The organism is Mycolicibacterium sp. CBM1 (assembly GCF_054073305.1).
On the sequence record NZ_JBSXPP010000024.1, the window covers coordinates 1 to 57,023 of the forward strand.

Sequence of the window (57,023 nt, forward strand, 5' to 3'; positions counted from 1 at the left end):
AGCCGCTATGCGGCTTTCGGTTGGTGGGTCGTGGCCCACTGTAGGGCAAACTCGGCTGGGGTGAGTTCGCCGTGGGCGGTATGGGGCCGGTTGGCGTTGTAGTCGCGGCGCCAGTCCTCGATGATCACTTGAGCCTCCAGCAGGGAGTCGAAGCGCCATGAGTTGAGTAGTTCGTCACGGAGCCTGCCGTTGAACGACTCAATGAAGGCGTTCTGCCACGGTGAGCCGGGATCGATGAAAAGCGAACCGGCACTGTTGAATCGACACCAGTCAGCCTCAGCGTGGGCCACGAATTCCGGTCCATTGTCGAAGCGCACATAGTGCGGCACTCCGTGCGCCAGGGCGAGGCGGTCCAGAACGTCGACGACGCCGTCGGCGTCGATGGAGCGGTTGACCTCGATCGCCAGGGCTTCGCGGGTGAACTCATCGATGACGTTAAGCATCTTCAGTGTGCGACCGTCGGCGGTGGTGTCGAACTGGAAGTCCATCGCCCAGATCACGTTCGGGCGGATCGGTGACATCGCGCCTACGGCGACACCGATGCCGGTCAACCGCTTTTTGCGGCGCCGCTGGGGTACCCGCAGACCCTCCTCGCGCCACAGCCGGCGGATGCGCTTGTTGTTGACCTGCCAGCCCGCGCGGCGGGCCATCTTGGCAGCGCGGCGCCATCCCCACCGCGGCCGGTCGGTGGAGAACCGGCGCAGCCAGGAACGTAGTTCGGCTTCCTCGGTGGTCATCGGCGGCGGTGTCAGGCGCATCGTGGATCGGTGGATGTCCACCACGGTGCAGGCCCGGCGTTCAGACACCCCGAACCGCTCACGCAGCATGGTCGCTGCGCGGCGTTTGCGGTTCGGGGTCAGAAGTTTCCCGACCCAATCTCCTTGAGCATGTCGATGTCGAGGGCCTGGTTGGCGACCAGCTTCTTGAGACGGGCATTCTCGGCCTCGAGCTCCTTGAGCCGCTTGGCGTCGTTGGCTTTCATGCCGCCGTACTGGGCCACCCAGCGATGCCACGTCGATTCCGCGATCTCCAAATGCCGGCACACCTCGACCAGCTCCTGACCCGAGGCGAGCAGCTTGTTGCCCTCAGCGAGTTTGCGGATGATCTGATCCGGCGTGTGCCGCCGACGCCTGTTCGATGCCATGTCGTTGGTGATTCTTCCTGCCCAAACACTCCGGGCAACAGAGTCCCACAACGACTGGACCACTACGACGGGCTCACCTCGTGGTTGTCAGACACGGGCGGCACTTTGCCTGCGTCCAAATCAGTCTTTGACTCGATTATCGTCCCCAGCGCCACCATCACCGCCATCGACACCAGCGCCACGTCACGGCGGCAGCATCGCATCAGCCCCATGGATCCCCCTCGCAAACGATTTGCTGCGCACTACCAGTAGACCTCAACCACCCCACCCGGCGCACTCTTTCGGCAAACCCCCGCCGCCAGGCACGGCACGCCGCCGGACGCAGGCCGCGATACCGATCCCTGCCCATCGGCCATGCCTCGGTCGACTCACCGTCGCCCCAGGCACGCCAGTATTGGTTGATATTGCAGCGCCTCACGCGGCAACAGCCATTTGGCGATTAGCGTGCCGGCCATTACGGCACGCTGGTCCGGAACTCCGATTTATGCTGTACCGATACGCCAGCCGAAAAGCCGAGTCAGTACTGCGAAAAAGTGCGCAGGAAATGGCGCCGAGGAGGGCAGGCCCGGATGAGCACTCCGCCGCAATCGTCAGAGATCAACCAGCATTCGCTGCTCACCATCGCGGCCTCGATTGTCCTGGCGACCGCGCTCGGGTTCCTGTTCAACGCGATTCATGCACCGGATTCGGTGCAGGGCAGCGTCTTGGCGGTGGCCGTCGGGTTGCCCGCAGCAATCGCTTACCGCCGCCAGAGCATGCATCGCGATCGGGTTGAGGACGCCGCGCAAATCGCCGAAGGCCAACTTCGCCGGCCCATCGCGCTCGTGGCCCCATTGCTGATCAGCGCCCTGTTCCTGGCCTGGACTGCTGCCGCGTATGTCGGTGTACGAATTCTGCGTCCTGTTCTCCACTCGGGCCCCGGAGGATCGTTGTTCGGCTTCGCGATCGCGTGGGTACTTTGTTTCTTTATCGCCTCCTACGCATCGCATTACATCGCCCGACACGCCTACCGATGGACCGCGGCCGCTGCCGCCGTCGTGTCTGTGGTCTTGCTGCTCAGCTTTGTGGCCGACCCGCACGTACAGCGGGCGCACGGAGCCGAGCTTGGGTTGCGAATTCTGTTGGCTTCCGCGGCCATTCTTGGTTTCGTGGGTTCATGTATTAGTGGCACGTGGCACGGACGGCGCCACCACGCTGAATTCCTCAAAAAGAAGCTCGAACGAATCGAGCGCAGAACCGCGCCAGGAAACGGCCGAACCTCGCACCAACAGATCCACCGCCTGGTGACCGGGCCGCCGTCGGGCGACGCGACCGCCACCCAACCCGTAGGCGAGAAAGCAACCGCACCCGACGACGTGAGGCTGCTGAAGAGGTTGGCCGAACTCCGAGACGACGGGGTGCTCACCGAGACGGAGTTCCAGCAGAAGAAGGCTGAGATTCTGGGCCGGATGTGAGTGGCCGTCTCCCGCCGAGCAGTCCCAACGGCACCGCGCCCGCGGTCTGGTGCTGCCGGACCCGGGCTCGGCCAATCACGACCCGGACGTCTTCGCCGATCCCTACCGGGTCGACCTGGGCCGCACCGGCGCCACGCATGTCGGATTCGGTTATGGCCTGCACTACTGCATCGGTGCCGCGCTGGCCAGACTGGAGCTCAATACCGTTTTCTCACAGCTGATTTCGCGGCTCCCGACGCTCCGGCTGTGCACCGACCCCGCAACGGTGCAAACCGGCGGATTCCACTCGCTGTCCCACGGGCTCGTCGAGCTGCCGGTGACCTGGTAGCCCCCCGGGTCAGCCCACAGGCGCGACCGGCAACTCCGCCCCGACGCCCCGGCCCGGGGTTGACGGCTGCCCTGCGGCTACTGGCTGGACCTGAACCTGGGCGGCAGGTGCCGGCTCGCCCGGGATGGCGTTGCCGCCGTGGCCTGCGATCGTTGGTCCGGCCAACGCCGGTCCGGCGAGGGCCAGGGACCCAGCTACCAGCACACCACCGATCGCGGTGGCCAACTTCGCTGCGGTGAACTTCATGACATTCCCTTCAAGTCGTTGGTCGCGGCCCGCTCGGACCGACGCCTACGACCCTGCCCGCCCGTACCGCGATCGTCTGTCCGCCGAGCGGACCCTTGAGCAGTGGAAGTCGGTTCCGCCGATCGGGGGACACACGCGCAAACCTCGCTACGCTGAGAAGCCGAATGACAGCGGAGGTGACGGCGATGACGCAGGCCAGGGCCCAAGCCACCCGGCAGCGGATCATCGCCGCCGCGGTGCACCTCTTCGGCGAGCGCGGTTACGGCGACACCGACCTGGCCGACATCCTGGACCTCTCCGGGGTCACCAAAGGTGCCTTCTACTACCACTTCGACTCCAAGGAAGCGGTGGCCGCCGCAGTCATCGAGGATTTCCGCGGCCGGCTGCGGACCGCGTTTCGCACCCTCATCGATCCGCCGGCGCAACCCAGGCTCGCCCAAATTATCCGTGGCACCTTCGCGGTCGCCCGGTTGATGCAATCCGATGAGACTGTGCGCGTGGGCAATCAGCTCTCCCAGGCCCTCAACCAGGTGAGCGACGCCGGCTCCCGCATCCTGCGGGAGACCACGTTCGCATTCGGCGAGGTGGTGCGCAACGCCGCCGCGGCCGGCGATCTGCGCGCCGACGTCGAGCCCGACGACGTCGCCGAGACCATCTGGGTCAGCGTCATCGGCTGCCAGTTCCTCTCGGCAGCCATCGGCGATGACCTGTCCGCCCGCCTGGCACGGGCCTGGCTGATCGTGCTGCGCGGCGCCGTGACCGAGGACGCGCTACCCGCGTTCAACGAGGTCGTCGAGCGCTGCGCGCAACACCGCCCGACTCCACTGTCCTGATCGTTAGTTATTCGTCGGAACCGCGACGCACGCCAGCATCTGTGTCGTACATTCGGGAAGGCTGAAACAGCTAATCGGTCGGGTTCTAGCACCGGCCGCCTGAGCGGGTCTCCAGGGGTGGGTTGACGAGATCGTGGCCACCCCCTTGCGCTGCGGGCTTTTCCGCCCCTGGGGACCACTCCAAATGGTGCCGTCGTCGGCCCGACGGCGGCACCGCTGCGCCCTACCCGTACAGCTGGTCGATGTTGTCGTGGAAGTTCTCCACGACCGCCTTGCGCTTGAGTTTGAGACTCGGCGTCAAATCGCCTGCCTCGACGGTCAACTCGCGGTCGATGATGGCGAAGCGCTTGACCTGTTCCCAGCGGTTGAGGTGTTTGTTCAGGGTTTCGACGTACTCCCCGATCATCTCTTGGGTCTTCTGGTCGCGGGCGATCTCCTCGAAGGACTTGTCCGCCATGCCGTTTCGGTCGGCCCACTCCCGGATCGCCTCGCCGTCCAAACTCACCAGAGCGACGCAGTACGGCTTGCCCTCGCCGTAGATGATGATCTCGCTGGCGAACGGGCACAGCCCCTTGAACGCCGCGGAGATCGCCGAGGGCGCCACGTATTTGCCCTGGGAGGTCTTGAACATGTCCTTCTTGCGGTCGGTGATCCGCAGGAAGCCCTCGGCATCCAACTCGCCGATGTCGCCGGTGTGGAACCAGCCGTCGGAGTCGATCGCCTCGGCGGTAGCGTCGGGCAGGTCGTGATAGCCGCTCATCACGCCTGGGCCCTTGAGTAACACCTCCCCATCCTCGGCGATCTTGACCTCGGTATTGGGGAAGGTCCAGCCGACCGTGCCGAACCGATAGGCGTGCGGGCGATTCAGCGAGGACGCCGCCGAGGTCTCGGTGAGCCCGTAACCCTCCAGAACCACCACGCCGACCGCGTCGAACCACTGCGCCACGTCGCGGTCCAATGCCGCCGAACCGGAGATGAAGAACCGCAGCCGGCCGCCGAACCGCTCGCGGATGGTGCTGAACACCAGCCGGTCGGCCAGCTTGTGCTGCAGCGCCAGCAGCGGCCCGACCCGATGACCCGCCTGCTTGGCCCGCGAGACCTGTAGCCCGATCTCGACCGCCCAGTCGAAGAGCCGTTTCTTGACGCCGCCCTGTTCGACCATCATCTCGGTGATCCGACCGTGCACCTTCTCAAAGATGCGCGGAACGGCGCCCATGAAGGTCGGCCGGATGATCGCCAGGTTCTCCACAATCTTGTCGACGCGGCCGTCGATGACCGTCGGGAAGCCGATCACCAGCGGAAGCGCCAGCATCACCTTGCCGAACGAGTGCGCCAACGGCAGCCAGAGGTAGTTCAGGTCTTTGTCGCTGAGCACCCCCAGCGAGTCCAGCGCCGCCGCGGTGTAGGTCCACGCCTCGTGGGTGAGCCGCACGCCCTTGGGTTTGCCGGTCGTGCCGGAGGTGTAGATCAGCGTGGCCAGCTGCTCGGGCCGGATCGCATCGATGCGTTCGGTGACCGCGGTGGGTTTGTCGGCCAGCAACTGCTTGCCGAGCTGCTCGAGCTCTTCGAGGGTGATCACCCAGTCGCCGTCACCGCTTCCGTCGATGACGACAACTTTCTCCACGGCGGGCACCTCGTCACGGTGCGCGACGAGTTTGTCCACCTGGGTTTGGTTTTCGGCGACAACGATCCGGCTGCCGGAGTTGGCGACGATGAACGCGACATCCTCGGCGTTGGTGGTCGGATACACCGTCGTGGTAGCCGCACCGGCCGACAGGATGCCGAAGTCGACGACCACCCACTCGTAGCGGGTCGACGACGCCAACGCCACTCGATCCTCGGGGCTGATGCCCAACGAGATCAGGCCGGCGGCGATCAGCTCGACGCGATCACCGACCTGCTGCCAGGTAACGCTGCCCCAGCCGTCGTGGTCGGGATACCGAAACGCTTCGGCATTCGGCGTGGCCGCGACGCGATCGAGGAACATCCGCGGCACCGACGGCGCCCGGTTTTCGATCCTGCTCATGTCGGGCCGCTCTTGGTGTTTGTGCGGGCCTGCCATATCCGCGAGTTTATGGACGGCGCCGTCGCGCCGGTGGCGGAATGGGCAACCCGGCGACTTTGTCATTGTTTGCGGCCGGGCGGGTACGCGGCGGGGACGCGGGAGTCCGGCGATCAACGTCACCAGTCCGCTTGCGGCAAGCACCAAGTCCGGCCGACTGTCGTCATCATCGTGTATCGCTTGCCGGGCCCTAGGGCGCCGCATCCAACGCATCGCAGGGATCCTGCCGCGCTGCGCCATTCGTGGGGCAGCGGGCGCGTCGGTCAGCCGAAGACGAAGTACCGCAGCCAGACGTAGGGGGCGGCCACGCCCACGGTCAACGCCGTGACGACGACACCCTTGCGGGTGAACTCCCAGAAGCTGATCGGGTAGCCTTCGCGCGCCGCGATACCCAACATCACCACGTTCGCGCTGGCACCCACCGCGGTCAGATTGCCGCCGAAATCGGCACCGGCGGCCAGTGCCCACCACAGGGCTTGTCCGTGAACAGGATTCGCCACCGTCGCGGCGAGATCGGCGACCACTGGACTCATCGTCGCGACGTAGGGGATGTTGTCGATCACACCCGACAACACCGCCGAGACCAGCAGGATCGCCATTGCCGCCAACAGCGCGTTGCCACCGGTCGCCGCACCGGCGAACTCGGCGACCCGGGCGATCACACCCGTCTTGACCAGTGCGCCGACCAGGATGAACAGCCCGGCGAAGAAGAGCAACGTCTCCCACTCAACGCTACCGAGGTAATGGTTGCGCTCGACACCGGAGATGACGATCAATACACCGGCACCCAGCAAGGCCACTACCGAGGGCTCGACATGGAACAGCGAATGGCCGATGAAGGCCGCGAAGACTGCCGCGAGGACCACACCACACTTGACGAGCAGGCGGACGTCGCGAATCGCCTCCCGCTCGCTGAGCGCCATCACCTCGGCCACCCGTTCCGGCTCGACGGTGAAGGACCCGCGGAACAACACCGGCAGCGACAGCAGGAACACCCCGAGCGCGATAAGCACCAGCGGGGCCATGTGCACCAGGAAATCGTTGAACGACAGGCCCGCCCGGCTCGCGATGATGATGTTCGGCGGGTCACCGATCAGGGTGGCCGTGCCGCCGATGTTCGAGGCAAAGACCTCTGCCAGCAGGAAGGGCACCGGATTGATGGCCAGGCGTTCGCACACCAGAAGCGTCACCGGTGCGATCAGCAGAACGGTCGTCACATTGTCCAGCAGTGCCGATGCCGCCGCGGTGATCAGAGCCAGCAGGATCATCACCCGAAGGGGCGAGCCCTTAGCACGTTTGGCGGCCCAGATCGCGGTGTACTCGAAGACACCGGTCTGCCGCAGCACGCCGACGATCACCATCATGCCCAGCAGCAGGAAGATGACGTCCCAGTCGATGCCCGTCTCGCGGGAGTAGAAGATGTCGTCGGAACCGACGATGCCCACGACCACGACCACGGCGGCGCCGCCGAGGGCGGCCTTGACCTTGTTGATCCGCTCGGTGGCGATCAGCAGGTACGCGACGGCGAAAACGGCGAGCGCGACAACGGCCATGCTCACCAGGAGCTCCTCGAGTTCATCGAGCCTGCAGTGCCACTTCCAGCAACCGGGACGCGGTGATGACGCCGACGAGCCGGGGACCGATCACCACGGCGACCAGCGGCGAGCGATCCTGCGCCATGATCGCGGCCACCTCGACGATCGTGTCGTCGGCGTTGACCGTCGGCATGTGCGGCGGCGACTTGGGCAGCACCTGCGCCACCGATTTCCCACCCAGTTTGTCCGCGATGCGGTCGGCTGCCTGCTCGCCCAGCACGCCGGCGAGCGAGGGATCGTCCTGGATATAGGCGGGCACCAACAGACGCACGACCTCTGATGCCGGCAGGATCGCCAGGGGCCGGTCCTGCGGGTCGGTGACCACCAGGCCGGGAAGCCGCTGCTCGGCCAGCAACCGCACTGCGTCGAGGGCCGATGAATCCGACCTGACGACGGGGAACTGCTCGGCGATCTGCTCTGCGCGCACAACCAAACCGTACGTCGCCGCCCCGATGGCCGGTCATGTTTGCTCCGGTAAGACCCGCGCGGACTCCGTCGGCTCCGCGGGGTCACGGGATCCCGCAGGCAGATTGTCGGGCGGCTCCACCCGCAGCATCCGGGCCACCGGCACATCGGTGGATGAGTGCAGCACGATCGACAGCGCGATAGTCACCGCGACGAGGTCGAAGACTCGTTCGCTGTCCGGGATGCCGGATTGCAATGCCAACAGGCCGTATACCACCGAGGCGAACCCCTTCGGCCCGAACCAGGCCGCCGTCAGCCGTTCGCGGCGCGGCATCGGGGTTCGCAACAGCGAGACCAACAACGACACCGGCCGCACGACGACGATGGCGACGATGGCCAGGAGCCATTCCTGCCAGCCCAGGTGCGACAGCCGTTCCGGGGTGATGAGCGCGCCGAACACCAACAGCGCAGCGAACTTGGTGAGCTCGGCCAGCAGATCGCCGAACGGTTCGAATCGTTCGGCGACCACGGGGTCCAGGGTCGCCAACGTCGAGCCGGCCGCGAACGCCGCCAGATACGGGTTGGCGTGGGTCAGATGACAGCCGGCGTAGACGACGATCGCCAACGCCAACGGCCCCAGCGGCTGTAAGCGGGGTTCGGCGGTCAGGATCTTGCTGCGCCAGGCCAGTGCGACCAATGCCGCCAGTCCGAATCCGAGCACCAAACCCAGCAGCAGTTCCTCGACGATCGTCGTCCAGTGGGAACTCTCGTGCTGCGCGGTGGCGAGGAAGATCAGGACGAACGGCAACGCGAGGCCGTCGTTGAGACCGGATTCCACATTGAGCAGCCGACGCAGCCGCAACGGGATGTCCGATCGGCCCACCAACGCCGCGGCGAACACCGGATCGGTGGGCGAAAGGATGGCGCCCAGCAACAGTGCGGTAGGCCAATCCAGACCTGCCAGGAAATGCGCAGGGACGGCGATACCCACCATCGTCAGGGGCATGCCCACCCCGAGAGCACGTCCAGACAGTCGCCAGTTCTCCCGCAACGCAGGGAGATTGGCCCGCTGACCGTCGGTGAACAACACGGTGAACAGTGCGATGTCGGCCAGCTGGGCCACCATGCTATGGCCAACCCCGAGATCGACGAGGCCGAAACCACCGGGACCGAGCAACGCGCCGGCCACCAGGAACATCAACGCGGTGGACAGTACGGTGCGGGCCGCGAGTCCGGACAACGACACACTGAGCAACAGCACCAGGCCGAATGCCAGGACAAGAACCACGCCGGAGTCTCCCCATCCTCACTCGAGTCGCGAGCGAATCCGCGCGACTGCCGACCAGACTTCCCGGCACACCGTCGGCAAACATGCCCCAAATCGCGGTTCCAGGCAAGCGGGCGGGCGCCCCACGGCCCGGACCCGGCCGCACTGCTACCGTGACTCGGTGTCCGACGTGGCGATGAACCTCTCTCGCGACGCGCTGCTCGCCACCGGTTCCGGGCCGTGATGACGTTGGGATGCAACGACTTCGATGCTTCGCGTGTTGCCGTCACCGAGGCCGTCGACCGTGACCTCGACGAGCTTGCCGCGGTGGCCGCAACGACGTTCCCGCTGGCGTGCCCTCCGCAGGTGCCGACTGCGGATATTGCGGGTTTCATCGCCGCCAACCTGTCCCGCGAGCGGTTCGGTGAGTACCTGGCCGACGACGCACGCACACTTCTCGTCGTGAAGGATGCGGGCCGCATCGCCGGCTACGTCCTGCTAGTGCGCGGCCTGGGAACCGATCCAGCCGTCGCCGCGGCGGTGCAGGCGCGTCCCGCCGTGGAGCTGTCCAAGTTCTACGTGCTGCCCCACTGGCATGGCTCGCCGACATCGGCCGTGCTGATGCGGGCCGCGGTGGCCAGGACCGCGGCCGGCGACGCACGCAGCCTCTGGCTGGGCGTCAACCAGAAAAACGTGCGGGCACAACGGTTCTACGCCAAGCACGGATTTTCCACCGCCGGCACCAGGACATTCCAGCTCGGCGGGCACACCGAGGCAGACTTTGTGCTGGTGCGCCCGCTCTGACGACATGGCGGTGACATCTTGGGACATCTTCGCCGCGGACCTCCCCAGGTTTGCCGATGTCTCGTACTGTGAACGTGTTGGCTGATCGCAACAGGCCGAGCGGGAGTGCAACTCTCGGCCCGACCGCGAGGACGGGCGTTCGGCGAAAGGACGGTTGGTGGACGTTGGATCGGGCTCCGGCCCCGACGATCATGTCGGTCGCGATCTGACCCGAGTGGACTGGTCGGCGACGCCGCTGGGCTCGCCGGCCGGCTGGCCCCAGAGCTTGCGCACCGCGGTGAGCATCCTGTTGTCGTCACGGTTCTCGATGTGGATGGCCTGGGGGCCTGACCTGACGTTCTTCTGCAACGCGGCCTATCGCCGCGACACCCTTGGCCGCAAATACCCCTGGGCGCTGGGCCGGCCGGCCCGCGAAGTATGGGCCGAGATCTGGGACGACATCTCTCCCCGGATCGACCGGGTGCTGAAGACCGGCGAAGCGACCTGGGATGAGGGGCTGCTGCTTTTCGTGGAACGGTCCGGCTATACCGAGGAGAGCTACCACACCTTCTCCTACAGCCCGCTTCGCAACGACGACGGGAACGTCGTCGGCATGCTCTGCGTGGTCAGCGAGGACACCGACCGGGTGATCGGCGAGCGCCGGATGGCCACGCTACGCGACCTGGGCTCCGACCCGTCGGTGGTCCGCACCGAAGAAGAGATGTTGGCCTTCGCCGCCCGCCAGCTTGAGCGCAACCACCGCGACCTGCCATTCAGCCTGATGTACCTGTTCGACGACGACGGCACCGCGCGGCTGGCCGGCTTGAGCGGCATCGCCCCCGGCCACCCGGCCGCGCCGCCGCGGCTGGCGCCCGACGGCGTGGCGCTGTGGCCGCTAGCGGAACCGGCCAGGGGCGAGTCGGTGCTGGTCGACCTCGACGACCCGGCGTTCGGCGACCTGCCGACCGGCGAATGGCAGGACCCGCCGAGCCACGCCTTGGTGACGCCGCTGCTGGCCCAGGGCGGCACACCGTCGGGCTTCCTGGTGGCCGCGCTCAACCGCTACCGCCCCGTCGACGACGAATACCGCAGCTTCGTCAACCTGGTCGCCGGCCACCTCGCCACCGGCATCTCCAGCGCCCGGAGCTACCACGCCCAGCAGCGCCGTGCCGAAGAACTCGCCGAGCTCGACCGCGCCAAAACGACGTTCTTCTCCAATATCAGCCACGAGTTCCGCACCCCGATCACCCTGATCCTCGGCCCGGTGGCCGAACTGCGCGCCCGCTCCTCCGGTCTCGACGAGCACACCCGCCAGGAGCTCGACGTCATCCACCGCAACGGGTTACGGCTGGCGAAGCTGGTGAACACGCTGCTGGACTTCTCCCGCATCGAGGCGGGCCGCGTGCAGGCCCGCTACGAGCCCGTCGACCTGGCCGAGGTCACCGCCGAGCTGGCCAGCGTCTTCCGCTCCGCCGTCGACCGCGCCGGCCTCGAGCTGGTGGTCGATTGCCAGTCCTGCGACGAGGCGGTCTACCTCGACCGCGACATGTGGGAAAAGGTCGTTCTCAACCTGCTGTCCAACGCGCTGAAATACACGTTCTCCGGGTCGATTACGGTGCGGGTGACCCGCGAGGGCGCCGAGGCGGTGGTCAGCGTGGCCGACACCGGCATCGGCATCCCCGCCTCGGAGATGCCGCGGCTGTTCGAACGCTTCCACCGCATCGACAGTGCCCGCGCCCGCTCAGCCGAAGGCAGCGGCATCGGCCTGGCATTGGTCAGAGAACTCGTCATCCTGCACGGCGGCACCATCAGCGCCGACAGCGTCGAAGACATCGGCACCATTTTCACCGTCCGGCTGCCGATCGGCTCCGCGCACCTGCCAGCCGACGCGCTCACCGCCCCGGCATCCGGCCGCACCACCTCCGGCATCGCCGAGCCTTTTGTCCAGGAGGCGCTGCGCTGGCTGCCGGGCGACGGCATCGCCGCGGCCGACACCAACGTCCAGATGCCCCCCACCGACACGGTGCTGGGCACACCCGCAGCCAGCGCAACGCGGGCCCGGGTGCTCGTCGCCGACGATAACGCCGACATGCGCGAATACCTGGCCAGATTGCTGCGCGGCGCCGGATACAAAGTGGATGCGGTGACCGACGGGCGCCACGCACTGGACCGGATCCGCACCGACCTGCCCGACCTGGTGGTCAGCGACGTGATGATGCCGCGCCTGGACGGCCTGGCGCTGGTGGCGGCGCTGCGCAACGACCCGCGCACCGTCGGCGTCCCGGTCGTACTGTTGTCGGCCCGCGCAGGCCAGGAAGCCTCCATCGAAGGCCTGAACGCCGGCGCCGACGACTATCTGGTCAAGCCGTTCGCCGCGGCCGAGCTGCTGGCGAGGGTCCGGGCGAACATCGAGTTGGCCCGGCTGCGCAACCACCACACCCGGTGGCGCGCCGCGCTGGTCGATTCACTGCAGGAGGCCTTCTTCGTCTGTGACGAAGTCGGCGCCGTCATCGAGATGAACAGCGCATTCACCGACATCCTCGGCTACGGCCCCGAAGGCCTGCCCTACGATCCCGAGCACCCTTGGTGGCCCGATTCCGAGACCGAGCCCGAAGCGCATCGGCAGGTGGTCGCCGCGTTCGCCCCCCTGCCCGACAACCCGCACGGCAGCTACACGGTGCCGGTTACCCACTGCGACGGGCACCGGGTCTGGATCACCACCAACATCGCTCACGCGAAGGACCCGGAAACCGGGCGCAATGTCATGGTGGGAACGTTCCGCGACGTCACCGCCGAGCACTTCACCGTACAGCGCCAGAGCGCGCTCGCCGTGCTCAATCAGCAACTGGCGCAGGCCGATACCGTCGAAGACGCGCTGCGCGACGCGATGGACCAGCTGCGGCGGCAGTGGTCGGCGCGGTGCGTGCTCGCCGCGACCTTCCCCACCGCGCGCTCGTCCGGCTCGGGCACATCAACGCCCGAGCTGATCGGTGCCCCCACCCCGGTGCAGTGGGCGGACGTGCCGCCCCAAACCCGTGACCACATCACCGCGCTGGGGGCCAGCGGTGAGCTGCTGACCGCCGACACCGACATCCCGGGGTCGGCCGGCATCGCGTTGCAGCATCCGCGCGGCATCCTGGTGCTCTGGCTGGACCTGCCCGAACAACGCCCCTTCACCGGTGAGGACCAAACCCTTCTGACCGTGCTGGCCGGCCGCCTCGGACAAGGCCTGCAACGCGTCCACCAACTCGACCAGCAGCGCGAAACAGCGCTGGCACTGCAACATTCGATCCTGGGCCCGGCCGATCTGCCCACCGGATTCGCAGTCCGCTACCAGCCCGCGTCGCACCCACTTCAGGTCGGCGGTGACTGGTATGACGTCGTCTCACTCGACGATGGTCGCATCGCCCTGGTGGTCGGTGACTGCGTCGGCCACGACCTGGCTGCCGCGACCGTCATGGGCCAGTTGCGCAGCGCATGCCGCGCACTGCTGCTCGAAAGGTCCAGCCCGGCCGCGACCCTGACCGGCCTGGACCGCTTCGCCACCCGGCTGCCCGGCGCCCAGTCCACGACTGCCTTCTGCGCGGTGCTCGAACCCGAGACCGGCGAACTCACGTACTCCAGCGCCGGACATCCACCTCCGATCCTGGTCCTCGCGGACGGCACCACGCGCCTGCTCGAGGACGGGCACTCCATCGCCCTGGGCATCCACGTGGACTGGGAACGACCGCAGGCTCAGGCGACCATTCCGGCGCAGGCCACGCTGCTGCTCTACACCGACGGGCTGGTGGAGCGGCGAAGATTGTCACTCGACGACGGAATCGAGCGGGCCGCCAAGCTCATTCGCGACGACGGGGTCCGTGACTTGGATCCGCTGGCCGACCAGATCATGTCGGTGCTTGCGCCGCCAGGCGGATACCAGGACGATGTCGCCCTTCTTCTCTATCGCCATCCCGCGCCGCTGGAAGTGACGATCCCGGCCGACGCTCTGCACCTCGCCCCGGCACGCGCCGCACTACGAGAATGGTTGAACGCCGCGGGAATCGACCACGAACAGGCTCAGGACGTGCTGGTCGCCGCGGGCGAAGCCGTCACCAACTCCATCGAGCACGGGTACCGCCAGATCGACGGCGGGAGCATCACCTTGCGTGCGAGTTCTGAAGTGGACCTGCTGCACCTGACCATCACCGATGCCGGTTCATGGAAGCCGAAAGAGACCGGCTATACCCATCGCGGCCGCGGGATCCAGATCATGCAGGCGTTGATGGAGGATGTGTCGATCGTCCCCGACTCCACGGGCACCACCGTCCGGCTGTCGACGAGGATCCGCCGATGAGTACACCGCTGTCCGTACAGACCGGGCCGGGCGCCGACGGTCAGCTGGTGGTCTCCGCGGCCGGCGAAATCGACGCCAGCAACGCCGCCGCATTCGCCGAGGCGATCGGCGCGGCGGTGACCGACACCACCGCGACCGTGATCGTCGACCTCAGTGCCGTCGACTACCTCGACAGCGCTGCGATCAATGCCCTTGTCCCCCATGCAGATTCACTAGAGATCATCGCCAATCCGCTACTGATGCGGGTACTCCGGGTCAGCGGTCTGAGCGAATTGGCGAAGGTCCGCGAGGCCACCGGCGAACACTGACGGCCGTCACAACCCGCCGGGGTTGGTCAGCGCCAGCAGCCGTGAGGTGGCCCGCAGGTACTTCTTGCGGTATCCACCGGCGAGCATCTCCTCGGAGAAGACGGTGTCGAGCTTGGCGCCGGAAGCCACCACGGGGATGCCGGCGTCGTAGAGCCGGTCGGTCAGCGCGACGAGCCGCAGGGCGACGTTCTGGTCATCGAGGGGGTGCACACCGGTGAGGTAAACCGCCCGCACCCCTTCGATGAGCGTCAGGTAGCGCGACGGATGCATGGTCGCCAGGTGCGCGCACAGCGCATCGAAGTCGTCGAGGGTGGCACCGGCCACGGCGGCCGCCTCCGCGGTGACCTGCTCGTCGGACCGCGGCTGTGGCGCCGGCGGCAGACCGCGATGCCGATAGTCCGGGCCCTCGATGCGCACCGTCGTGAAAATACTTGCCAGTGTGTTGATTTCGCGCAGAAAATCCTGGGCCGCGAAGCGGCCTTCACCGAGCTGCTCGGGCAGCGTGTTCGATGTCGCGGCGATCGACACCCCCCGCTCGACCAGTTGGGAAAGCAGCCGCGAGATGAGCGTGGTGTTGCCCGGGTCGTCGAGTTCGAATTCGTCGATGCACACCACCGTGTAATCGGCCAGCAGGTCGATGCACTCGACGAAACCGAAAACGCCGGCCAGCTGGGTCAGCTCACCGAACGCCGCGAAGGCCCTCGGGTGGTCTGCAGAGTCCGGCATCTGCCGGTACGCCGACGCCAGCAGGTGGGTCTTGCCGACGCCGAATCCGCCGTCGAGATAGATACCCACCCCTGGCAGGGTCTCCCGCTTGCCGAACAACTTCTTCTTGCCGGCGCGCCGGCGCAGCGCCTCGTCGCAGAATGCCCGGCAGGCGTCGACGGCAGCAGCCTGTGTGGGCTCGGCTGGGTCTGGCCGGTAGGTGTCGAAGCTGACCCCGGCGAAGGTGGGGGGCGGAACCAGCTGGGCGACCAGCCGTTCCGGGGAGACCGTCGGATGCCGGTCGACGAGGTGGCCTACGGCGCCGACGGGGGCTGCGACGGGGCGGTCCATGCACGAACTGTATCGACGTGCTCCAATCGTTGACATGCCCGACCCGAGCGGCGACGACCCGGATGCGACGCACTTCACACTGCTGGCGACGCACGACGCGGTGGGCCCGCAAGGCCCCCTCGACGATGATCGCCTCTACGACCTCTACGCCTACCCGGGCGACATCAGCCGGTGCTGGGTGCGCGGCAACGCCATCGCCAGCCTCGACGGCGGGGCTGCCACCGACGGCACGTCGGGCGGGCTCGGCGGCCCCGGCGACCGGCGGCTGTTCCGGGTACTGCGCGAGCTGACCGACGTCGTCGTCGTCGGCGCGGGCACCGCACGTGCGGAGAACTACTCCGGCGCGCAGATGACGCTCGCGCAACGCAGCCGCCGCCAACAACGCGGCCAAGCCGAGGTGCCGCCGATCGCGCTGCTCACCCGCTCCGGTCACCTCGACGGCGATATGCCAGTGTTGACCCGCACCGAGGTGGCTCCGCTGGTACTGACCAGCACGGCCGCCGCGCCCGCCGCGCAGGCGCTTGTCGGCAACACCGCCGAGGTGATCGCCTGCTCGGGTGCCGACCCGGCCGACGTCGACCCCGACGCCGCCCTGGCCGCACTCGCCGAACGCGGACTCACCCGGGTGCTCTGCGAAGGTGGCCCCTCGTTGACTGGCACGTTCGTCGAGCACGAATTGCTCGACGAACTGTGCCTGACCACCGCGCCGATGCTCGTCGGCGGCGCCGCGCCACGCATCGCCACCGGCGACGGCCACGTGCTCGCCCGGATGCGGCGCCGGCACGTGATCTCCGACGACCAGGGCTATCTGTACACGCGCTACACGCGCGCCGACTGAGCGGAACCGGCCACCGGGGTCGCTACTGTGGTGGGCATGCGCGATCGTCGGGTCTGGGCCTCCCAGGCTGTAGTCAGCCTCGGCACCGTGGCGTTGACGACCCTGCTCACCGGATGTGCCCCATGGCTGGCCGCCAACCCCCAGTTCGCCAGCAATTCGGCGCACAATCCCGGTGGTGGTCCGACCACGACCAAGGCTGCCGGCGGGCCGCCCGCAATCGCCGCTCCCAAGAACGACCTGCCGTGGCGGGACTGCACCTCGCGGGTGTTCGGCGACGCCGGCGCCCCACCCGCACCCGGGGTGATCCTGGAGTGCGCCGACTACGACGCCGACCTGGACCCGATCGCCGGTGCCACCGGGACGGTGAGTATCGGTGTGGTGCGCGCCCGCTCGGTGCAGACCCCGCCCGACGCGGGCCCAGTGGTGTTCACCACCGGTACCGACATTCCGTCGTCGATGCAGCTACCGATCTGGCTGTCCCGGTCGGGTGCCGACGTGCTCAAGAGCCATCCCATCGTTTCGGTGGACCGCCGCGGCATGGGCATGTCGAGCCCGGTGGACTGCCGGGATGCCTTCGACCGCCAGGAGATGCGCGACCAGGCTCAGTTCGAGTCCGGCGACGACCCGGTGGCCAACCTCGGTGCGATCACCATGACCGCGACCACCAGTTGCACCGACACCATCGCGCCGGGTGACTCGGCCTACGACAACGCGCGGGCCGCCGAGGACCTCGAGCGGCTGCGCAGCACCTGGGATGTACCGGCGCTGGCGCTGATCGGCGTCGGCAACGGCGCCCAGATCGCCATGGCCTACGCCGGTTCACACCCCGACAAAGTGGCCCGCCTGGTGCTCGACTCGCCGATCCCGCCCGGGGTGAGCGCCGAGGCGGCGGCCGAGGAGCGGGTCAAGGGTCAGCAGGCCGCCCTCGATGCGTTCGCGACCCAGTGCATCGCCGCGAACTGTGCGCTCGGCCCCGACCCGAAGGGTGCCGTCGACGCGCTGCTCAGCGCCGCGCGCGCGGGCCGCGGCCCCGGCGGGGTCTCGGTAGCGGTGCTGACCAATGCCATCGTCACCGCGCTCGGCTTCCCCAGCGGGGACCGCATCGGCAGCACCGTGAGTCTGGCCAACACGCTGGCCGCCGCGCGCAACGGCGACACCAACCAGCTCAACAGCCTGATTAATCAGGCCGAGGCCAGCCGCGACAGCGACGGCCAGTTCATCAACTCCTGCAGCGACGCGCTGAACCGGCCGACCCCCGACCGGGTCCGAGAACTCGTCGTCGCCTGGGGCAAGCTGTACCCGCAGTTCGGTGCCGTCGGCGCGCTGGATCTGGTGAAGTGTCTCAACTGGCCCAGCGGCGCGGCCCCCAAGGACCCCAAGGACTTGCACGTCAATGTGCTTCTGCTGGGGGTGCAGAACGACCCGATCGTCGGCAACCAGGGGGTGCCGACCTCAGCGGCCACCATCATCAACGCCGGTTCGGCCAGCAAGCGGGTGATGTGGCAGGGCGTTGGCCACGGAGCCAGCATCTATTCGGCGTGCACACTGCCGCCGATGATGGGTTACCTCGACAGCGGCAACATGCCGCCTACCGACACCTACTGCCCCGCCTGACCGTTCGACGCAGCGAGCCGGTGTACGGTGCGGACGTGGCGCTAGCTGAATCACTCCAGGCCGGCCTGCGCAGCGCGTTCGGCCCACGGACAAGTCCCCCCGGCGCGGCTGCCGTTCTGCGCTCGGCATTGTGGCCGTTGGCCATCATGTCGATCATCCACCGCAGCTATGTGCTGTCGTCCAACGGCTACATCACCGACGACTTCGGCCCGGTATACCGGGCGGTGTCGAACTTCCGACGCGGCCTGGACATCTACAACGAGCACTTCGACTACGTCGACCCGCACTACCTGTACCCACCGGGCGGCACCCTGCTGATGGCACCGTTCGGCTACCTGCCGGTGTTCGCCTCGCACAACTGGTTCGTGTTCTTCAACACGCTGGCGATGATCATCGCGGCCTGCCTGTTGGTACGGCTGTTCAAGTTCCCGCTGACCTCGGTGGCGCTGCCCGCGCTGCTGCTGGCGATGTTCTGCACCGAATCGGTGACCAACACGCTGGTGTTCACCAACGTCAACGGCTGCATCCTGCTGTGCGAGGTGTTGTTCTTCCGCTGGCTGCTCGACGGCAAGGTCAGCCATCAGTGGCTGGCGGGTGTGGTGATCGGCTTGTCGCTGGTGGTCAAGCCGGTGCTCGCCGTGCTGCTCCTGCTGCCGCTGCTCAACCGGCAGTGGCGGGTGCTCGTGGCCGCCTTCGTGGTGCCGCTGGTGTTCAATGTCGCGGCGTGGCCGCTGGTGGCCGACCCGATGAATTTCGTGCGGCGCACCCTGCCCTACATCTTCTCGACGCGCGACTACTTCAACAGCTCGGTGCTGGGCAACGGCGTGTACTACGGCCTGCCGATGTGGCTGATCGTGGTGCTGCGGGTGCTGTTCCTGGCACTGGCGGTGGCCAGTCTGTGGCTGCTCCACCGCTACTACCGCGAACGCGATCCACTGTTCTGGATGCTGACGTCGTCGGGCGTGCTGCTCATCGCCTCCTGGCTGGTGCTGTCACTGGCCCAGGGCTACTACTCGATGATGCTGTTCCCGTTCCTGATGACGGTGGTGCTGCCGAATTCGGTGGTGCGCAACTGGCCGGCCTGGCTGGCCACCTACGGGTTCTTGACCATGGACCGCTGGCTGATGTGGCGCTGGCCGACGACCGGCCGCTTCCTGGAGTACATGAAGATCACCTACGGCTGGTCGCTGATGCTGATCGTGGTGTTCTGCGTGCTGTACTTCCGGTACTCCGACGCCAAGGCGGCAGGCACGCTGGACGAAGGCATCGACCCGGCCTGGCTGCGGGCCGAACCCGGACCCGCTGCCGTTCCCAGTGGCTGACGCGCGCACGGTAACGTGAACGCATGAGTTCGATTCCCGCTCCGAAGCTGGAACTGACCGACGACGAGTGGCGCCAGCGGCTGACCCCGCAGGAATTCGCCGTGCTGCGGCAGGCGGGCACCGAGCGGCCCTTCACCGGCGAATACACCGACACCAAGGCCGAAGGTGTCTACGTCTGCCGAGCGTGCGGCACCGAATTATTCCGCAGCACAGAGAAATTCGAGTCGCACTGCGGCTGGCCGTCGTTCTTCGACCCGTCGCACTCCGACGCGGTGATCCTCAAGCCGGACGAGTCGCTGGGTATGCACCGGGTGGAGGTGTTGTGCGCGCACTGCCACAGTCACCTCGGCCACGTGTTCAGCGGCGAGGGCTACCCGACGCCGACCGACCAGCGCTACTGCATCAACTCGATCTCGCTGAAGCTGGTCCCCACGGAGGATTAGCGAGCATCGCCAGGAGCCGGTCGAGTTCGACGGGGACGCTGAAGTAGTAGCCCTGCCCCACGTCACACCCGTACTCGCGCAGGCGCTCGAGCGTGTCGACGCGCTCGATGCCCTCCGCCACCGTGCTCAGCCCCAGCTCGTGTGCCATGTTGACCACGGCGCGCACCACCACAGCCGCCCGAGTATCCCCGGTGACGGGTGCCACGAACCGGCGGTCCAGCTTGACCTGGTCGATGGGTAGGTCACGTAGGTAGGACAGCGCCGAGTAGCCGGAGCCGAAATCGTCGATGGCGATCCGGATTCCGGCCGCGCGCAGCTCGTGTAGCACCCGGGTGGTCTGCTCGAGCCCTTCCAGGAACACGTCCTCGGTGATCTCGACGGACATCGCCGCCGCGGTGAGTCCGCGAGCCATCAGCGCCGAAGAGACCGTCGTCGCCAACCGTGCGGTAGCCAGCGACGGCGCGGAGACGTTGACCGCCACCGGCACGGTGAATCCGGCGTCGTGCCAGACCTTCGCGTCGTCGAGAGCCTGGTTCACCACCTGGTCGGTGACGGCCCCCATCAATCCGTGGCGACGCACCAACGGCATGAACTCCATCGGGCCCAGCACTCCGCGGGTGGGGTGCGGCCAGCGCACCAATGCCTCCGCCGCGACGATCTCGAGCGTCCGCAGATCGACCGTCGGCTGATACAGCAGCGTCAGGTTCCGCTGGTCGACCGCTTGACGGAGCTCTCCCAGGAGACGAAGCGACGAGCCGCGCCCGCCCGCCGTGGTCAGCGGCGGCGGATTCAACACGCCGTCGGCGAAGAAGTCCGCCTCCATCTCCGCGGTGAACGTGTGCACTCCGGCCACCCGGGACTTCTTCGCCGCGTCAAGGGCGATGTCGGCGCGCTTGAGCAACTCGGCGGTGCTGACCTCGAGATCTTCGGCATCGGCCACCGCAAGTCCCGCGCTGGGCCGGATCATCAGCTCGTGGCCGCCGACCTGGAACGGCTCGGCAAAGGATTCGGCCACCCGTTGGGCGACTACCTGGGAATGATCATCGCGGCCCTCGATGAGCACGGCATACTCGTCGCCACCGACGCGGGCGACCGTATCGCCGGTGCGGACGGTTTTCAGCATCCGCTCACCGACGTGCTGGAGCAGCTTGTCGCCCACGTCGTGGCCAAAGGTGTCGTTGACCAGCTTGAAGCCATCGAGATCGAGTGCCATGACCCCCACCGAGACGCCGTCTCGCTGGCGCATCTGCATGGCATGGCTAACCCTGTCGTGGAAGACCGCGCGGTTGTCCAGACCGGTCAGCGGGTCGCGCAGCGCCTGCTCGGCGACAGCCGCGAACAGCCTACGGTTCTCGCCGACGATGATCAGCTGCCGAGCGAGGAAGGCGACGACCACCAGCCCACCGGCGACGGTTAGCGGCACCCGCAGCTCATCGGGCGGGGGCAGGTTGAACGTCGCCACGACGGCGGCCGCCGCTACCGGGACGAACGGCAGGAACACCGACGCCGGCCCGGGTGGCGTCACGACGGCGATGTTGCGGTGCGGCCAGGGCCGCCCGACCACCGCGACGGCACCGAAGATCAGCAGACCGGCCAGCCAACCGACAGCGACAACACGATGGCTCGAATATTGTCCTGCCGCAATGTAATAGAAGGTGACATCGTTGGTGATGACGATACAGAAGCCGGCAAGGGCCATCAGACCGATCGGCAGGCGCTGCATCGGAAGTGCACGTAGGAACACCAGCACGACAATCGTCAGCAGCAACGAATCCAGCGTGGGATAGGCCACCGACGCCACCAAGGTGCCCCAGTCGGCGAGGCGGGCGGGATAGAAATTTTCGAGGACGCCGGTCCAGACCACGATGACGACGGAACCAGCGACCACCACGGCGTCGAGCAGCAGCCGGATCCACGACGTGCCTGCCGCGCCGATCGGCAACAGCAGCAAAGCGACACATGCGGAGGCGGGCAGGATCAGCCGCACCAGATCGGGGACCACCGGAAACGCCGGCTCAGCACCGACGACGGCGTAAGCGCCGCGCACCCCGGCCCCTGTGGCGAACGCGGCCAGCCCGACGGCCAACGCCAGCCAAGCGGCCCGAATCCGCCCCTGCGCCAGGACCGCCGTCCGCACCGTGAGAAGTGCGACCGCCGCGGCCACGATCGTCAGGGTGATCTTGAAGGTCGCGATCGTCGCGAAACTCGGCGAATGACTCAGTGCCACTGCAGCCACCAGCAGCATCAGCCCGGAAAGGGTCACGTAGCGGACCGCACGGGCGTTGCCGAGCAGCGTTTGCACCCAGTCCCCCAGCGTCGTACCCAGACGGACGAACCGCCGTAGCGTAGCAAAGTTTCGTGCTGAGCTAAACTCTTCCGCCCGTGACCGCCGTCACGCCGACGGCGGCGAAGCGCTCGCCGCCGGCCCGACCAGATCCACCAACTCGTCGGGCGTTAGCGGCACGCTGTAGTAGAAGCCCTGGCCCACGTCGCACCCGAATTCACGCACCAGCGCGGCAGTCTCGGCGTCCTCGACGCCCTCGGCGACGATGGTCAACCCCAGGACGTGAGCCAGGTCCACCACCGCTCGCAGCACCGCCGCCGCACGGGGATCTGCCACGATCGGCGCGATGAACTCGCGATCGAGCTTCACCTCGTCGATCGGCAGGTCACGCAGATAGGACAGCGTGGAATACCCACTGCCGAAATCGTCGATAGCGATCCGAATGCCACTGCTGCGCAACTGGCTGAGCACCGCGCGGGTCCGGTGCGCCCCATCCAGGAAGATGTCCTCGGTGATCTCCACGCTCAGTGCCGAGGGTTCCAGGCCGCGCTCGGCCAGCGCACGACCGATGATCGCGGGCAGATCGCCGGCGGTCATCGACGGGGCGAACACGTTCACCGCAACCGGTAAGTCGACTCCGGCCCGGCGCCAGGACAGCGCGTCGTCGAGCGCCTTGTCGAGCACCAGCCGAGTCACCGACCTCATCAGGCCGTGCCGGCGCACCAGAAACAGGAACTCCTTGGGGGCCAACACGCCGTCGTCGCCCTGCGGCCAGCGCAGCAGCGCTTCGACCCCGATCACCGCGCCGGTACGCAAGTCGACCTGGGGCTGATAAACCAGGATGAGCTCGGATCGCTCGATGGCCTTGCGGAGCTTGCCGAGCCGCTGGATGGCGGTCACACCGTCGTCGCGGACACCGTCGGCCGGCTTGCCGGCCAGGTCCTGGTCGGCCATGTCGGCGACATGGATGTCGGGGTCGTAACTCCGCATGCCGCTGACCCGCGACCGCTTGGCCACATACATCGCGGCGTCGGCGCGAGTCAGCAGCTCCTCGGCCTCCAGAGTGGGCTCGTCGGGCTCGGCCGCGGCGACCCCGACGCTGGCCCGTATCAACAGCTCGTGGCCCCGCAGCACGAACGGTTCCTCGAACGCTTCGACGACACGCAGGCCGACCACCTCGGCGGCATCCACACCCCCCTCGACGACGATGGCGAACTCGTCACCACCCAGACGGGCCAGCGTGTCACCGACGCGCACGCAGTTCATCAACCGCGAGGCGACTCCCACCAACAGGTCGTCACCGACCGGATGTCCGAGATTGTCGTTGACCAGCTTGAAGTCGTTGAGGTCCACCGCCACCACACCGACCGACAGATCCTCCCGCTCACGCAGCTGCATGGCATGGTCGAGACGCTCGTTGAATAATGCACGGTTGGCCAGCCCGGTCAGCGGATCGTGCAGCGCCTGAACGGCTACCGCGGCGAGCAGTCGCCGGTTCTCGCTGACCGCCAGGAATTGGCGGGCCAGCACGGCCACCACCAGTAGACCGGCGGCGATCAACACGGGGTGGGTTTGCAGCAGAGGCACGGGTTGGGCGGCCCCGATGATGCCCGCCACCAGCAGCGGTGCGTACGGCAGCCAGACCGAGGCCCATCCGGGCAGCGCGACCGAATCTCGTTGCACGAAACGGGTTTTAGACTCGGCGACGGCGGCGACGGTGATGCACAGCAGGCCGGCCGCCCAGCCGAGGTCGATCACGCCGCCGGAGGCGTACTTGTTCTTGGCCTCCAGGTAGGCGAACACACTGTCCGATACGGCGACACACGCCAGCCCGACGGTCAGCAGAGTCAGTGACAGGCGGTGCGCTCCACTGGACCTGACCAACACCACCGCGGCGATCGTGACGATGACGATGTCGGAGATCGGATAGGTCAGCGAGATCACGAATGCGAGGCGACTGTTCGCCCCCTCCTCGGCGAGGGGGCGCATAATCGTCACCCAGCTGACCAGGAACAGAGAGCCGGCAACGATCACCCCGTCGAGGAGCAACCGCAGTCGCGACTGGATGCTGTGAGCCGCGGGGAACAACAGAAGCCCCACACAGGCGCCCACCGGAAAGACCAGGTAGGCGACATCGGCGAGGGACGGAAACGGCAGCTCGCGCTGCCTGATCTCGTAGTACGCCCAGATGATCTCCCCGACTGCCCAGCCCAGCAGGCCCACCGTGATCGACAACCACGCCTTGCGTAGCTGCCCGCTCATCGAACGGGTCGCGCGAGCGGCGAGCAGTGTGGCGGTAACGGTCAAGACGACGAAGAACACGTCAGCGACGATCACCAACGGGCGTCCCTGGGACCACCCGGAGAGCAACCAGAGCGAGTACACCGCGAAGACCGCTGCGGCGATGGCGCCGACGCGTGCTGTCTTCAGCACTGAAGGAGACCTCCCGGACGCCACCACGTTATTGACAGATAGGCAAGTGTAGGTGTCGGCCTGTCACGTCGGCGTCACGCGCATCGCCTCGGGGGGCGCCGAAATGCCGGATTCATAGCGCCGACCACCGAAGTCGTGGTCTCGGCCGAGCACGTCGAGCAAGTCCTTGATCGGCAGCGGAGGGCTGAAGTGATAGCCCTGGCCGACCCGGCAGCCGTGGTCGCGAAGCCAGACTGCGGTCTCGGCGTCTTCGATGCCCTCGGCGACGGTGTCCAGACCGAGTTCGGCGGCCAGGTTCAGCACTGCCCGTACGACGGTCGCGGCCCGCCGGTCAACCAGGATCGGCGCGATGAAGTCCCGGTCTAGCTTGACCTCGTCGATCGGCAGATCCCGCAGGTAGGACAACACCGAGTAGCCGGTCCCGACATCGTCGATGGCGATCCGGATGCCGTTGCTGCGCATCGTGGTGAGCACCAACCGGGTCCGATCCATGTTCTCTAGAAACAGGTCCTCGGTGATCTCGACCGTCAACGCCGCACCGGTGAGACCCCGCGTGGACAGCGCCTGCGACAGCATCACCGGCAGATCGGGGTTGGCCATCGAGGGCGCGAAGAGGTTCACCGCCACCGGGATCTCGAACCCGAGCGCGTGCCAGCGGACCGCGTCGTCGAGCGCCTTGCTCACCACGAATTCGGTCAGCACACCCATCAGCCCATAGCGGCGCACCAACGGCAGGAACTCGTCGGGGCCGAGCAGGCCCCGCTGCGGATGAGGCCAGCGCACGAGGGCTTCGACCCCCATGATCCGTACCGACCGTAGGTCGTATTTCGGCTGGTAGACCAGCGTCAGTTCGACCTTCTCGATGGCTTGGCGCAGCTCACCGAGCAGACGCACGACGGCCGCGCCGCTAGGCGCCGGCGAATCCGCAGGATGCCGCTGCCCGGCGCCCCGGCCGTCGGCCAGCCGCATCTCGGCGTTGTAGGCACAAACTGCCGCGCCGCGGGACCGCTTCGCCGAATACATCGCGACATCGGCGCGCCGCAACAGCTCGTCTGCCGACATCTGCGCGCGGTCCGCCGCGGCGACCGCAAAACCCACGCTGGGGCGGATCAGCAACTCCTGGCCGCCGACGTCGAACGGCCGGTCGAACACCTCGAGCACCCGGTGGGCGACCAGTTCGGCGTGGTCCACCTCGTCGCAGATCAACACCGCGAACTCGTCACCGCCGAGTCTGGCGACGATGTCCCCGGCCCGGACACACTCGGCGACACGATCGGCCGCCAGGTGCAGCAGCTCGTCCCCGACCGGGTGCCCGAGGCTGTCGTTGACGAGCTTGAAGTCATTGAGGTCCATCACGATCAGCGCGACCGCGCCGCCGTCCGCCTCGCGTGCCTGCATCGCCTCGGTGAGCCGATCGTTGAACAACGCCCGATTCCCGAGACCGGTCAGCGGATCCAGCGACGATTGCTCGGCGATCTGGCTCAGCAACCGGCGGTTCTCACTGACAGCCAACGCCTGCCGAAGCAACACCGCCACCAACAACAGCACTCCGAGCGGAAACATCGGGCTCGACGCCACCTCGGGCGGTTTGGCCGCCACCACGACCAAGGCGACCATCAACGGCGCATACGGCACCCAGACCGACGCCCAGCCGGGCAGCTCGTCGGTGGCGCCGTCGTCGGCCCCGGCCTCACGCGCGGCGACCGCGGCCACCGTCAACAGCAACAATCCCGCCACCCAGCCGATGTCGACGATGTTCCCGCTGAAGTACTCACCACGAGCCGAAAGATAGGCATATCCGCTGTCCGCCAACGCCATGGCGGTCAGGCCCAGCGTCACCAGCGTCATCGTCGGGCGCTGGGCCGGGCCGGCGCTCGCTATCACCACCAAGGCCGTTGTCACCAATACGACGTCCCATACCGGGTAGGCCATCAACAACACGAACTCGAACCGGCTTGCCGCGCCCGCGCGATACAACTCACTCATCACCAACGCCCACGACGCGGCAAACAACGAACCCGCAACGATCACGCCGTCGAGGAGGATGCGCCAGTCCGACGACCGCACGGAGCGATTCCGGAACAGCAGCAGCGCGACACACGCTCCGGCTGGAAAGGTTAGAAAGAACGCGTCGGCGAGCGAGGGAAACGGGCCCTCGTCAACACCGACCTCGAGGTAGGCCCACACCACTTCGCCGGCGGCATAGGCGGCCAGCCCGAACGCCAGCGCCGCCCAAGCCGCCCGTGCGCGACCGTGAACGGCCCGCACGGTCCACGCCGACGCCAGTGCAGCGACGATCGCGACGGCCGCCAGCAAGACGCCGTCGACCGCGGTGAACGCGGCACCGTGTGTCACGCCGCTGAGGATCCACACCACGAACACCACGAAACACACCACGGCGGCCACTGCCGTCAACGCCGTCTTCGACATCCCGCACCCCTCCCCCTGGTGGCTACCGTGTCAGACCGGCCGGTATGACGGCGGGATCGGACAACCGACAGTCTCCGTGTCCCAGCGAACACCCCGGCCCAGGTCGCCGGCCAGTACACCGCTGAGGAACCGATTGCCCGACCCGGTCACCGGGTCACGCAGGGCCCGCCCGGCCACCGTCGTCAACAACCGCTGATTCTGGAGCATCAGCAGAGTGCGCGAGATTCGGCTCAGCGCCGGGGTGAGTAGCAGCAGAGCCCCGCAGAGGGCCAACGGCAGCACCAGACAGGCGGCGTCTGCCCCCGACAGGAACGGAGCCATGCCGGCAATCGTGTAGTAGTGCCAGATCTCGGCTCCGACACCGAAGCAGACCAACCCGATACTCAGCGATGTCCAGGCCAGCCGGACCCGTCCAATTCTGGCCCTGGCCGTTGCCGCGGCGCAGAGTGCGGCCGCGGCGGCACAGAAGACGACCGCGGTGTCGGTGTTCATGGCGAAAGCGACCGCAGACGTTCCCGTCAGCCGGCCGAGTGGCGACACGGCTAAACCCACCCCGAGCGCAACTGCGACGCCGACCGCCGCCTGCTTCTGTGTCGGTCCCCTCGCGGCCATCCGGCCCCCGATCTGTCTGCCCCTCCCCCGCTGCTCTAGACGGAGATGGTCGACAGCCGGATTTTAGCGAACTCCACCCGCACCGCGTACTAGTTTGCGGGCAGACAACCCGGCCGTCACGGCAGCTTGGCGATCAATTCCTCGACGCCGATGCGGGGGCCGGTGAAGAACGGCACCTCTTCGCGGACGTGACGGCGGGCCTCGGTAGCACGCAGATCCCGCATCAGGTCGACGATGCGGTACAGCTCGGGGGCCTCGAACGCCAGGATCCACTCGTAGTCACCCAGAGCAAATGCCGGCACGGTGTTAGCGCGCACATCCTTGTAGCCGCGGGCGGCCATCCCGTGGTCGGCGAGCATCTTGCGCCGCTCCTCGTCGGGCAGCAGATACCAGTCCAGGGACCGCACGAACGGGTAGACGCAGACGTAGTTACCCGGTTCCTCACCGGCCAGGAAGGCCGGGACATGGCTCTTGTTGAACTCCGCGGGCCGGTGCAGTGCGACGCTGCTCCACACCGGTTCCACCGATCGGCCCAGGACCGTTGTCCGGCGGAAGTCGCTGTAGGTGGCCTGCAGCGTCTCGATGCGCTCGGCGTGGGTCCAGATCATGAAGTCGGCGTCGGCGCGCAGGCCCGCCACGTCGTAGATTCCGCGCACCACCACACCGTTCTCTTCCTGTTGCTTGAGGAAGGTGGCAGTCTCGTCGACGACGGCGGCTCGGGACTCCTCGTCGTAGCCCAGGGCGCCAGGCTCGGCGGCGAACACCGAGAACATCACATAGCGGATCGTCGCGTTGAGCTCATCGTAATCCAGTCGGGCCATGGCACTATCGTGCCACGCCGGGACGGCGCTACGGACGCGTGGTGGCGGCCACCACACGCTCGGCGGCCCGGCCCGCGACGCCCACGCAGGCGGGCACACCGATGCCGTCGAGGTAGTTGCCCGCGATGGCCAATGTCGGTGGCAGACCTGTCCGCAACTCGGCGGCCAGCGTGGCGTGCCCAGGCCCGTACTGCGGCATCGCATCCAGCCAGCGGTGCACGAGGACGTCGACCGGCTCGACGGCGATGCCGAACACCGTCCGCAGATCGTCCAGCGCCCAGGCCTGCAAGTCCGCATCGGAGGTGGACCGGGCCAGCTGATCGCCGAAGCGGCCGAAGGACATGCGCAGCAGTTCGGCGTTGCCGCGCGCTCCCCACTTGCGCGTAGACAGCGTTATTGCCTTGGCGTGCAGAGGTTCTCCACTGGCGACCAGCACACCGGACTGCGGCGGCAGCGGAGTGCCGCCGGGAACGGCCATCGCCAGCACCGCCGCCGAGGCGACCGGGATCCGCGCGGCCGCTGCGGCGGCCCGCGGCGCGACGTCGCCGACCAGCTGTGCCAGCCGCGGCGCCGGTACCGCCACGATCACCCCGTCGGCCCGCCACTGCCCGCCGTCGTCGTCGGCGACGAGCCAACCGGCGCCGTCGGCCTCGATCCGGTTCACCGACGTCTGTGCCCACCGCAGCGCGCTGCGCGTCACGAGTTCGTCGAGCAGTACCTGATAGCCGCCGTCGATAGCACCGAACACCGGGCCGCTGATGTTGGGGGGCACGGCACGCCGCACGGCCTCGGTGAGGCTGGTAGCGCCCGCGTCGAGGGCGGCGGCGACGGTGGGCACCGCCGAGCGGATGCCGATGGTGGCGGCCGACCCCGCGTAGACCCCGGAGAGCATGGGGTCCACCGAGCGGGCGACCACCTGCTCACCGAAGCGGTCGCCGACCACCTCGCCGACCGCTGGATCCGACCCAGCCCGCCACGACAGTGGACGGTGGGGCTCAGCGGCCATCTGGGCGATGGTGGCGTCGTCGACCAGTCCGGTGACAGACGCCGCGGAGCTGGGAATGCCGTTGACGGTGCCCGGGGGCAGCGGGTGGATGCGGCCCTGGCTGAAGATGGTCGGCCGCACGCCGGTGGTACTGATCTGGCGGTCGGCGAGCCCGAGTTCGCCCAGCAGCGCGGGTACTTCGGGACGGCGCACGACGAACGCCTCGGCGCCGACGTCCATCGACTGACCGCACAACCGTTCGGTGCGCAGGATGCCGCCGAGCCGGTCGGCGGGGTCGAAGACGGTGACGTCGGCGTCCGAACCGATCAACATCCGGAGTCGGTAGGCGGCGACCAGACCCGAAATGCCGCCGCCCACAACGCAGTACCGTCGGCTCATTACGGGCTCGCCCCGCTCTGGATCCGTGCCACGGTCACAGCGAATGCACCAGGGCCACCAGGTCGGTCAGCACGTCGGGGTCGGTGCCGGGCAGCACGCCGTGGCCCAGGTTGAAGATGTGGCCGGCCGCTCCGCAGTCGACGGCCAGGCGCCCGTCGTCGACCACCGCGCGGGCGGCGCTCTCGACCACCGGCCACCCGGCCAGCAGCACCACCGGGTCCAGGTTGCCCTGCAGGGCCAGGCCCGGGCCGACACGGGTCGCGGCGTCGGCCAACGAGGTGCGCCAGTCGACGCCGACGACGGCCGGCGCGCGGCCGGTGGAGGCCGCCTGCGCCATCGCGCCGAGCAACTCGGCGGTCCCGACGCCGAAATGCGTCATCGGCACGCCGTAGTCCGCCAGCGCGGCGAAAACCCGGGTGCTGTGCGGCAGCACGTGGGTGCGGTAGTCGGCCAGCGAAAGCGTGCCCGCCCACGAGTCGAACACCTGGATGGCGTCCACCCCGGCGTCGAGTTGCACCTTCAAGAAGGCGATCGTCAGATCGGTGAGCATCCCCATCAGCGCGTGCCAGGTGGATGGCTCGCCCAGCATCATGGCCTTGGTGCGCTCGTGCAGCTTGCTCGGCCCGCCCTCCACCAGATAGGAGGCCAGGGTGAACGGAGCGCCGGCGAACCCGATCAGCGGCACCTCCCCCAGCTCGGCCACCAGCAGTGCCACCGCGTCGGCGACCGCGCTGACCCGTTGCAGCTCAAGACTTTTGATCGCCGTGACATCGGCCGCGGTGCGGATCGGGTGGTCGATGACCGGGCCGACGTCCGGAACGATGTCCAACTCGATGCCCGCGCCGCGCAGTGGGACGACGATGTCGGAAAACAGGATCGCGGCGTCGACGGCGTGCCTGCGCACGGGTTGCATCGTGATCTCGCAGATCAGCGCCGGGTCGAAGCAGGCCTGCATCATGGTGTTCTTGGCCCGTAGCTGGCGGTACTCCGGCAGCGACCGGCCGGCCTGGCGCATGAACCAGACCGGCACCCGGCTGGGTTTGCGGCCCGCGGCGGCGGCCAGGTACGGCGCGTCGGGCAGTTGGCGTCGGGTACTCATCGCGTCCATGCTGCCACGTAGCCGCAGGCCGGGAACCGGCTGCTGGCACGAAATCGGCGCGCCTGCTCACCGGACCTGGACGATGCGGCTAGCGTCACTGCACGTGACCACTGCGGAACCGGCGCAATTCCGCGAGGCGGTGGCGGCGATGAACGCCGCCGAGGTGCGCACGGAGATCGAACTCGGTCCGATCCGCCCACCTCAGCGTCTCGCGCCGTACAGCTATGCGCTGGGTGCGGAGGTCAAGCATGCCGAGACCGAGGTTGTGCCCGAACGCTCCGACGGTGACGCGTTCGGCCGGCTGATCCTGCTGCACGACCCGGACGGGTCAGAGGCCTGGGATGGCACTATGCGCCTGGTCGCCTACATCCAAGCCGACCTCGACTCCAGCGAGGCCGTCGACCCACTGCTACCCGAGGTGGCGTGGAGCTGGCTCATCGACGCGTTGGAGACGCGCTCCGAGCACGTCACGGCGCTCGGCGGCACCGTCACCGCCACGACATCGGTGCGCTACGGCGATATCTCCGGGCCGCCGCGGGCACACCAGCTCGAGATGCGGGCGTCGTGGACGGCCACCACGATGCAACTCGACACCCACGTCCAAGCGTTCTGCGAGGTCCTCGAACACGCCGCGGGTCTGCCGCCGGTCGGAGTGACGGATCTGGGATCCCGCTCGCGCGCATAGCCATGTCAGAACTCGACGACGACGGTGCCGTGGGTGCGCCGGACACCCCCACCGATGACGCGCCCGAGGCCACCCCGCTGCTGGCACCGGCGAACGGTGTGCCGCCACTGTCGGTCAGCGCCGCGGAGATCTCGGCGGCCGCCGAACAGCTCGCCGGCGGCACCGGACCGTTCGCCGTCGACGCCGAGCGCGCGTCGGGATTCCGTTACTCCAACCGGGCCTACCTGATCCAGATCCGCCGCACCGGCGCCGGAACCGTGCTGATCGACCCGGTTAACCACGGCAGCAGCCCGATCGACGTACTGGCCCCGGTGGCTGAGGTACTGGCCACCGACGAATGGATCCTGCACGCCGCCGACCAGGATCTGCCGTGCCTGGCCGAGGTGGGCATGCGCCCGCCGTCGCTCTACGACACTGAGCTGGCCGGGCGGCTGGCAGGCTTCGACCGGGTGAACCTGGCCGCGATGGTGCAGCGGCTACTCGGGCTGGGCCTGGCCAAGGGACACGGCGCCGCGGACTGGTCCAAACGCCCGCTACCCGACGCCTGGCTGAACTACGCCGCACTGGACGTCGAGGTGCTCATCGAACTGCGCGAATCGATCGCCGCGGTGCTCGCCGAGCAGAACAAAACCGACTGGGCTGCAGAGGAATTCGAGTATCTGCGGCAGGCGGAAGCCACCCCGACCCGGCGTGACCGGTGGCGGCGCACCTCCGGTCTGCACAAGGTGCGCAACCGGCAGGCACTGGCCGCGGTCCGCGAGCTGTGGACCGCGCGTGATCACATCGCCCGTCGCCGGGACATCGCACCGGGACGCATCCTGCCCGACTCGGCGATCATCGCCGCCGCGCAGGCCGACCCGAAAACCGTCGAGGAACTGACCAAATTGGCGATCTTCGGCGGCCACAAGCAGCGCCGCAGCGCCCAGGTTTGGCTGGATGCGCTGGAAGCGGCCCGCAACAACCCAGAACCGCCCGAGAGCTCGGAAGCCCAGAGCGGGCCTCCGCCCGCCGTTCGGTGGACCAAGCGCAAGCCGGAAGCCGCGGCCCGGCTCGAAGCCGCCCGTACCGCGCTCGCCGCGCTGTCGGCGCGGGTCAACATACCGACCGAAAACCTGATCTCCCCCGAACTGGTTCGCCGGCTGTGCTGGGATTGGCAGGATCGCGCCGAAGTCACCGAGGCGGTCGAGGCGTTTCTGCGCGACGGCGGAGCGCGGTCATGGCAGCGCTCGCTGGTGGTGCCGGTGCTGGCTGCGGCGCTGAAGTCGCCTGACGCACAACCGAACGACTAGGTCTTGTCGGCGGAGTCGGTGACCGACTCGTCGCTGGCGCCCAGCGCCGCCACCCAGCCGGTGACCTGGCGGGCGATGTTCTGGTCGGTGAGGCCGATTCTGTCGAGCACCTCACCGCGCGACGCGTGATCCAGGAACTGTTGCGGCACACCGACATCGCGGCACGGCACGTCGATCTCGGCCGCGCGCAGCGCTGCCGACACCGACGAGCCGACGCCGGCACGCACACCGTTGTCCTCCATGGTGACCACGAGCTTGTGCGATTTGGCAAGTGGGACAAGCGCATCCGGCACGGGGATAACCCAGCGGGGGTCCACGACCGTCACGCCGATGCCCTGATTGCGTAGCCGCTCGGCGACCTTGAGCGCCATGGCGGCGAACGATCCCACCGCGATCAGCAGCACGTCGTCGCCCAGACCGTCGGACGGGCGCGCCAGCACGTCCACACCCGAGCATCGCTCCAGCGCCGGAATATCCTGCCCCACTTCGCCCTTGGGGAATCGAATGGCCGTCGGGCCGTCGCTGATCTCGAGCGCCTCGCCGAGCTCCTCGCGTAAGCGTGCGCCGTCGCGCGGGGCAGCGACCCGGATGCCGGGAACGATGTTCAGGATCGACAGGTCCCACATGCCGTTGTGGCTGGCACCGTCGTTACCGGTAATGCCCGCCCGATCGAGGACAATCGTGACCGGCAGCTTGTGCAGCGCAACGTCCATCAGCATCTGGTCGAAGGCGCGGTTGAGGAAGGTCGAATAGATCGCCACCACGGGGTGCAGGCCGCCCATTGCCAGGCCCGCCGCCGACGTCATCGCGTGCTGCTCGGCAATGCCGACGTCGAAAAGCCGGTCGGGGAACCGTTCGCCGAATGCCGACAACCCCGTCGGGCCGGGCATCGCGGCGGTGATCGCCACGATGTCGCGGCGTTTGGCCGCATACGTGATCAGCGCGTCGGAGAACACCGACGTCCAGCCCGGCGCGGCGGACTTGGTGGCCAGCCCGGTGTCGGGGTCGATCACGCCGCAGGAGTGCATCTGCTCGGCCTCGTCGTTCTCGGCCGGCGCATAGCCCATGCCCTTGCGTGTGACCATGTGCACGATCACCGGGGCGTTGAACCCGCGGGCGTGCCGCAGCGCGTTCTCCACGGCGTGCTCGTCGTGGCCGTCGATCGGGCCGACATACTTCAGACCGAGGTCGGTGAACATCACCTGCGGCGACAGCGCGTCCTTGATGCCGGCCTTGACACTGTGCATGGCCTGGTAGCAGGCCTCGCCGATGACCGGCATGCCGCGCACCGCGACCCGGCCGCGCTCGAGCAGACGCTCGTAGCCCGGCTGCAGGCGCAGCGCGGCCAGATGGTCGGCCAGCCCACCGATAGTCGGGGCGTAGGAGCGGCCGTTGTCGTTGACCACGATCACCACCGGCCGCCGGGAAGCGGCGATATTGTTCAGTGCCTCCCAGCACATTCCGCCGGTGAGCGCACCGTCGCCGACCACAGCCACGACGTGGCGATTGCGGTGACCGGTCAGCTCGAACGCCTTGGCCAGACCGTCCGCGTAGGACAGCGCCGCCGATGCGTGACTGGATTCGGCCCAGTCGTGCTCGCTCTCGGCGCGGGACGGATAACCCGAGAGGCCGTCCTTCGTGCGTAACGTGTCGAAGTCCGCGGCGCGACCGGTGAGCATCTTGTGCACGTACGCCTGGTGGCCGGTGTCGAAGATGATCGGGTCGTGCGGTGAGTCGAAGACGCGGTGCAGAGCCAGCGTCAGTTCGACCACACCGAGATTGGGCCCCAGATGGCCACCCGTGGCAGCGACCTTGTGGATCAGGAACTGGCGTATCTCGGCAGCCAGTTCGGTCAGCTGCGCTTGGGACAGGTGCTGGAGGTCGGCGGGGCCGCGAACCTGTTCAAGCATCAGGCCAGTCTACGCATCGCCCCGTCGATCAGTCCTGATGAGACTCGTGGGCTTCGTAGATGTCGGGCACACCGTCATGGTCGCGGTCGCGGGTCTCCAACTCCCACACCGAGCGGTAGTGGCGGTTGCGCATCCGCAGGACGATCGCCGCGATAAGGGCGGCCAGCAAACTGCCGGCGAGCACCGCGACCTTGACCACGTCTTGCCGCGGCGAGTCAGGTTCATAGGCCAATTCGCCGATCAGCAGCGATACCGTGAAACCGATTCCGGCCAGCATCGCCATGCCGAACACGTCGATCCAGCGCAATGCCGAGTCGAGACGGGCGCGGGTCACCGCGGCCAGCACCCAGGTGGTGCCGAACACCCCGACGGTTTTGCCGACGACCAGCGCCGTGACGATGCCCATCGCGATCGGGTCGCTCAGCGCCGTAACCAAACCGTCATAGCCACCGAAGCTCACGCCGGCGGCGAAGAAGGCGAACACCGGCACCGCGAAACCGGCCGACACCGGGCGCATCCGGTGTTCGAAGTGTTCGGCCAGCCCGGGCCCCGCATCCGGCCCACCCGCCGCCGCGCTGCGCAGCACCGGCACGGTGAATCCGAGCAGCACACCCGCGACGGTGGCATGCACACCGGATTCGTGGACGAATGCCCAGGTGAGCATCGCCAGCGGCACGAGCAGCCACCAGGACCGGACCCGCCGCTGCACCAGGATTGCGAACACCACCAGAGGAATGAGGGCCGTCGCGAGCGGGACGATCTTGATCTTGTCGGTGTAGAACACCGCGATCACGGAGATCGCCAGCAGATCGTCGACCACGGCCAGGGTGAGCAGGAACGTGCGCAGCGCGGCCGGCAGGTGGGTGGAGATGACGGCGAGGACGGCCACCGCGAACGCGATGTCGGTGGCCGTCGGCACGGCCCAGCCACGGGTGGCGCCGTCGCCAACACCGGCGGTGAACGCGACGAAGATCAGCGCGGGCACCACCATGCCGCCGACCGCGGCGGCGATCGGAAGTGCGGCGCGCCCGGGATCACGCAGGTCACCGGCGACAAACTCGCGTTTGAGTTCCAGCCCGACGACGAAGAAGAAGATGGCGAGCAACCCGTCGGCCGCCCAGCCGCCCAGGCTCAGATCCAGGTGCAGACCGAGCCGGTCGGTGCCGACGTGGAACTCGGTGAAGTAGTGGTAGGTCGCCGACCACGGCGAATTCGCCCAGATCAACGCGGCGGCCGCCGCTGCAAGCAGCAGCGCCCCGCCGACGGTCTCCTTGCGCAGGATTCCCGCGATGCGCGAGGTCTCCGACCATGAGCCGCGAGCGAACAGCGCGCGGTGCAGCAACGGCTTGGGGTCGGACACGCTCACCTCGGGCGTCGACGGGACAAGACAATTCACTGCCGACCAGACTTCCCGGCGCACCTAGGGGCAGAAGTCTAGCCGACCCGACCCGACCGGCCCGCGGTGACGTATCTCACCTCGTGAGCAGGGCGACGCACTCGATGTGATGGGTCAACGGGAACGAATCGAACACCCGCAGTTGCTCGACGGCGTAGCCGCGCGCCCGGTAGAGCCCGATGTCGCGGGCGAAGGAGGCCGCCTCACAGCCGACGTGGATGACGCGGGGCACCCCGGCCTCGGCGAGCAGGTCGATCACCTCGCGGCCGGCCCCCGACCGCGGGGGGTCGAGCACTGCGATGTCGGCGTCGGCGCGGCGGCCGGTCAGTGCCCGTCGCACCGAGTCGGTCATCACCTCGACCTGCGGCAGGTCGGCCAGCGCCGAGCGCGCGGCCACCGACGCCGCTCGCGAGGTGTCCACCGTAAGCACCCGGCCCGACTCCCCCACGGCCTCGGCCAGCACGGCGGCGAACAGACCAGCACCGCCGTAGAGGTCCCAGGCCGTGGCCCCGTCGATACCGTTGCACCAGTCCGCCACCAATGCGCTGTAGGTAGCCGCGGCGTCGCGGTGGGACTGCCAGAAACCGGTGGCCGGCACCTTCCACTCCCGCTCGCCCACCCGTTGCACCGCGTCGTAGCCACCCTCGACCGCGTGTCCGCGGCGCTGCTTCTGATTGGTGCACACGACGTGCCGGGTGCCGTCGTCGCCGAGCACGACGTGCACCTGGTCGCCAGGGCGCCAACGTTTTTCGGTCATCCCGTTGAGCATGCCGTCGGGCAGCTGCCCACAGCCAAGGTTGGTGACCAGTTCGGCACTGTGGTAGCGATGGAACCCGGCGCGCCCGTCGTCGCCGACCGCGAGCCGCACCCGGGTGCGCCAGCCCAGCGCGGCGCCGTCACCGACCGGTTCGGCGACCCCGTCCCAGCTGAAATCGCCAAGGCGCGCAAGTTGATTCGCGACAACCTGCCCTTTGAGCGCTCGCGCGGCACGCGGTTCGACGAAGGCGAGGTCACAGCAACCCGCGCCGTCCACACCGGCGATCGGGCACAGCGAGTCCAGCCGGTCGGGCGAGGGTTCTAGCACCTCGAGAGTCTCTGCGTGCCAATAGGATCCGCGGTCACCGGTAACCCGTACCCGCACCCGCTCGCCAGGCAGCGCGTACCGGACGAACACCACCCGGCCCTCGTGGCGTGCCACGCAACTGCCCCCGTTGGCTGCGGCACCGGTCTCCAGCACCAGCTCGGCCAGGTCGCCCCGTGTCACTGTCGCGTCACTCCACGAACCCTCGACGCACGTCGCCGGGCGCATTCTGCTCCTGCAGCTCCTGGACCCGCTGCTCCGACGAATTCAGTTGCCACGGAACGGATGTCACCATCACGTTGGGCATGAACAGCAGCCGCGTCTTCAACCGCAACGCGCTCTGGTTGTGCAGCACCTGTTCCCACCAGTGCCCGACGACGTACTCGGGGATGAACACGGTCACCACCGTGCGCGGTGCTTCCTTGCTGATTCGCTTGACGTAGTCCAGCACCGGCCGAGTCACCTCGCGGTAGGGCGAGGCAACGACTTTCAGCGGTACGGTGATGTCACTGTCTTCCCACTTGTGCACCAGCTGGCGGGTCTCGCCGTCATCGACGTTGACGGTGATGGCCTCCAGCACGTCGGGCCGGGTGGCCCTGGCGTAGGACAACGCCCGCAGCGTGGGCATGTGCAGCTTGGATACCAGGACCACGGCGTGGTTGCGGCTGGGCAGCACCACCTCGCCCTGCTCGGCCTCTTGCTCGGCCAGTTCCCGCGCGACGGTGTCGTAGTGCTTGTGGATCGCCTTCATCAGCACGAACAGGCTCGTCATGGCCAGGATCGCGATCCAGGCACCGGCGACGAACTTGGTGACCAGCACGACGATCAGCACGGCGCCGGTCGCGATGAAGCCGATGGTGTTGATCACCCGGGAACGCATCATGTGCCCCCGCGCGCGCGGATCGGTCTCGGTGCGCAGATGCCGGGTCCAGTGCCGGACCATGCCGATCTGGCTGAGCGTGAACGAGACGAACACACCCACGATGTAGAGCTGGATCAGCGCGGTCACCTCGGCCCGGAAAGCGACCACGAAAGCGATCGCGGCCAGCGCGAGGAACACGATGCCGTTGGAGAAGGCCAGCCGGTCACCGCGGGTGTGTAGCTGGCGGGGCAGGTAACGGTCCTGCGCCAGGATCGAACCCAGCACCGGGAACCCGTTGAAGGCGGTGTTGGCCGCCAACACCAGGATCAGCGCGGTGACACCGGTGATCAGGAACAGGCCGATCGGGAAGTCGTGGAACACCGCGTCGGCGAGCTGGGCGACCAGGGTTTTTTGCTGGTAGTTCTGCGGCGCGCCGACCAGCTGAGTGGCGGGATCGTCGGCCACCTTCACCCCGGTTGCCTTGGCCAACAGAATGATGCCCATAAACAGCGAGATGGCGATCAGGCCGAGCATGGCCAGCGTCGTGGCCGCGTTGCGCGACTTGGGCTTACGGAATGCGGGCACCCCGTTGCTGATCGCCTCGACACCGGTCAGCGCCGCACAGCCGGACGAGAACGCGCGCGCAACCAGGAACACCAGGGCGAAGCCCAGCACCTTGCCGTGCTCGTTGTGCACCTCGAAGCCGGCCGACTCGGCCCGCAGCGGGACGTCGAGCACGTAGATCTGGAATAGGCCCCAGCCGAGCATGATGTACATGCCGAACATGAACGCGTAGGTGGGAATCGCGAAGGCGGTGCCCGATTCCCGAATCCCGCGCAGGTTGATCGACGCAAGCAGCACGATGGCGGCCACCGCGAACCACACCTTGTGGGTGTCGACGAACGGGATCGCCGACCCGATGTTCGACATCGCCGAAGCCATCGACACCGCGACGGTGAGCACATAGTCGACCAGCAGGGCGCTGGCGACCGTGAGACCCGCGGTCGGACCGAGGTTGGTGGTCACCACCTCGTAGTCGCCGCCGCCGGAGGGATAAGCGTGCACGTTCTGGCGGTACGAGGCCACCACGACGAGCATCACCACCGCGACCGCCACCCCGATCCATGGCGCCATCGCGTAAGCGGACAGCCCCGCCACCGAGAGCACCAGAAAGATCTCCTCGGGCGCGTAGGCCACCGAGGACATGGCGTCGGAGGCGAACACCGGCAGAGCGATCCGCTTGGGCAGCAGCGTGTGGCTCAGCTTGTCGCTGCGGAAGGGGCGCCCCAGGACCAGCCGACGTGCGGCGGTCGAAAGCTTAGACACGAGTGCCAAGAGTAGGCCCATGCCGGTTTGGCTGTAGCGTTCCCCATACTGTCGTTGTCCGTATGGATTCGGTCAGCCACTTTTCGGCCCCGGCTCTATGCTGGCCGACGCACGACGTAGCCGAGAGGACGCCAGTTGCGGGTAGTGGTGATGGGATGCGGCCGAGTGGGCGCCTCGCTGGCCGACGCGCTGTCCCGGATCGGTCACGACGTGGCGATCATCGACCGGGACCCGACCGCGTTCCACCGGTTGTCGCCGGAGTTCTCCGGCGAACGGGTGCACGGCATGGGGTTCGACCGGGAAGTGCTGTTGCGCTCCGGGATCCAGTACGCCGACGCCTTCGCCGCGGTGTCCTCCGGCGACAACTCGAACATCATCTCCGCGCGAGTGGCCCGCGAAACCTTCGGGGTGCAGCGGGTGGTCGCCCGCATCTACGACGCCAAACGCGCCGCGGTCTACGAACGCCTCGGTATCCCGACGGTGGCCACCGTGCCGTGGACCACCGACCGGCTGCTGAACGCGCTCGTCCGCGACACCGAGACCGCCAGATGGCGGGACCCGACGGGCACCATGGCCGTGGCGGAGGTCACTTTGCACGAGGGCTGGGTCGGTCACCGGCTGACCTCGCTGGAGGAGGCGACCGGCGCGCGGGTGGCGTTTGTCATCCGATTCGGTACCGGCATCCTGCCCGAGCCGAAAACCGTCGTGCAGTCCGGTGATCAGGTCTACATCGCGGCGGTCTCGGGGCGGGCCGCCGAAGCGCTGGCGATCGCCGCGCTGCCTCCCGGTCCCGACGTCGGAGAGGGGCACTGAGTGACGGGCGACAAACGGCTGAAGGTCGCGATCGCCGGTGCCGGTGCGGTGGGCCGCTCGATCGCCCGCGAGCTGCTGGAAAGCGAACACGAGGTGACGCTCATCGAGCGCAACGCCGAGCATCTCGACGTCGACGCCATCCCGGCCGCGCATTGGCGGCTCGGCGACGCCTGCGAGATCAGCCTGCTCGAGTCGGTCCATCTGGAGGAGTTCGACGTCGTCGTCGCCGCCACCGGTGACGACAAGGCCAACGTCGTGCTCTCCCTGCTGGCCAAGACGGAGTTCGCGGTCTCGCGGGTGGTGGCCCGCGTCAACGACCCCCGCAACGAGTGGCTCTTCGACGACGCCTGGGGCGTCGACGTGGCGGTGTCCACCCCGCGGATGCTGGCATCGTTGGTGGAAGAAGCCGTCGCGGTCGGCGACCTGGTGCGGTTGATGCAATTCCGCCAGGGCCACGCCAACCTGGTCGAGATCACCCTGCCCGACGACACCCCGTGGGGCGGCCGCCCGGTGCGCAAGCTGGTGCTACCCCGCGACGCCGCGCTGGTGACGATTCTGCGCGGCCAGCGGGTGATCGTGCCGGAGGCCGACGAGCCCCTCGAAGGCGGTGACGAGCTGCTGTTCGTCGCGGCCCCCGAGGTCGAGGACGAACTACGCGCGACGGTGCTGTCCGCCTCGACCTCCTAGCCGAGGTCGAGGCTGCCATCCGGCAGCCAGCCCCCGTCGTCGCCGATCCCCGCCGCCGCCACCGCGCCGGCCATCACCAGTAGCACCGCCGTCACCGCGACGCCGCGGCGAAAGCCGTTCGCGGTCAACGCGATGGCGATCAACCCGGACACCCGCGCGACGGCATTGTTGATCGCCGACCCGATGCCGCTCTGCGTCGGCTCGACGGCCGCCAGGCCGGCCTGCGCGGGTGACAGCCCCGCGAGCTCCTGCAGATACAGCGCCACCAGCAACAGGCCCAGCGTGATACCCGCGTAGAGGAAGACGGTCGCCAGGTTGCCGATTGCGAAGGTGCGGGCAGCGAGCACCGACCGGGACACCACCGGTGGGCGCCGCCGCGCACAGCAGCAGAGTCAGCAGGTAGCCGTCGACCACCCACTGCTGGGTGAGCAGCCCGCCGCCGAGGTCGGCGCTGATGGCGGGCAGAGCCAGCTTCACCACCGAGCCGTCGAGGAAGGCGATCAACGACGCCAGTATCGCGACGGTGATCAGCAGGCGGCCGTCGCGGACGGCCACGGTGGATCTAGTCGCTGGCCGGCGCGATGTCGGTGGCGGGTACGTCCTCGGCTTCGTGCGCGCGGGCGGCGTGCACCGCGCGCTGGGCGACCCGGATGGCCAGGTAGGTGACCAGGGCGGCGACCGCGGTCAGCGGCCAGCCCATCGCGATGCGCGCCACGCCGAGCCAGCCGGTCTGGTCGAGGTCGTAGAGGTGGCGTTGCACGACGAAGCGCGACGTGAACACCGCGACCCAGGTGATCGTGGCGATGTCGAAGGCCAGGACTGCTCGCCGGCTTTTGCGCCAGCCGCGGTCGTGGCTGTTGACCCAGCTCCAGATGTAACCGACCACCGGCCGGCGGATGAGCACCGAGGCCGCGAAGACAGCCGCCCAGATCAGCGACGTCCAGATGCCGAGCAGGAAGTAGCCCTTCGACGCACCGACGAACCAGGCGATCAGGGCGCTGATACCGACGCCGATGAATCCGGAGACAGCGGGCTGCACGGAATCCCGGCGAATCAGGCGCCACACCAGGATGAGCGCGGCGACACCCAGCGCAGCCGAGATGGCGGCCGTCAGTCCAAAGGCGGTGTTGACCGGCACCAGCACCGCGACGGGCAGGGCCGAATAGACGAGGCCGCTGATGCCACCCATCTGAGCCAGCAGGGCCTGTGCCGGTGTCTTCTCGGCAACGGGCTGCTCCGGGGTGCTTGCGGTCTCGTCCTCGTCAGCGGGGTTGTCGGCGGACAGGCTCAAGTCTGGATCTCGTAGTGCGGGTTGTAGATAGCCTTGGCCCCGTTCTCCAGGGTGCCCAGCCGGCCGTGCACCCGCAGCGCACGTCCGGACTCGATGCCGGGGATACGGCGCTGGCCCAACCAGACCAGTGTGACGTTGTCGGTGCCGTCGAACAGTTCGGCGCGCACACCGCCGGCGCAGCCTTTGGCGTTCATCTCGACACTGCGCAGGGTTCCCACCATGGTGACCTCCTGGCCACGCTGGCAGTCGATGGCCCGCTGCGCGCCGGTACTGGCGGCTTCGTCGGTCAATTCCTCGACGTCGCGCTGCTCAGGGTCCTCCGTCAACCGACGGGTGAGACGACGGACAAAACTTTCGGCCGTAGCCATGGCCTCTCCTGATACTCCAGCGGATCACAATGCCAACGCAACGGTAGACCTGTTGGTTCCCCGGTGCCACGCGGCATACCCGTCACGGCGAACACCAAATCACTCACAGGGCACGATCTGGGTATGCCGATCGACTTGCGCGGGGTCACCGCCGTGGTGCTGCCCGGAACGGGCTCCGACGACAACTACGTCTACCGAGTGTTTTCCGGCCCGCTGCACGCGCTCGGCGCCACCGTGGTGACTCCGGCTCCCCAGCCGGCCCGGCTGGTCGCCGGTTACCTCGATGCCCTCGACGACGCCGCGCGGCAGGGCCCGATCGCTGTCGGTGGGGTGTCCATCGGCGCAGCGGTGGCGCTGGCCTGGGCGCTGGCCCACCCGGCGTCGTCAGTGGCGGTGCTGGCCGCGCTGCCCGCGTGGACCGGTGCGCCACACTCGGCGCCCGCCGCACTGGCCGCCCGCCACACCGCCGCGCAATTGCGCAGCGAGGGCTTGGTGGCCACGACGGCGCAGATGCGGGCGTCGAGCCCGGCGTGGCTGGCCGAGGAATTGACACGCAGCTGGCTGGCCCAGTGGCCCGATCTGCCGGATGCGATGGACGAGGCGGCCGGCTACGACGCACCGGTCGTCGAGGAGGTGGAACGGCTGCGGGTTCCGATGGGTGTCGCGGCGGCTTCCGACGACCCGATCCATCCGCTGGAGGTGGCGCTGCAGTGGTCCTCGGCCGCGCCGCGTGCGGCGCTGCGGACCGTGACCCTCGACGAGGTGGGACGCGACGCGTCGGCGCTCGGGGCGGCGTGTGTGGCGGCGCTGACCGAGGCGGCCGGCACGCAGCCGGATTAGCCGCCGGTGCTGGTGCTGGTGCTGCGCAGCTGCTGCATGGCCGAGCCGGACGCGCTGCGACGTTCGGTCGGCTGCTCGCCCTGGGCCTGTTGTTGCTGCTGCAGCGCCTGCTGCGCGGCCACCATCTGGGCCTGCTGGGCAGCGGCCTGCCGCAACTGTTCGAGCATGGGTTCGGGCAGCTGCACCGGCAGCGGGGTGCGCACCGGCATCGGGGTATCACCGCGGCGCACGACGGTGTCCGCCAACGCTTCTCGCGCTTCGACCACCAGGTTGGCCATGGCCTCCGGTGCGCCGTTGACCACGCAGCGGATCATCCAGCGGTAGCCGTCGACGCCGATGAAGCGGACCACGCCGGCGCCGGTACCCACCACCTCGCGGCCCCACGGGCCGTCTTCGATGGACACGCGGGCGTTGTCCTTGCGCAGCGAGTCGGCCAGCTCACTGGCCACCTCGCGCCATAGGCCCGGGGACTTCGGCGCCGCGTAGGCGGCGATGGTGAACCGTCCGTTGCCGGTGACGACCCACACCGCGCTGGGCACGCCGACCTCGTTGAGTTCCACCTGCACCTGGCCGCCGGGCGGCATCGGCACCAGCACCGAGCCCAGATCCAGCCGGGCCTGGGCCGCGTCGTCGGGGTTGTCGAAGTCCTCGATGTCGAAGGGCCCACCGTCAAAGCCCTCGTCACCGTGGTCGCTGTCGGGGCCGTCGTCGACCTGGGTCTCGTCGAGCTCGGCGGGCGACGCGGCGACATCCTGCTCGTTGTCGCCTGTACCCGAGTCGTTCTTACGTCTACCGAATGCCATCACAAACTCGCATGTCCGCCGGAGGATCCGTGGCCGCCCTCGCCACGAGTGGTGTCAGCCAGTCCGGCCTCGTCGAACGAGGCCACCTCGACCAGCTCAGGAAGTTCGACCCGCTGGACCAGCAGTTGGGCGATGCGGTCACCACGCCGAATGGAGATCGGCGCGGCGGGGTCGAGGTTGATCAACGACACCCTGATCTCGCCGCGATAGCCGGCGTCGATGGTGCCTGGGCTGTTGACGATCGAAAGGCCAACGCGCGCAGCCAATCCCGATCGCGGATGGACGAGACCGACCATGCCGTGCGGAATGGCCACCGCGATCCCAGTCCCCACCAGCGCGCGGTGTCCCGGGGGCAGCTCGAGATCCTCGGCACTGAACAGGTCGACACCCGCGTCGCCGTCGTGGGCTCTGCTGGGCATCGGGAGATCGCGGTCAAGGCGAACCACCGCGAGACTGGTTGGCACGATGCCACAGACTACCCTTGGCCCCGTGTCTGGTTCGCGTGTCACCTCGCAAACCGTGCGGTACCGCGAGCGGCTATGGGTGCCGTGGTGGTGGTGGCCGCTCGGCCTGGGCCTGGCTGCCCTGATCGCCAAGGAAGTCACGATGGGCGTGCGCACTCTGCCCGTGTGGTTGCCCTACCTGCTGCTCGGCGCCGTCGCGGTCGGCGTGCTGCTCTGGCTCAGCCGCACCGAGGTACGCGTGGTCAGCGGCGCCGAGAACGGTGACGTCGCCGAGCTGTGGGCCGGGCAGGCACACCTGCCGATGTCGGTGGTGTCGCGCTCGGCCGAAATCCCCCGGACCGCCAAATCGGCGGCGTTGGGTCGCCAGCTCGATCCGGCCGCCTTCGTCATGCACCGCGGCTGGGTCGGCCCGCTGGTCCTGGTGGTCCTCGACGACCCCGACGACCCCACCCCGTACTGGCTGGTCAGCGCCCGCCACCCGGACCGAGTGCTGTCCGCCCTGCGAAGCTGAGCCGCTAGGCCGCGCAGTCGGTGCAGACCAGCACGCCGTTTTTGTCGCTGGCCAGCCGGCTGCGGTGATGCACCAGAAAGCAGCTGGAGCAGGTGAACTCGTCAGCCTGCTTAGGGATGACCCGGACGGACAACTCCTCCCCGGAGAGGTCGGCACCGGGGAGCTCAAAGTTCTCGGCGGAATCCGTCTCGTCGACGTCGACGACAGCCGATTGCGCCTCGTTTCGCCGCGCTTTCAGCTCTTCCAGCGAATCCTCGGACACCTCGTCGGTCTCGGTGCGGCGCGGAGCGTCATAGTCGGTAGCCATCGTTGTCCCCTCGTAACCTCAGCATGGCTTTGTATCAGCGTCGAACGCATCCGCCAAATGATTCGTGCCCAGATCAGCGAATACGCAACTGTGATTTACATCACAGTTCTTGATCTGCGGCGATTCGCGTGTTCCACCGGCATCGGCGCGGTGGCTCTAGAGTGCACCCGTGGTCGCTCAAATCACCGAGGGCACAGCCTTCGACAAGCACGGTCGCCCGTTCCGCCGGCGCAATTACCTGCCCGGCATGATCGCCCTCGTCGTCATATTCGTGATCACCGCGATCGTCTGGACGATCGCACTGACCCGGCCGGTCGATGTGCGCGAAGCTGCGGCCTGCAACCCCCCGCCGCCCGCCGCCGACCCGGCGGCCCCGAAGCTCGGCGAACAGGTGTCGCGCTCCTCGATGGTCGACGTCGCCCCGGCCAAGCTCGCCGACACCAAGATCCGGGTGCTCAACGCCAGCGGCCAGGGCGGGCAGGCCGGTGAGGTCGCCGGCGCGCTGCGTGATCTCGGCTTCGCCCAACCGACCGCCGCCAACGATCCGGTCTATGCCAATACCCGGCTGAGCTGCCAGGGCCAGATTCGGTTCGGCGCGGCAGGCCGCGCGGGTGCGGCATCGGTGTGGCTGGTGGCACCGTGTGTGGAGCTGTTCCAGGACGACCGCAAGGACGACTCGGTGGATCTGGCTATCGGTACCGACTTCACCACGCTGGCGCACAGCGACGACATCGACGCGGTGCTCGCCGGTCTGCGCCCGGACGCCACCGAACCGGCCGACTCCGCGCTGCTGACCAAGATCCACAACGGCACCTGCTAGGCCACTCAGGGCAGCGGTCGCAAACCCCCGGACCGGTCCAGCGCCGCGATCAGCTCGGCGCCGACGCCCGGGGCCGCGGCGAGTAGCAGGCCCGCCTCGTCGCCGACGCCGTCCCCACCGGGCAACACGACCACCGCACCGGCTTCGGCGGCGATCAACGCGCCCGCCGCCCAGTCCCACACGTGCAGGCCGTGTTCGTAGTGGGCGTCCAACCGCCCGGCGGCGACCATGCACAGATCCAGGGCCGCCGACCCGATCCGGCGCACATCGCGCACCAGCGGCAGGATCCGGGCCAGTAACGCCGACTGTTCGGCGCGCCGCTGCGGGGCGTAGCCGAATCCCGTTCCCACCAAGGACATCGACAGCTCCCGCACCCCGCTGCAGCGAAGCGGCTGCCGCACGCCTTGCGGGCTGAGCACCTCAGCTCCCCGACCGGCCGCGGCGGAATACACCTCGCCGCTGACCACGTCGGCCACTGCGCCGGCCACCGACACCCCGCCGATCTGGGCCGCCACGGAGATCGCATAGGCGGGAATGCCGTAGACGAAGTTCACCGTGCCGTCGATCGGGTCGACCACCCAGCGCACCGCGTCGGCGCGCCCGCCGGCCGGACCGCCGCCCTCCTCGCCGAGGATCGACTCCCCCGGGCGCAGCCCGGCGAGCCGATCCCGCAGCAGCTGCTCGGTTTCGGTGTCGACGATGGTGACCGGATCCGTTGGGGTGCTCTTCGATCTGACCAAGTCCGGGCCGCTCGATTCCGGCGCGTCGCCGAAGATCTCGGCGCGCCGGCGACGCACGAACGCTGCCGCCTCGGCGGCCAGCTGCTCGGCTACTGCCCGTAACTCTTCAGGCCGGTTGTCGCTCACCCACCCATCGCAGCACAGAAACCCGACCCGGGTACAAAGGGGCAGCCACCCATTAGTGTTGGTTCGCGCCGACACGCCCGCCTCGCCGAGGAGCAGCCATGCCCGACACCGAATCCACCCCCGGACAGAATCGCGGATTCGGTGTCGACGTCGGTGGCAGCGGGATCAAGGGCGGCATCGTCGACCTGGACACCGGCCTGCTCATCGGCGACCGGTTCAAGCTCGCCACCCCACAGCCCTCCACACCGGCCGCCGTCGCCGAGACCGTCGCCGAGGTGGTCCGCCACTTCGGGTGGACCGGACCGCTGGGCGTGACGTACCCCGGCGTCGTCGTCAACGGCGTGGTGCAGACCGCGGCCAACGTCGACAAGGGCTGGATCGGAGCCAACGGTGCCGAGATCATCGCCGCCGCGCTCGACGGCCAGCACGTCACCCTGCTCAATGACGCCGATGCCGCCGGCCTAGCCGAGCAGCGCTATGGAGCGGGGCGCGACCAGAACGGCGTCGTCGTGTTGCTCACCTTCGGCACCGGCATCGGTTCGGCGGTCATCCACCACGGTCAGCTGCTGCCGAACACCGAGTTCGGCCACCTCGAGGTCGACGGCAAAGAGGCCGAGCACCGTGCCGCCTCCTCGGTTAAGGAGCGCAAGGACTGGAGCTATGAGCGCTGGAGTGAGGAAGTGACCAAAGCGCTGGTCACGATCGAGAACGCGCTCTGGCCCGACCTGTTCATCGCCGGCGGTGGGATCAGCCGCAAGGCCGATAAGTGGATCCCGCTGCTGAAGAACCGCACCCCGATGGTCGCCGCGGAACTGCAGAACGAGGCCGGCATCGTCGGTGCGGCGATGGCGGCCCAAGCTGCTGCCGCCCAGTAGTCGCCCACGTTAGCCACGCGCGGGATTTTGTCTGCTCTGCGCGGTGGAACCTCCACGAGTCGTTACAATGGTCAACGGCGGCCGCCTACCGGATAGCGGCGAGAATCCGTACACGAGATGCACGCCAACAGTCCTCATAGCCGACGCTTTCGGTGGCGCCCTCACGCCCGCCGGGAGCCAGCACGACCGAAAGGGTGTACGTGGCAGCGACAAAAGCAAGCCCGGCAACCGATGAGCCGGTGAAGCGCACCGCCACCAAGACTCCCGCGACTCCCGCGAAGAGGCCGGCAGCCCGCTCGGCCGCACCGGCCAAACGCGCCGCCAAGGCCGCCACCGACGCTGACGGCGTCGACGCCGAGACCGACGACGGCGCCGCCCCGGTCAAGGCCCGCGCCGCCAAGGCCCCCCGCGCCACCAAGGCGGCGGCGGGTCGCAGCCGCGCCAAGAAGGACCCGGCCGCCGACGGTGTCGTGGTCGCCGACGGCGAACTGGCCGGCGATGACGATCTCGAGATCGACGCCGAACTCGACGTCGCCGACATCGAACTCGACGACCTCGAGGACGTGGCCGAAGACGACGTCGACGACACCGACGAAGCCGCCGAGGAGGAGCCGGCCGTCGAAGGCGCGCCGGTGGCCGAGGGTGAGGCCACCGAGGACGAGGACATCACCGAGCCGTCCGAGAAGGACAAGGCGTCCGGGGACTTCGTGTGGGACGAAGAGGAGTCCGAGGCGCTGCGGCAGGCCCGCAAGGACGCCGAGCTCACCGCCTCGGCCGACTCGGTTCGTGCCTACCTCAAGCAGATCGGCAAGGTCGCGCTGCTCAACGCCGAAGAGGAGGTGGAGCTCGCCAAGCGCATCGAGGCCGGGCTCTACGCCACCCAGAAGCTCACCGAGCTGGCCGAGAAGGGCGAGAAGCTGCCCGTGCAGCAGCGCCGCGACATGCAGTGGATCTGCCGTGACGGCGACCGCGCGAAGAACCACCTGCTGGAGGCCAACCTTCGCCTGGTGGTGTCGCTGGCCAAGCGCTACACCGGTCGCGGCATGGCGTTCCTGGACCTGATCCAGGAGGGCAACCTCGGCCTGATCCGCGCGGTCGAGAAGTTCGACTACACCAAGGGTTACAAGTTCTCCACCTACGCCACCTGGTGGATCCGTCAGGCCATCACGCGCGCGATGGCCGACCAGGCTCGCACGATCCGCATCCCGGTGCACATGGTCGAGGTCATCAACAAGCTCGGCCGCATCCAGCGCGAGCTGCTCCAGGATCTGGGCCGCGAGCCCACACCCGAAGAGCTGGCCAAAGAGATGGACATCACGCCAGAGAAGGTGCTGGAGATCCAGCAGTACGCGCGTGAGCCGATCTCGCTGGACCAGACCATCGGCGATGAGGGCGACTCCCAGCTCGGCGACTTCATCGAGGACAGCGAAGCCGTGGTGGCCGTGGACGCGGTGTCGTTCACACTGCTGCAGGATCAGCTGCAGTCGGTGCTCGAGACGCTCTCGGAGCGCGAGGCCGGCGTGGTGCGGCTGCGGTTCGGCCTCACCGACGGCCAGCCGCGCACCCTCGACGAGATCGGCCAGGTGTACGGAGTCACCCGCGAGCGCATCCGCCAGATCGAGTCCAAGACCATGAGCAAGCTGCGCCATCCGAGCCGCTCGCAGGTTCTGCGCGACTACCTGGACTAGCCACGTTTAGCCGGCGCTCTGGTAGCTCTCCCGCACGCTGACGAGAGCCGCTTCGAGTGCAGGCAATGCCGGCGGGGCGGCGACCGCCCGCAGAAGCACGCGCCACGCGCGGGCGAGCCTGCTGAACGGGTCGTCGCCGATGGCGTCGGAGACCAGCTGGCAGCCCACCATCGCGACGAAGATCGCTTCTCCGGCGTCGTCGGCGTCGATGTCGTCGCGCAATTCGCTGGCGGCCGCCGCGCGGCGCGCCTGCTCGATGAACGCGTCTTTCCATTCGGGGTAGCTGCGGCTGCCGGCATTGCTGATCTGGCTCAGAGCCTGAACCAGAAGGTTGCCGACGCCAACCAGCCGGTCCGAGCGGATCTCCGCGGCGATCGCGAAGGTGCCCGCGATGAGCCGCTCAAGTTCTCGCCCGGCGTCGCGGGTTGCGGCGGCGTACGCTTTAACGACACGGGCGTTGCTCTCGCTCATGATCGCCTCGGCGACGACTTCCTTCGACGCGAAGTGGTAGTAGAACGCTCCCTTGGTGATGCCGGCGGATTTGACGATGTCGGCGAGCCCGGTCTCGCCGTAGCCGATGTCGGCGAACAGCTCGACCGCAGCGTCGGTGATCTTTTGACGGGTCACTTCGGCCCTGGCCTGACGCTTCACGATGGCACCCCCTCCCAGCCTCGTCGATCACGATTGTTGTTACCTAATCGCCGCGCGGTGCACAATTGTCCTAAACGTCAGTTTTGGTTCACGCGGGGATTCCGCCGACACCCCGTCTATCGTTGCGGAGATGTCGTCACAACGGGTCACGATCGCCTCTGGAGTGGAGTTCGAATCCGTCGTCGGATACGCACGCGCGGTACGCATCGGGCCACACGTCTGGGTCTCCGGCACCACCGGCGCGGGCGCCGACATCGCTACGCAGGCACGAAATGCCCTGCAGCGCATCGTAGCCGCCCTGAATGATGCCGGCGCGACGGCAAACGACGTGGTGCGGACCCGGATGTATGTCACCGACATCTCACGGTGGCGCGACCTGGCCGCGGCGCACGCGGAGTTCTTCGGCGACGCGCGCCCGGCAGCCACCATGGTCGAGGTCGCGGCGTTGATCGAACCCGGCCTGCTGGTGGAGATCGAAGCCGATGCCTACATCAGCGGCTGACTCGGCGCCTGGAGCGGCCCGAATCGGCCGTCCGGTCCCGGGTGGTAGGCGGTGACGGCAATCACCGCCTCGGCGGGCAACGGGCCGTACAGATGCGGGAACAGCATCGACTCGGGATCCGTTGGAAGTCCAGGTTCCCAACGCACGGGCGCGGACAACCGGCTCGGGTCGATGTGAAGTAGCACCAGATCGGTGCGGCCGGCGAAGAGACGATTGGCCGGAAGATGGACCTGTTCCGGCGCGGACAGGTGTACGAACCCGACTTCGGTCAGCGACGTGGGGCAAAGTTCGCCGGCGACCCTGGCGGCTTCCCAGTCCCGCTGTCCGCACAGGTGGAGTAAGAATTTCGGATTCGGGTACATACGACCACACTGCACCACCCGCAACACGGGAAGGCGTGAGACACGACACAACGTTAAACCCCCGGGGAACAAGGCCGGAACGCAAAACGTCTGAGACAGTAGATACGCGACGGCGGCGCCGAGTCGCCGGAGCGCTGAGCACCTTACGGAGGAGCCCATGAACGCAACCCTGACCAGTCCCGAATTGACCAGGGCTGATCGCTGCGACCGCTGCGGTGCCGCGGCGCGGGTACGGGCAAAGCTCCCCTCCGGTGGTGAACTGCTGTTCTGCCAGCACCACGCCAACGAGCACCAGGCCAAGCTGGCCGAGCTGGCCGCGGTGGTGGAAGTCAGCCCGTCGGAGGCGTAAACCCGAGCTCACGGCCGCGTCGCTGGGCAGGACAGCTGTCGTCAGGAATGCTGGACTGGTCATGACTGACCAATCCGCCAAACCGTCTCGCCATCACGTGTGGCGGATCGCCCGCAGAACCTTGTCGAAGAGTTGGGACGACTCGATTTTCTCCGAGTCCGCCCAAGCCGGGTTCTGGTCGGTGCTGTCACTGCCACCGCTACTGCTGGGAATGCTGGGCAGCCTGGCCTACATCGCTCCCCTGTTCGGCCCGGATACGTTGCCGGTCATCGAGAGTCAGCTGATCAACACCGCCAACAGCTTCTTCTCCAAGAACGTGGTGGTCGAGATTATCGAGCCAACGATCCGCGACATCGTCAAAGGTGCGCGAGGTGAGGTTGTCTCGCTCGGCTTCGTGATCAGTCTGTGGGCCGGCTCGTCGGCCGTCTCGGCCTTCGTGGACTCGGTGGTCGAGGCCCACGACCAGACCCCGCTGCGCCATCCGGTTCGGCAGCGTTTCTTCGCGCTGGGGCTCTACGTCATGATGCTGGTCTTCGTCATCGCCGTCGCCCCGATCATGGCGCTGGGCCCCCGCAAGATCGCCGGCTACCTGCCCGACAGCTGGGACAACGTCCTGCAGTACGGCTACTACCCGGCCCTCGTCCTGGGGCTGGTACTGGCGGTGACGATCCTCTATCGGGTGTCGCTGCCCAAGCCCCTACCCACCCATCGCCTGGTGGGGGGTGCCCTGCTGGCCACGACGGTGTTCCTGGTGGCCACGATGGGCCTCCGGTTCTACCTGACCTGGATCACCAGCACCGGCTACACCTATGGAGCACTCGCCACACCCATCGCGTTCCTGCTGTTCGCGTTCTTCCTCGGCTTCGCGGTCATGATCGGCGCCGAACTCAACGCCGCGATAGAAGAGGAATGGCCGGCCCCCGCACCCCATGCGGAGCAGGTGCGGACGTGGCTGCGACACAAAGCCCGCACCCGCGGCGAGAGCGCGCCCGAACCCGACGCCGCGGTGGACGCCGAGCCGGTCAGCCCTTCTTGAGGCTCTCGTAGATCCGCTTGCAGTCGGGGCACACCGGCGAACCGGGCTTGGCGGAGCGTGTCACCGGGAACACCTCACCGCACAGCGCGACGACGTGGGTGCCCATGACCGCGCTCTCGGCGATCTTCTCCTTCTTGACGTAATGGAAGAATTTGGGCCGGTCGCCGTCGGTGCCGTCGTCGACCTGTTCGTCGGTCTCGGTCCGCTCGATCGTGTCGGTCTGCATAGCCAACATTGTGCCCGGTCAGACAGATGTAAGAAACCGACCTGCATATTTGGCGCCCGATGTGGAACAGTGAACCTATGAAGCGTGAGCTCGGTTTCGACGACGAAGGTCGGCCCGTGCTCATCACCGCCGCGGCACCTGCCTACGAAGAACAGCACCGCCGCCGTGTGCGGAAGTACTTGACCATCATGAGCTTTCGCGTTCCGGCTCTGATTCTGGCCGCGGTGGCCTACGGCCTGTGGCACAACGGGCTCATCTCGCTGGCGATCATCGCGGGGTCCATCCCGCTGCCGTGGATCGCCGTGCTGATCGCCAACGACCGCCCACCTCGTCGGGCCGAGGAGCCGCGGCGCTTCAACGATGTGCCGCGGCGCACACAGCTGTTCCCCCGGCCCGATCGGCGCGCGATCGAAGCGGGTCTGGCGCCGACGGCGCAACCACATGCGGCCGGGCCGGCCGATGCCGGTTCCCACTGAGCGCCCCGGCGCCTCTTTCTCAGCACATTCTCAGACCGTCGCGACATTTGTGCACGTCAGAGGGTGTGAGACGGCGGCCACGTGGGAACTCATAGGTCCAGTCGGACGTTGAACCCATTGACAGTTGCAGCCGATCAGGAGGCCACCATGGCAAATGCCACCACCAGCCGGTTCGACAGCGATCTGGACGCGCAGAGTCCAGCCGCCGATCTGGTGCGCGTCTATCTGAACGGTATCGGCAAGACCGCGTTGCTCACTGCCGAGGACGAGGTGGAACTGGCCAAGCGCATCGAGGCAGGCCTGTACGCCCAGCACCTGCTGGCGACCCGGAAGCGATTGAGCGACAACCGTAAGCGCGATTTGGCCGCCGTGGTCCGCGACGGCCAGGCCGCCCGCAGCCACCTACTGGAGGCCAACCTGCGCCTGGTGGTGTCGCTGGCCAAGCGCTACACCGGTCGCGGCATGCCGCTGCTCGATCTGATCCAGGAAGGCAACCTCGGCCTGATCCGCGCGATGGAGAAGTTCGACTACACCAAGGGTTTCAAGTTCTCCACCTACGCCACCTGGTGGATCCGTCAAGCGATCACCCGCGGGATGGCCGACCAGAGCCGCACCATCCGGCTGCCTGTCCACCTGGTGGAGCAGGTCAACAAGCTGGCGCGCATCAAGCGCGAGATGCACCAGAACCTGGGTCGTGAGGCCACCGACGAGGAACTGGCCGAAGAGTCCGGGATCCCGGTCGAGAAGATCAACGATCTGCTCGAGCACAGCCGCGACCCGGTGAGCTTGGATATGCCGGTCGGTAGCGACGAGGAAGCCCCGCTGGGCGACTTCATCGAAGACGCCGAGGCGATGTCGGCGGAGAACGCGGTGATCGCCGAGTTGCTGCACACCGACATCCGCCACGTGCTGGCCACCCTCGATGAGCGCGAGCAGCAGGTGATCCGCCTGCGGTTCGGTCTCGACGACGGCCAGCCGCGCACCCTCGACCAGATCGGCAAGCTGTTCGGGCTGTCCCGTGAGCGTGTCCGTCAGATCGAGCGTGAGGTGATGGCCAAGCTTCGCAATGGTGAGCGTGCCGACCGGTTGCGGTCCTACGCCAGCTGAGCAACCCCCTGGTGTGCCCGTCGGAATCATCCGGCGGGCACACTGCTGTCCGGACATCCCTGCGCGCGTCACTCCTGCCCGCTGACGGCCCTGGTGTTGTCCGACCGTTTTCCCAGCTCTCCAAGTAGACTCGGGCCAGACGAAGGGTGTCCTAATGAACGACCTGGTCGATACCACCGAGATGTATCTGCGCACGATCTACGACCTCGAGGAAGAGGGCGTGGTTCCGCTGCGCGCGCGGATCGCCGAGCGGCTCGATCAGAGCGGTCCGACCGTCAGCCAAACCGTGGCGCGGATGGAACGCGACGGTCTGCTGCATGTGGCGGGCGATCGGCATCTGGAGTTGACCGAGAAGGGCCGCGCGCTCGCCGTATCGGTGATGCGCAAGCACCGGCTGGCCGAGCGCCTGCTGGTCGACGTCATCGGGCTGCCATGGGAAGAGGTCCACGCCGAGGCCTGCCGTTGGGAGCACGTGATGAGCGAGGACGTCGAGCGCCGACTGGTTCAGGTGCTCGACGACCCGACCGTCTCCCCCTTCGGCAACCCGATTCCCGGCCTGTCGTTGTTAGGCCTGGACATGCGCCAGCGCGCGGACGACGACCTGGTGCGGCTTACCGAATTGCCCGCGGGCGCCCCGGTAGCCGTGGTCGTGCGGCAGCTCACCGAACACGTGCAGGGCGACGTCGAGCTGATCAGCCAGCTCAAGGACGCGGGTGTGGTGCCCAACGCCCGTGTCTTGGTGGAGAACAACTTCAATGGCACCGTCACCATCGTCATCGCCGGCCACGAGAACGTTCAGCTGCCCCACGAGATGGCGCACGCCGTGAAGGTCGAGAAGGTCTAGCGGCTCAGACCGCACGGCGCCCGAACGTTGTCCGCGGCGGTAGCCGCACCCCCAGCTGCTTCGCGAGCCGGTAGCCGGTACCGGCCAGTTCGCGAATCTGCTCGGGGCGCATCCTGGACTGCAGCGCAGAATCGAGCATGCCGGCCATTCGGTGGTCGGGGTTACCGGTGAGCGCCGCTTCCAGCGACAGCCCGGCCAGCGGACCATCCCCCCGGGCGTATGCCGAAAAGGCCAGCAGCACAAGCGCTTCTGATCGCCACGGCTCCGGCAGAGTGCGGGCCAGCAGGGCCCACAGCGTCTCGGCGCGACCCGCGTCGGCGCCGACGGCTAACGCGTAGAGCGTGTCCCGGACCGCGACGTCGGTGAGCGCACAGGCCAACCGCGCCAGTTCGTCGTCATCGAGGTTTCCGCCGTCGCAGACCCGTGCGCTGAGCGTGATCGCGGCCTCCACGTCACGCCGGCCGCACCCGTCGGGCTCGGCGAGCCACTCGGCCTCGCGCACCGCCGCGCGCTTCTCGATGACGGTGACCAGCGCGGCGCTGTGGTCGGGGTCGCTCAGCGCGACCACCGCCTTGAGGTCGGCCCGACGTCGGTACAGACGGCGGCCGTCCAGCACGGCTGCCGCCGCCAGCGGGGAGGCCCGCGGATCGTCGACGGCACCGCCTGCGCCGCAACCGTCGACGCAGTGCCACGTCCCGCCCGCTTCGATCCGGTCCACCACATGTGCGGCGTAGAGCTCCATGTCGTGCTCGGCCAGCGCCTCGGTCAGGACATCGCAGATGTCGCGGTAGTCGTCGTTGCACATGGCGCACTGGGCGCCCTTCGCATCGACGATCACTGCCACCACGCGTTCGGCGCCCGACGACGACGCGACGTCAGCCAGGTGGTGAAGCTCGCCGTTCAGCGCGCGGGACAGGTCCAGTCGCATGACGGCGCCGAGCTGTCCGTGTTCGAGGGCAACCAGGATCAGGGATCGCTCCGGTACGAATCCCAGGACGGCCGGCAGTGCGGCGATGAGAGCGCCGGGGTTGGTGAGGCGGTGATCGGGTCGGTGAGTGGTCATGACCAGACGCTGTCAACCGGCACCGTCACGATCGGCGCATCCGGCCCCCTGTCGGGCTCGGGCTGTGGATGAACCCCGATCTGGGGATGGCCCCACGCGGGTGTTGTTCACGCCGTTGTTCACGTCGTATTGACGTCGTCGGCATGCGCGATTCGGCAAAGCGGCGTACACCTATCCCTCATGGGTTTGGAATACGACCTCGTCGTCATCGGATCGGGGCCGGGCGGACAGAAGGCCGCCATTGCCGCGGCCAAGCTGGGCAAGTCGGTCGCCGTCATCGAACGCGGGCAGATGCTCGGCGGGGTGTGTGTCAACACCGGCACCATCCCCTCGAAGACGCTGCGCGAGGCCGTGCTCTACCTGACCGGGATGAGCCAGCGCGAACTCTACGGAGCCAGCTACCGGGTCAAGGAGAAGATCACCCCCGC

The 57,023-nt window shown here is 67.9% G+C and carries 55 protein-coding genes (1 of these 55 running past the window's edge); 26 read left to right on the top strand and 29 right to left on the bottom strand.

Translation table 11 applies throughout. From position 1 onward, the window contains the following. Positions 1 to 5: 5 nt before the first annotated feature. A protein-coding gene (locus ACXDF8_RS24270) for an IS3 family transposase (RefSeq protein ID WP_457221718.1) occupies positions 6 to 1,144 on the bottom strand; the annotation gives its coding sequence in 2 pieces (ribosomal slippage) (positions 6 to 874 and positions 874 to 1,144; 1,140 coding nt in all). A 569-nt stretch (positions 1,145 to 1,713) separates the two neighbouring features. On the opposite strand from ACXDF8_RS24270, the gene ACXDF8_RS24275 reads away from it, so the two are divergent. Then, entirely contained in the window at positions 1,714 to 2,598 is an 885-nt protein-coding gene (locus tag ACXDF8_RS24275; protein ID WP_457225822.1) for an SHOCT domain-containing protein, read from the top strand. A 49-nt stretch (positions 2,599 to 2,647) separates the two neighbouring features. Continuing rightward, positions 2,648 to 2,926 (top strand): cytochrome P450, encoded by a 279-nt coding sequence (locus ACXDF8_RS24280; RefSeq protein ID WP_457225823.1) that lies wholly within the window; start codon positions 2,648 to 2,650, stop codon positions 2,924 to 2,926. A 9-nt stretch (positions 2,927 to 2,935) separates the two neighbouring features. Here ACXDF8_RS24280 and ACXDF8_RS24285 read toward each other — a convergent pair whose 3' ends face one another. Further along, entirely contained in the window at positions 2,936 to 3,172 is a 237-nt protein-coding gene (locus tag ACXDF8_RS24285) for a hypothetical protein (RefSeq protein ID WP_457225824.1), read from the bottom strand. Positions 3,173 to 3,357: 185 nt separating this feature from the next. Here ACXDF8_RS24285 and ACXDF8_RS24290 point away from each other — a divergent pair, with 185 nt between their 5' ends. Continuing rightward, positions 3,358 to 4,005: a TetR family transcriptional regulator gene (locus tag ACXDF8_RS24290; protein ID WP_457225825.1), complete on the top strand. Its 648-nt coding sequence runs from the start codon at positions 3,358 to 3,360 to the stop codon at positions 4,003 to 4,005. Between the two features lie 223 nt (positions 4,006 to 4,228). Here ACXDF8_RS24290 and ACXDF8_RS24295 read toward each other — a convergent pair whose 3' ends face one another. The 4 genes from ACXDF8_RS24295 to ACXDF8_RS24310 all read right to left on the bottom strand — a co-directional run bounded on the left by ACXDF8_RS24295 (position 4,229) and on the right by ACXDF8_RS24310 (position 9,355). After that, a complete protein-coding gene (locus tag ACXDF8_RS24295) occupies positions 4,229 to 6,067 on the bottom strand; it encodes an AMP-dependent synthetase/ligase (protein ID WP_457225826.1) in 1,839 nt (612 codons plus the stop codon). Positions 6,068 to 6,330: 263 nt separating this feature from the next. After that, positions 6,331 to 7,620 (bottom strand): ArsB/NhaD family transporter, encoded by a 1,290-nt coding sequence (locus ACXDF8_RS24300; protein ID WP_457225872.1) that lies wholly within the window; start codon positions 7,618 to 7,620, stop codon positions 6,331 to 6,333. Between the two features lie 22 nt (positions 7,621 to 7,642). After that, on the bottom strand, positions 7,643 to 8,089 hold the full coding sequence (locus tag ACXDF8_RS24305) for a CBS domain-containing protein (RefSeq protein ID WP_457225827.1): 447 nt from the start codon (positions 8,087 to 8,089) through the stop codon (positions 7,643 to 7,645). Between the two features lie 33 nt (positions 8,090 to 8,122). Further along, positions 8,123 to 9,355 (bottom strand): cation:proton antiporter, encoded by a 1,233-nt coding sequence (locus ACXDF8_RS24310; protein ID WP_457225828.1) that lies wholly within the window; start codon positions 9,353 to 9,355, stop codon positions 8,123 to 8,125. A gap of 222 nt (positions 9,356 to 9,577) precedes the next feature. On the opposite strand from ACXDF8_RS24310, the gene ACXDF8_RS24315 reads away from it, so the two are divergent. The 3 genes from ACXDF8_RS24315 to ACXDF8_RS24325 all read left to right on the top strand — a co-directional run bounded on the left by ACXDF8_RS24315 (position 9,578) and on the right by ACXDF8_RS24325 (position 14,761). Beyond that, a complete protein-coding gene (locus ACXDF8_RS24315; protein ID WP_457225873.1) occupies positions 9,578 to 10,138 on the top strand; it encodes a GNAT family N-acetyltransferase in 561 nt (186 codons plus the stop codon). Positions 10,139 to 10,295: 157 nt separating this feature from the next. Beyond that, on the top strand, positions 10,296 to 14,453 hold the full coding sequence (locus ACXDF8_RS24320; protein ID WP_457225829.1) for a SpoIIE family protein phosphatase: 4,158 nt from the start codon (positions 10,296 to 10,298) through the stop codon (positions 14,451 to 14,453). After that, positions 14,450 to 14,761: an STAS domain-containing protein gene (locus ACXDF8_RS24325; protein ID WP_457225830.1), complete on the top strand. Its 312-nt coding sequence runs from the start codon at positions 14,450 to 14,452 to the stop codon at positions 14,759 to 14,761. The genes ACXDF8_RS24320 and ACXDF8_RS24325 overlap by 4 nt, the downstream gene beginning before the upstream one ends. Positions 14,762 to 14,767: 6 nt before the next feature. On the opposite strand, the gene zapE is transcribed toward ACXDF8_RS24325, so the two are convergent. Continuing rightward, complete coding sequence (gene zapE / locus ACXDF8_RS24330; RefSeq protein ID WP_457225831.1) at positions 14,768 to 15,853, bottom strand: cell division protein ZapE; 1,086 nt, start codon at positions 15,851 to 15,853, stop codon at positions 14,768 to 14,770. Here zapE and ACXDF8_RS24335 point away from each other — a divergent pair. The 4 genes from ACXDF8_RS24335 to msrB are packed head-to-tail and all read left to right on the top strand — an operon-like array spanning position 15,852 to position 20,034. Continuing rightward, on the top strand, positions 15,852 to 16,655 hold the full coding sequence (locus ACXDF8_RS24335; RefSeq protein ID WP_457225832.1) for a pyrimidine reductase family protein: 804 nt from the start codon (positions 15,852 to 15,854) through the stop codon (positions 16,653 to 16,655). The two genes, zapE and ACXDF8_RS24335, sit on opposite strands and share 2 nt — an antisense overlap. A gap of 36 nt (positions 16,656 to 16,691) precedes the next feature. Next, positions 16,692 to 18,269, top strand: coding sequence for an alpha/beta fold hydrolase (locus ACXDF8_RS24340; protein ID WP_457225833.1), 1,578 nt, complete (start codon positions 16,692 to 16,694; stop codon positions 18,267 to 18,269). Between the two features lie 20 nt (positions 18,270 to 18,289). Next, the gene (aftC, locus tag ACXDF8_RS24345; protein ID WP_457225834.1) at positions 18,290 to 19,591 is read left to right on the top strand and encodes an arabinofuranan 3-O-arabinosyltransferase; all 1,302 of its coding nucleotides are present in this window, start codon (positions 18,290 to 18,292) and stop codon (positions 19,589 to 19,591) included. Positions 19,592 to 19,623: 32 nt separating this feature from the next. Beyond that, positions 19,624 to 20,034, top strand: coding sequence for a peptide-methionine (R)-S-oxide reductase MsrB (gene msrB / locus ACXDF8_RS24350; protein ID WP_457225874.1), 411 nt, complete (start codon positions 19,624 to 19,626; stop codon positions 20,032 to 20,034). Here msrB and ACXDF8_RS24355 read toward each other — a convergent pair. From ACXDF8_RS24355 to hemE, 7 genes are all read right to left on the bottom strand, one after another. After that, complete coding sequence (locus tag ACXDF8_RS24355) at positions 19,994 to 22,336, bottom strand: putative bifunctional diguanylate cyclase/phosphodiesterase (protein WP_457225835.1); 2,343 nt, start codon at positions 22,334 to 22,336, stop codon at positions 19,994 to 19,996. The two genes, msrB and ACXDF8_RS24355, sit on opposite strands and share 41 nt — an antisense overlap. 90 nt (positions 22,337 to 22,426) lie before the next feature. Continuing rightward, the gene (locus tag ACXDF8_RS24360) at positions 22,427 to 24,751 is read right to left on the bottom strand and encodes a putative bifunctional diguanylate cyclase/phosphodiesterase (protein WP_457225836.1); all 2,325 of its coding nucleotides are present in this window, start codon (positions 24,749 to 24,751) and stop codon (positions 22,427 to 22,429) included. 63 nt (positions 24,752 to 24,814) lie between these two features. Further along, positions 24,815 to 27,181, bottom strand: a complete 2,367-nt coding sequence (locus tag ACXDF8_RS24365; RefSeq protein WP_457225837.1) for a putative bifunctional diguanylate cyclase/phosphodiesterase — start codon at positions 27,179 to 27,181, stop codon at positions 24,815 to 24,817. A 30-nt stretch (positions 27,182 to 27,211) separates the two neighbouring features. Continuing rightward, positions 27,212 to 27,721 (bottom strand): hypothetical protein, encoded by a 510-nt coding sequence (locus ACXDF8_RS24370; RefSeq protein ID WP_457225838.1) that lies wholly within the window; start codon positions 27,719 to 27,721, stop codon positions 27,212 to 27,214. 188 nt (positions 27,722 to 27,909) lie between these two features. Next, complete coding sequence (hemQ, locus tag ACXDF8_RS24375) at positions 27,910 to 28,614, bottom strand: hydrogen peroxide-dependent heme synthase (protein ID WP_457225839.1); 705 nt, start codon at positions 28,612 to 28,614, stop codon at positions 27,910 to 27,912. A 28-nt stretch (positions 28,615 to 28,642) separates the two neighbouring features. Next, positions 28,643 to 29,998, bottom strand: a complete 1,356-nt coding sequence (locus ACXDF8_RS24380; RefSeq protein WP_457225840.1) for a protoporphyrinogen oxidase — start codon at positions 29,996 to 29,998, stop codon at positions 28,643 to 28,645. A gap of 34 nt (positions 29,999 to 30,032) precedes the next feature. Then, positions 30,033 to 31,097 (bottom strand): uroporphyrinogen decarboxylase, encoded by a 1,065-nt coding sequence (gene hemE, locus ACXDF8_RS24385; RefSeq protein WP_457225841.1) that lies wholly within the window; start codon positions 31,095 to 31,097, stop codon positions 30,033 to 30,035. Positions 31,098 to 31,179: 82 nt separating this feature from the next. On the opposite strand from hemE, the gene ACXDF8_RS24390 reads away from it, so the two are divergent. Together ACXDF8_RS24390 and ACXDF8_RS24395 are read left to right on the top strand one after the other, a co-directional pair. Further along, positions 31,180 to 31,782, top strand: a complete 603-nt coding sequence (locus ACXDF8_RS24390; protein ID WP_457225842.1) for a DUF3000 domain-containing protein — start codon at positions 31,180 to 31,182, stop codon at positions 31,780 to 31,782. Between the two features lie 2 nt (positions 31,783 to 31,784). Continuing rightward, the gene (locus ACXDF8_RS24395; protein ID WP_457225843.1) at positions 31,785 to 33,071 is read left to right on the top strand and encodes an HRDC domain-containing protein; all 1,287 of its coding nucleotides are present in this window, start codon (positions 31,785 to 31,787) and stop codon (positions 33,069 to 33,071) included. On the opposite strand, the gene dxs is transcribed toward ACXDF8_RS24395, so the two are convergent. From dxs to ACXDF8_RS24415, 4 genes are all read right to left on the bottom strand, one after another. Further along, positions 33,068 to 34,981: a 1-deoxy-D-xylulose-5-phosphate synthase gene (dxs, locus tag ACXDF8_RS24400; RefSeq protein ID WP_457225844.1), complete on the bottom strand. Its 1,914-nt coding sequence runs from the start codon at positions 34,979 to 34,981 to the stop codon at positions 33,068 to 33,070. The genes ACXDF8_RS24395 and dxs overlap by 4 nt on opposite strands. A 28-nt stretch (positions 34,982 to 35,009) precedes the next feature. Then, a complete protein-coding gene (gene nhaA, locus ACXDF8_RS24405) occupies positions 35,010 to 36,341 on the bottom strand; it encodes a Na+/H+ antiporter NhaA (protein ID WP_457225845.1) in 1,332 nt (443 codons plus the stop codon). 112 nt (positions 36,342 to 36,453) lie between these two features. After that, entirely contained in the window at positions 36,454 to 37,641 is a 1,188-nt protein-coding gene (locus ACXDF8_RS24410) for a class I SAM-dependent RNA methyltransferase (RefSeq protein WP_457225846.1), read from the bottom strand. A 7-nt stretch (positions 37,642 to 37,648) separates the two neighbouring features. Then, positions 37,649 to 39,655 carry an APC family permease gene (locus tag ACXDF8_RS24415; RefSeq protein ID WP_457225847.1) on the bottom strand — a complete coding sequence of 669 codons (2,007 nt, stop codon included), beginning with the start codon at positions 39,653 to 39,655 and terminating at the stop codon, positions 37,649 to 37,651. A 126-nt stretch (positions 39,656 to 39,781) separates the two neighbouring features. Between ACXDF8_RS24415 and ACXDF8_RS24420 the strand changes: the two genes are divergently transcribed. Next, positions 39,782 to 40,459: a potassium channel family protein gene (locus ACXDF8_RS24420; protein WP_457225848.1), complete on the top strand. Its 678-nt coding sequence runs from the start codon at positions 39,782 to 39,784 to the stop codon at positions 40,457 to 40,459. Positions 40,460 to 40,477: 18 nt separating this feature from the next. Continuing rightward, positions 40,478 to 41,146, top strand: coding sequence for a potassium channel family protein (locus tag ACXDF8_RS24425; protein WP_457225875.1), 669 nt, complete (start codon positions 40,478 to 40,480; stop codon positions 41,144 to 41,146). On the opposite strand, the gene ACXDF8_RS24430 is transcribed toward ACXDF8_RS24425, so the two are convergent. The 3 genes from ACXDF8_RS24430 to ACXDF8_RS24440 form a co-directional block, all read right to left on the bottom strand. Continuing rightward, complete coding sequence (locus tag ACXDF8_RS24430) at positions 41,143 to 41,508, bottom strand: hypothetical protein (protein ID WP_457225849.1); 366 nt, start codon at positions 41,506 to 41,508, stop codon at positions 41,143 to 41,145. The two genes, ACXDF8_RS24425 and ACXDF8_RS24430, sit on opposite strands and share 4 nt — an antisense overlap. 200 nt (positions 41,509 to 41,708) lie before the next feature. Further along, on the bottom strand, positions 41,709 to 42,347 hold the full coding sequence (locus ACXDF8_RS24435) for a DUF3159 domain-containing protein (RefSeq protein WP_457225876.1): 639 nt from the start codon (positions 42,345 to 42,347) through the stop codon (positions 41,709 to 41,711). A gap of 86 nt (positions 42,348 to 42,433) precedes the next feature. Continuing rightward, positions 42,434 to 42,805 (bottom strand): OB-fold nucleic acid binding domain-containing protein, encoded by a 372-nt coding sequence (locus tag ACXDF8_RS24440; RefSeq protein WP_457225850.1) that lies wholly within the window; start codon positions 42,803 to 42,805, stop codon positions 42,434 to 42,436. A 123-nt stretch (positions 42,806 to 42,928) separates the two neighbouring features. Between ACXDF8_RS24440 and ACXDF8_RS24445 the strand changes: the two genes are divergently transcribed. After that, positions 42,929 to 43,645, top strand: coding sequence for an alpha/beta hydrolase (locus tag ACXDF8_RS24445; protein ID WP_457225851.1), 717 nt, complete (start codon positions 42,929 to 42,931; stop codon positions 43,643 to 43,645). Here the strand turns inward: ACXDF8_RS24445 and ACXDF8_RS24450 are convergent. Both ACXDF8_RS24450 and dut read right to left on the bottom strand, forming a co-directional pair. After that, on the bottom strand, positions 43,642 to 44,448 hold the full coding sequence (locus ACXDF8_RS24450; RefSeq protein ID WP_457225852.1) for a DUF3710 domain-containing protein: 807 nt from the start codon (positions 44,446 to 44,448) through the stop codon (positions 43,642 to 43,644). The two genes, ACXDF8_RS24445 and ACXDF8_RS24450, sit on opposite strands and share 4 nt — an antisense overlap. Further along, the gene (gene dut, locus ACXDF8_RS24455; protein ID WP_457225853.1) at positions 44,448 to 44,912 is read right to left on the bottom strand and encodes a dUTP diphosphatase; all 465 of its coding nucleotides are present in this window, start codon (positions 44,910 to 44,912) and stop codon (positions 44,448 to 44,450) included. The genes ACXDF8_RS24450 and dut overlap by 1 nt, the downstream gene beginning before the upstream one ends. 25 nt (positions 44,913 to 44,937) lie before the next feature. Here dut and ACXDF8_RS24460 point away from each other — a divergent pair, with 25 nt between their 5' ends. Then, a complete protein-coding gene (locus ACXDF8_RS24460; RefSeq protein WP_457225854.1) occupies positions 44,938 to 45,423 on the top strand; it encodes a DUF3093 domain-containing protein in 486 nt (161 codons plus the stop codon). A gap of 4 nt (positions 45,424 to 45,427) precedes the next feature. On the opposite strand, the gene ACXDF8_RS24465 is transcribed toward ACXDF8_RS24460, so the two are convergent. Next, positions 45,428 to 45,730 (bottom strand): DUF4193 domain-containing protein, encoded by a 303-nt coding sequence (locus tag ACXDF8_RS24465; protein ID WP_457225855.1) that lies wholly within the window; start codon positions 45,728 to 45,730, stop codon positions 45,428 to 45,430. Positions 45,731 to 45,899: 169 nt separating this feature from the next. On the opposite strand from ACXDF8_RS24465, the gene cei reads away from it, so the two are divergent. Further along, the gene (cei, locus tag ACXDF8_RS24470) at positions 45,900 to 46,550 is read left to right on the top strand and encodes an envelope integrity protein Cei (protein ID WP_457225856.1); all 651 of its coding nucleotides are present in this window, start codon (positions 45,900 to 45,902) and stop codon (positions 46,548 to 46,550) included. Positions 46,551 to 46,555: 5 nt separating this feature from the next. On the opposite strand, the gene ACXDF8_RS24475 is transcribed toward cei, so the two are convergent. After that, positions 46,556 to 47,416: an inositol monophosphatase family protein gene (locus ACXDF8_RS24475; protein ID WP_457225857.1), complete on the bottom strand. Its 861-nt coding sequence runs from the start codon at positions 47,414 to 47,416 to the stop codon at positions 46,556 to 46,558. A gap of 98 nt (positions 47,417 to 47,514) precedes the next feature. On the opposite strand from ACXDF8_RS24475, the gene ppgK reads away from it, so the two are divergent. Next, complete coding sequence (ppgK, locus tag ACXDF8_RS24480; RefSeq protein WP_457225858.1) at positions 47,515 to 48,291, top strand: polyphosphate--glucose phosphotransferase; 777 nt, start codon at positions 47,515 to 47,517, stop codon at positions 48,289 to 48,291. Positions 48,292 to 48,491: 200 nt separating this feature from the next. Next, positions 48,492 to 49,979 (top strand): RNA polymerase sigma factor, encoded by a 1,488-nt coding sequence (locus ACXDF8_RS24485; protein WP_457225859.1) that lies wholly within the window; start codon positions 48,492 to 48,494, stop codon positions 49,977 to 49,979. A gap of 6 nt (positions 49,980 to 49,985) precedes the next feature. On the opposite strand, the gene ACXDF8_RS24490 is transcribed toward ACXDF8_RS24485, so the two are convergent. Then, positions 49,986 to 50,630: a TetR family transcriptional regulator gene (locus ACXDF8_RS24490; RefSeq protein ID WP_457225860.1), complete on the bottom strand. Its 645-nt coding sequence runs from the start codon at positions 50,628 to 50,630 to the stop codon at positions 49,986 to 49,988. Positions 50,631 to 50,760: 130 nt separating this feature from the next. Between ACXDF8_RS24490 and ACXDF8_RS24495 the strand changes: the two genes are divergently transcribed. Further along, positions 50,761 to 51,132 (top strand): RidA family protein, encoded by a 372-nt coding sequence (locus ACXDF8_RS24495; RefSeq protein WP_457225861.1) that lies wholly within the window; start codon positions 50,761 to 50,763, stop codon positions 51,130 to 51,132. On the opposite strand, the gene ACXDF8_RS24500 is transcribed toward ACXDF8_RS24495, so the two are convergent. Then, positions 51,117 to 51,494 carry a DUF952 domain-containing protein gene (locus ACXDF8_RS24500; RefSeq protein WP_457225862.1) on the bottom strand — a complete coding sequence of 126 codons (378 nt, stop codon included), beginning with the start codon at positions 51,492 to 51,494 and terminating at the stop codon, positions 51,117 to 51,119. The genes ACXDF8_RS24495 and ACXDF8_RS24500 overlap by 16 nt on opposite strands. Before the next feature lie 157 nt (positions 51,495 to 51,651). Here ACXDF8_RS24500 and ACXDF8_RS24505 point away from each other — a divergent pair, with 157 nt between their 5' ends. Together ACXDF8_RS24505 and ACXDF8_RS24510 are read left to right on the top strand one after the other, a co-directional pair. Then, complete coding sequence (locus ACXDF8_RS24505; RefSeq protein ID WP_457225863.1) at positions 51,652 to 51,843, top strand: DUF7455 domain-containing protein; 192 nt, start codon at positions 51,652 to 51,654, stop codon at positions 51,841 to 51,843. Between the two features lie 61 nt (positions 51,844 to 51,904). After that, on the top strand, positions 51,905 to 52,879 hold the full coding sequence (locus tag ACXDF8_RS24510) for a YihY/virulence factor BrkB family protein (RefSeq protein WP_457225864.1): 975 nt from the start codon (positions 51,905 to 51,907) through the stop codon (positions 52,877 to 52,879). Here the strand turns inward: ACXDF8_RS24510 and ACXDF8_RS24515 are convergent. After that, positions 52,866 to 53,105 (bottom strand): DUF3039 domain-containing protein, encoded by a 240-nt coding sequence (locus ACXDF8_RS24515; protein WP_457225865.1) that lies wholly within the window; start codon positions 53,103 to 53,105, stop codon positions 52,866 to 52,868. The two genes, ACXDF8_RS24510 and ACXDF8_RS24515, sit on opposite strands and share 14 nt — an antisense overlap. A 59-nt stretch (positions 53,106 to 53,164) precedes the next feature. Between ACXDF8_RS24515 and ACXDF8_RS24520 the strand changes: the two genes are divergently transcribed. The 3 genes from ACXDF8_RS24520 to ACXDF8_RS24530 all read left to right on the top strand — a co-directional run bounded on the left by ACXDF8_RS24520 (position 53,165) and on the right by ACXDF8_RS24530 (position 55,532). Further along, on the top strand, positions 53,165 to 53,581 hold the full coding sequence (locus tag ACXDF8_RS24520; protein WP_457225866.1) for a DUF3099 domain-containing protein: 417 nt from the start codon (positions 53,165 to 53,167) through the stop codon (positions 53,579 to 53,581). A gap of 117 nt (positions 53,582 to 53,698) precedes the next feature. Then, positions 53,699 to 54,688, top strand: a complete 990-nt coding sequence (locus ACXDF8_RS24525) for a sigma-70 family RNA polymerase sigma factor (protein WP_457225867.1) — start codon at positions 53,699 to 53,701, stop codon at positions 54,686 to 54,688. A gap of 154 nt (positions 54,689 to 54,842) precedes the next feature. Then, on the top strand, positions 54,843 to 55,532 hold the full coding sequence (locus ACXDF8_RS24530) for an iron-dependent transcriptional repressor DtxR (protein ID WP_457225868.1): 690 nt from the start codon (positions 54,843 to 54,845) through the stop codon (positions 55,530 to 55,532). A gap of 4 nt (positions 55,533 to 55,536) precedes the next feature. On the opposite strand, the gene ACXDF8_RS24535 is transcribed toward ACXDF8_RS24530, so the two are convergent. Continuing rightward, complete coding sequence (locus ACXDF8_RS24535) at positions 55,537 to 56,595, bottom strand: DUF4192 domain-containing protein (RefSeq protein WP_457225869.1); 1,059 nt, start codon at positions 56,593 to 56,595, stop codon at positions 55,537 to 55,539. Positions 56,596 to 56,775: 180 nt separating this feature from the next. Between ACXDF8_RS24535 and sthA the strand changes: the two genes are divergently transcribed. After that, on the top strand, positions 56,776 to 57,023 hold the start of the coding sequence (sthA, locus tag ACXDF8_RS24540; protein WP_457225870.1) for a Si-specific NAD(P)(+) transhydrogenase. It continues 1,165 nt past the right edge of the window; only the first 248 of its 1,413 coding nucleotides appear in the window; its start codon is at positions 56,776 to 56,778; its stop codon lies off the right edge, out of view.

Bases quoted from the DNA above. Each gene is read 5' to 3' on its own strand.
- ACXDF8_RS24335 (WP_457225832.1), top strand. From the start codon at position 15,852: ATGCCCGACCCGAGCGGCGACGACCCGGATGCGACGCACTTCACACTG.
- ACXDF8_RS24510 (WP_457225864.1), top strand. From the start codon at position 51,905: ATGACTGACCAATCCGCCAAACCGTCTCGCCATCACGTGTGGCGGATC.
- ACXDF8_RS24530 (WP_457225868.1), top strand. From the start codon at position 54,843: ATGAACGACCTGGTCGATACCACCGAGATGTATCTGCGCACGATCTAC.
- ACXDF8_RS24295 (WP_457225826.1), bottom strand. From the start codon at position 6,067: ATGGCAGGCCCGCACAAACACCAAGAGCGGCCCGACATGAGCAGGATC.
- ACXDF8_RS24445 (WP_457225851.1), top strand. From the start codon at position 42,929: ATGCCGATCGACTTGCGCGGGGTCACCGCCGTGGTGCTGCCCGGAACG.
- dxs (WP_457225844.1), bottom strand. From the start codon at position 34,981: ATGCTTGAACAGGTTCGCGGCCCCGCCGACCTCCAGCACCTGTCCCAA.
- ACXDF8_RS24500 (WP_457225862.1), bottom strand. From the start codon at position 51,494: ATGTACCCGAATCCGAAATTCTTACTCCACCTGTGCGGACAGCGGGAC.
- ACXDF8_RS24285 (WP_457225824.1), bottom strand. From the start codon at position 3,172: ATGAAGTTCACCGCAGCGAAGTTGGCCACCGCGATCGGTGGTGTGCTG.
- ACXDF8_RS24535 (WP_457225869.1), bottom strand. From the start codon at position 56,595: ATGACCACTCACCGACCCGATCACCGCCTCACCAACCCCGGCGCTCTC.
- ACXDF8_RS24505 (WP_457225863.1), top strand. From the start codon at position 51,652: ATGAACGCAACCCTGACCAGTCCCGAATTGACCAGGGCTGATCGCTGC.
- ACXDF8_RS24365 (WP_457225837.1), bottom strand. From the start codon at position 27,181: ATGTCGAAGACGGCGTTGACGGCAGTGGCCGCCGTGGTGTGTTTCGTG.
- ACXDF8_RS24440 (WP_457225850.1), bottom strand. From the start codon at position 42,805: ATGGCTACGGCCGAAAGTTTTGTCCGTCGTCTCACCCGTCGGTTGACG.
- ACXDF8_RS24495 (WP_457225861.1), top strand. From the start codon at position 50,761: ATGTCGTCACAACGGGTCACGATCGCCTCTGGAGTGGAGTTCGAATCC.
- ACXDF8_RS24465 (WP_457225855.1), bottom strand. From the start codon at position 45,730: ATGGCTACCGACTATGACGCTCCGCGCCGCACCGAGACCGACGAGGTG.
- ACXDF8_RS24275 (WP_457225822.1), top strand. From the start codon at position 1,714: ATGAGCACTCCGCCGCAATCGTCAGAGATCAACCAGCATTCGCTGCTC.
- ACXDF8_RS24450 (WP_457225852.1), bottom strand. From the start codon at position 44,448: ATGGCATTCGGTAGACGTAAGAACGACTCGGGTACAGGCGACAACGAG.
- ACXDF8_RS24290 (WP_457225825.1), top strand. From the start codon at position 3,358: ATGACGCAGGCCAGGGCCCAAGCCACCCGGCAGCGGATCATCGCCGCC.
- ACXDF8_RS24325 (WP_457225830.1), top strand. From the start codon at position 14,450: ATGAGTACACCGCTGTCCGTACAGACCGGGCCGGGCGCCGACGGTCAG.
- ACXDF8_RS24520 (WP_457225866.1), top strand. From the start codon at position 53,165: ATGTGGAACAGTGAACCTATGAAGCGTGAGCTCGGTTTCGACGACGAA.
- ACXDF8_RS24395 (WP_457225843.1), top strand. From the start codon at position 31,785: ATGTCAGAACTCGACGACGACGGTGCCGTGGGTGCGCCGGACACCCCC.
- ACXDF8_RS24340 (WP_457225833.1), top strand. From the start codon at position 16,692: ATGCGCGATCGTCGGGTCTGGGCCTCCCAGGCTGTAGTCAGCCTCGGC.
- ACXDF8_RS24315 (WP_457225873.1), top strand. From the start codon at position 9,578: ATGACGTTGGGATGCAACGACTTCGATGCTTCGCGTGTTGCCGTCACC.
- hemE (WP_457225841.1), bottom strand. From the start codon at position 31,097: ATGAGTACCCGACGCCAACTGCCCGACGCGCCGTACCTGGCCGCCGCC.
- hemQ (WP_457225839.1), bottom strand. From the start codon at position 28,614: ATGGCCCGACTGGATTACGATGAGCTCAACGCGACGATCCGCTATGTG.
- ACXDF8_RS24300 (WP_457225872.1), bottom strand. From the start codon at position 7,620: ATGGCCGTTGTCGCGCTCGCCGTTTTCGCCGTCGCGTACCTGCTGATC.
- ppgK (WP_457225858.1), top strand. From the start codon at position 47,515: ATGCCCGACACCGAATCCACCCCCGGACAGAATCGCGGATTCGGTGTC.
- ACXDF8_RS24380 (WP_457225840.1), bottom strand. From the start codon at position 29,998: ATGAGCCGACGGTACTGCGTTGTGGGCGGCGGCATTTCGGGTCTGGTC.
- ACXDF8_RS24390 (WP_457225842.1), top strand. From the start codon at position 31,180: ATGCGGCTAGCGTCACTGCACGTGACCACTGCGGAACCGGCGCAATTC.
- zapE (WP_457225831.1), bottom strand. From the start codon at position 15,853: ATGTCAACGATTGGAGCACGTCGATACAGTTCGTGCATGGACCGCCCC.
- ACXDF8_RS24515 (WP_457225865.1), bottom strand. From the start codon at position 53,105: ATGCAGACCGACACGATCGAGCGGACCGAGACCGACGAACAGGTCGAC.